Source organism: Flectobacillus sp. (genome assembly GCF_049240685.1).
In the GTDB taxonomy this organism is placed as follows: domain Bacteria; phylum Bacteroidota; class Bacteroidia; order Cytophagales; family Spirosomataceae; genus Flectobacillus.
In genome coordinates this window covers 16,970-70,032 of sequence record NZ_JBMLSD010000259.1, presented here as the reverse complement: position 1 = coordinate 70,032, position 53,063 = coordinate 16,970, and the positions used below count along the sequence as shown (strand labels likewise).

General features: G+C 37.9%; 40 protein-coding genes and 1 pseudogene. 15 read left to right on the top strand and 26 right to left on the bottom strand.

Annotated elements, in window-relative coordinates:
• The 5 genes and pseudogenes from ACOVQ4_RS12145 to gatB all read right to left on the bottom strand — a co-directional run.
• Nucleotides 1–286: pseudogene (locus ACOVQ4_RS12145) on the bottom strand (DDE transposase); the annotation flags it as partial.
• Nucleotides 287–440: 154 nt separating this feature from the next.
• On the bottom strand, nucleotides 441–2,852 hold the full coding sequence (locus tag ACOVQ4_RS12140; RefSeq protein WP_421820908.1) for a ribonuclease R family protein: 2,412 nt from the start codon (nucleotides 2,850–2,852) through the stop codon (nucleotides 441–443).
• A 588-nt stretch (nucleotides 2,853–3,440) separates the two neighbouring features.
• Complete coding sequence (gene proC / locus ACOVQ4_RS12135) at nucleotides 3,441–4,241, bottom strand: pyrroline-5-carboxylate reductase (RefSeq protein ID WP_095166149.1); 801 nt, start codon at nucleotides 4,239–4,241, stop codon at nucleotides 3,441–3,443.
• 163 nt (nucleotides 4,242–4,404) lie between these two features.
• A complete protein-coding gene (locus ACOVQ4_RS12130; RefSeq protein WP_421820907.1) occupies nucleotides 4,405–5,559 on the bottom strand; it encodes a redoxin domain-containing protein in 1,155 nt (384 codons plus the stop codon).
• A gap of 202 nt (nucleotides 5,560–5,761) precedes the next feature.
• Nucleotides 5,762–7,219 (bottom strand): Asp-tRNA(Asn)/Glu-tRNA(Gln) amidotransferase subunit GatB, encoded by a 1,458-nt coding sequence (gene gatB / locus ACOVQ4_RS12125; RefSeq protein WP_421820906.1) that lies wholly within the window; start codon nucleotides 7,217–7,219, stop codon nucleotides 5,762–5,764.
• Between the two features lie 273 nt (nucleotides 7,220–7,492).
• On the opposite strand from gatB, the gene ACOVQ4_RS12120 reads away from it, so the two are divergent.
• The 4 genes from ACOVQ4_RS12120 to ACOVQ4_RS12105 all read left to right on the top strand — a co-directional run bounded on the left by ACOVQ4_RS12120 (nucleotide 7,493) and on the right by ACOVQ4_RS12105 (nucleotide 10,004).
• On the top strand, nucleotides 7,493–8,038 hold the full coding sequence (locus ACOVQ4_RS12120) for an RNA polymerase sigma factor (protein WP_421820905.1): 546 nt from the start codon (nucleotides 7,493–7,495) through the stop codon (nucleotides 8,036–8,038).
• Between the two features lie 49 nt (nucleotides 8,039–8,087).
• Nucleotides 8,088–8,738, top strand: coding sequence for a hypothetical protein (locus ACOVQ4_RS12115; protein ID WP_421820904.1), 651 nt, complete (start codon nucleotides 8,088–8,090; stop codon nucleotides 8,736–8,738).
• Nucleotides 8,739–9,064: 326 nt separating this feature from the next.
• Nucleotides 9,065–9,574, top strand: a complete 510-nt coding sequence (locus ACOVQ4_RS12110; RefSeq protein ID WP_421820903.1) for a hypothetical protein — start codon at nucleotides 9,065–9,067, stop codon at nucleotides 9,572–9,574.
• Between the two features lie 40 nt (nucleotides 9,575–9,614).
• Complete coding sequence (locus tag ACOVQ4_RS12105) at nucleotides 9,615–10,004, top strand: hypothetical protein (protein WP_421820902.1); 390 nt, start codon at nucleotides 9,615–9,617, stop codon at nucleotides 10,002–10,004.
• Nucleotides 10,005–10,193: 189 nt separating this feature from the next.
• On the opposite strand, the gene ACOVQ4_RS12100 is transcribed toward ACOVQ4_RS12105, so the two are convergent.
• The 3 genes from ACOVQ4_RS12100 to ACOVQ4_RS12090 form a co-directional block, all read right to left on the bottom strand.
• Nucleotides 10,194–10,580: a MerC domain-containing protein gene (locus tag ACOVQ4_RS12100; protein ID WP_421820901.1), complete on the bottom strand. Its 387-nt coding sequence runs from the start codon at nucleotides 10,578–10,580 to the stop codon at nucleotides 10,194–10,196.
• 211 nt (nucleotides 10,581–10,791) lie between these two features.
• On the bottom strand, nucleotides 10,792–10,923 hold the full coding sequence (locus ACOVQ4_RS12095) for a hypothetical protein (RefSeq protein ID WP_421820900.1): 132 nt from the start codon (nucleotides 10,921–10,923) through the stop codon (nucleotides 10,792–10,794).
• 118 nt (nucleotides 10,924–11,041) lie between these two features.
• Nucleotides 11,042–12,523, bottom strand: a complete 1,482-nt coding sequence (locus ACOVQ4_RS12090; protein WP_421820899.1) for an arginine decarboxylase — start codon at nucleotides 12,521–12,523, stop codon at nucleotides 11,042–11,044.
• A 397-nt stretch (nucleotides 12,524–12,920) separates the two neighbouring features.
• Here ACOVQ4_RS12090 and ACOVQ4_RS12085 point away from each other — a divergent pair, with 397 nt between their 5' ends.
• Together ACOVQ4_RS12085 and trpA are read left to right on the top strand one after the other, a co-directional pair.
• Complete coding sequence (locus ACOVQ4_RS12085) at nucleotides 12,921–14,282, top strand: UDP-N-acetylmuramate--L-alanine ligase (protein ID WP_421820898.1); 1,362 nt, start codon at nucleotides 12,921–12,923, stop codon at nucleotides 14,280–14,282.
• Nucleotides 14,283–14,351: 69 nt separating this feature from the next.
• The gene (gene trpA, locus ACOVQ4_RS12080) at nucleotides 14,352–15,128 is read left to right on the top strand and encodes a tryptophan synthase subunit alpha (protein WP_421820897.1); all 777 of its coding nucleotides are present in this window, start codon (nucleotides 14,352–14,354) and stop codon (nucleotides 15,126–15,128) included.
• A gap of 169 nt (nucleotides 15,129–15,297) precedes the next feature.
• On the opposite strand, the gene ACOVQ4_RS12075 is transcribed toward trpA, so the two are convergent.
• A complete protein-coding gene (locus tag ACOVQ4_RS12075) occupies nucleotides 15,298–19,524 on the bottom strand; it encodes a gliding motility-associated C-terminal domain-containing protein (RefSeq protein ID WP_421820896.1) in 4,227 nt (1,408 codons plus the stop codon).
• A 556-nt stretch (nucleotides 19,525–20,080) separates the two neighbouring features.
• Between ACOVQ4_RS12075 and ACOVQ4_RS12070 the strand changes: the two genes are divergently transcribed.
• Complete coding sequence (locus ACOVQ4_RS12070) at nucleotides 20,081–21,148, top strand: type IX secretion system membrane protein PorP/SprF (protein ID WP_421820895.1); 1,068 nt, start codon at nucleotides 20,081–20,083, stop codon at nucleotides 21,146–21,148.
• Between the two features lie 304 nt (nucleotides 21,149–21,452).
• On the opposite strand, the gene ettA is transcribed toward ACOVQ4_RS12070, so the two are convergent.
• Entirely contained in the window at nucleotides 21,453–23,120 is a 1,668-nt protein-coding gene (gene ettA, locus ACOVQ4_RS12065) for an energy-dependent translational throttle protein EttA (RefSeq protein WP_421820894.1), read from the bottom strand.
• Nucleotides 23,121–23,722: 602 nt separating this feature from the next.
• Between ettA and ACOVQ4_RS12060 the strand changes: the two genes are divergently transcribed.
• The gene (locus ACOVQ4_RS12060; RefSeq protein WP_421820893.1) at nucleotides 23,723–25,003 is read left to right on the top strand and encodes a DUF349 domain-containing protein; all 1,281 of its coding nucleotides are present in this window, start codon (nucleotides 23,723–23,725) and stop codon (nucleotides 25,001–25,003) included.
• A 161-nt stretch (nucleotides 25,004–25,164) separates the two neighbouring features.
• Here the strand turns inward: ACOVQ4_RS12060 and trpB are convergent, their stop codons facing one another.
• From trpB to purB, 7 genes are all read right to left on the bottom strand, one after another.
• Nucleotides 25,165–26,352: a tryptophan synthase subunit beta gene (gene trpB / locus ACOVQ4_RS12055; protein WP_421820892.1), complete on the bottom strand. Its 1,188-nt coding sequence runs from the start codon at nucleotides 26,350–26,352 to the stop codon at nucleotides 25,165–25,167.
• Between the two features lie 47 nt (nucleotides 26,353–26,399).
• Nucleotides 26,400–27,044: a phosphoribosylanthranilate isomerase gene (locus ACOVQ4_RS12050; protein ID WP_421820891.1), complete on the bottom strand. Its 645-nt coding sequence runs from the start codon at nucleotides 27,042–27,044 to the stop codon at nucleotides 26,400–26,402.
• 102 nt (nucleotides 27,045–27,146) lie between these two features.
• On the bottom strand, nucleotides 27,147–27,938 hold the full coding sequence (gene trpC, locus ACOVQ4_RS12045) for an indole-3-glycerol phosphate synthase TrpC (RefSeq protein ID WP_421820890.1): 792 nt from the start codon (nucleotides 27,936–27,938) through the stop codon (nucleotides 27,147–27,149).
• Nucleotides 27,939–28,137: 199 nt separating this feature from the next.
• A complete protein-coding gene (trpD, locus tag ACOVQ4_RS12040) occupies nucleotides 28,138–29,124 on the bottom strand; it encodes an anthranilate phosphoribosyltransferase (RefSeq protein ID WP_421820889.1) in 987 nt (328 codons plus the stop codon).
• A gap of 66 nt (nucleotides 29,125–29,190) precedes the next feature.
• Nucleotides 29,191–29,757: an anthranilate synthase component II gene (locus ACOVQ4_RS12035; protein ID WP_421820888.1), complete on the bottom strand. Its 567-nt coding sequence runs from the start codon at nucleotides 29,755–29,757 to the stop codon at nucleotides 29,191–29,193.
• A 36-nt stretch (nucleotides 29,758–29,793) separates the two neighbouring features.
• Entirely contained in the window at nucleotides 29,794–31,200 is a 1,407-nt protein-coding gene (locus ACOVQ4_RS12030; protein WP_421820887.1) for an anthranilate synthase component I family protein, read from the bottom strand.
• A 384-nt stretch (nucleotides 31,201–31,584) separates the two neighbouring features.
• Nucleotides 31,585–32,931, bottom strand: coding sequence for an adenylosuccinate lyase (gene purB, locus ACOVQ4_RS12025; protein ID WP_095166184.1), 1,347 nt, complete (start codon nucleotides 32,929–32,931; stop codon nucleotides 31,585–31,587).
• 126 nt (nucleotides 32,932–33,057) lie between these two features.
• Here purB and ACOVQ4_RS12020 point away from each other — a divergent pair, with 126 nt between their 5' ends.
• The 5 genes from ACOVQ4_RS12020 (at nucleotide 33,058) to ACOVQ4_RS12000 (ending at nucleotide 38,380) form a co-directional block, all read left to right on the top strand.
• Nucleotides 33,058–34,086, top strand: a complete 1,029-nt coding sequence (locus ACOVQ4_RS12020) for a sensor histidine kinase (RefSeq protein WP_421820886.1) — start codon at nucleotides 33,058–33,060, stop codon at nucleotides 34,084–34,086.
• A 417-nt stretch (nucleotides 34,087–34,503) separates the two neighbouring features.
• Entirely contained in the window at nucleotides 34,504–34,986 is a 483-nt protein-coding gene (locus ACOVQ4_RS12015) for a GNAT family N-acetyltransferase (RefSeq protein ID WP_421820885.1), read from the top strand.
• 186 nt (nucleotides 34,987–35,172) lie between these two features.
• Entirely contained in the window at nucleotides 35,173–36,276 is a 1,104-nt protein-coding gene (locus ACOVQ4_RS12010) for an alkene reductase (protein WP_421820884.1), read from the top strand.
• A 129-nt stretch (nucleotides 36,277–36,405) separates the two neighbouring features.
• Nucleotides 36,406–37,149 carry a type 1 glutamine amidotransferase domain-containing protein gene (locus ACOVQ4_RS12005; RefSeq protein WP_421820883.1) on the top strand — a complete coding sequence of 248 codons (744 nt, stop codon included), beginning with the start codon at nucleotides 36,406–36,408 and terminating at the stop codon, nucleotides 37,147–37,149.
• A gap of 109 nt (nucleotides 37,150–37,258) precedes the next feature.
• Nucleotides 37,259–38,380 (top strand): alkene reductase, encoded by a 1,122-nt coding sequence (locus ACOVQ4_RS12000; RefSeq protein WP_421820882.1) that lies wholly within the window; start codon nucleotides 37,259–37,261, stop codon nucleotides 38,378–38,380.
• A 100-nt stretch (nucleotides 38,381–38,480) separates the two neighbouring features.
• Here ACOVQ4_RS12000 and ACOVQ4_RS11995 read toward each other — a convergent pair whose 3' ends face one another.
• The 7 genes from ACOVQ4_RS11995 to ACOVQ4_RS11965 form a co-directional block, all read right to left on the bottom strand.
• Nucleotides 38,481–41,537 carry an efflux RND transporter permease subunit gene (locus ACOVQ4_RS11995; RefSeq protein WP_421820881.1) on the bottom strand — a complete coding sequence of 1,019 codons (3,057 nt, stop codon included), beginning with the start codon at nucleotides 41,535–41,537 and terminating at the stop codon, nucleotides 38,481–38,483.
• Between the two features lie 234 nt (nucleotides 41,538–41,771).
• The gene (locus ACOVQ4_RS11990) at nucleotides 41,772–42,137 is read right to left on the bottom strand and encodes a four helix bundle protein (RefSeq protein ID WP_421820880.1); all 366 of its coding nucleotides are present in this window, start codon (nucleotides 42,135–42,137) and stop codon (nucleotides 41,772–41,774) included.
• 103 nt (nucleotides 42,138–42,240) lie between these two features.
• Nucleotides 42,241–43,359, bottom strand: coding sequence for an efflux RND transporter periplasmic adaptor subunit (locus ACOVQ4_RS11985; RefSeq protein WP_421820879.1), 1,119 nt, complete (start codon nucleotides 43,357–43,359; stop codon nucleotides 42,241–42,243).
• A 226-nt stretch (nucleotides 43,360–43,585) separates the two neighbouring features.
• Nucleotides 43,586–43,996 (bottom strand): hypothetical protein, encoded by a 411-nt coding sequence (locus ACOVQ4_RS11980; RefSeq protein WP_421820878.1) that lies wholly within the window; start codon nucleotides 43,994–43,996, stop codon nucleotides 43,586–43,588.
• A complete protein-coding gene (locus tag ACOVQ4_RS11975) occupies nucleotides 43,996–45,210 on the bottom strand; it encodes a hypothetical protein (protein WP_421820877.1) in 1,215 nt (404 codons plus the stop codon). The genes ACOVQ4_RS11980 and ACOVQ4_RS11975 overlap by 1 nt, the downstream gene beginning before the upstream one ends.
• A 188-nt stretch (nucleotides 45,211–45,398) precedes the next feature.
• A complete protein-coding gene (locus tag ACOVQ4_RS11970; protein ID WP_421820876.1) occupies nucleotides 45,399–45,593 on the bottom strand; it encodes a hypothetical protein in 195 nt (64 codons plus the stop codon).
• A 157-nt stretch (nucleotides 45,594–45,750) separates the two neighbouring features.
• Complete coding sequence (locus ACOVQ4_RS11965) at nucleotides 45,751–45,954, bottom strand: hypothetical protein (protein ID WP_421820875.1); 204 nt, start codon at nucleotides 45,952–45,954, stop codon at nucleotides 45,751–45,753.
• A gap of 301 nt (nucleotides 45,955–46,255) precedes the next feature.
• Between ACOVQ4_RS11965 and ACOVQ4_RS11960 the strand changes: the two genes are divergently transcribed.
• Together ACOVQ4_RS11960 and ACOVQ4_RS11955 are read left to right on the top strand one after the other, a co-directional pair.
• The gene (locus tag ACOVQ4_RS11960; protein ID WP_421820874.1) at nucleotides 46,256–49,438 is read left to right on the top strand and encodes an efflux RND transporter permease subunit; all 3,183 of its coding nucleotides are present in this window, start codon (nucleotides 46,256–46,258) and stop codon (nucleotides 49,436–49,438) included.
• 96 nt (nucleotides 49,439–49,534) lie between these two features.
• Nucleotides 49,535–50,113, top strand: coding sequence for a Crp/Fnr family transcriptional regulator (locus tag ACOVQ4_RS11955; RefSeq protein WP_421820873.1), 579 nt, complete (start codon nucleotides 49,535–49,537; stop codon nucleotides 50,111–50,113).
• A 155-nt stretch (nucleotides 50,114–50,268) separates the two neighbouring features.
• On the opposite strand, the gene ACOVQ4_RS11950 is transcribed toward ACOVQ4_RS11955, so the two are convergent.
• Both ACOVQ4_RS11950 and ACOVQ4_RS11945 read right to left on the bottom strand, forming a co-directional pair.
• Complete coding sequence (locus tag ACOVQ4_RS11950) at nucleotides 50,269–51,132, bottom strand: DUF4249 domain-containing protein (protein WP_421820872.1); 864 nt, start codon at nucleotides 51,130–51,132, stop codon at nucleotides 50,269–50,271.
• A gap of 3 nt (nucleotides 51,133–51,135) precedes the next feature.
• Nucleotides 51,136–53,063, bottom strand: a 1,928-nt coding sequence (locus ACOVQ4_RS11945) for a TonB-dependent receptor plug domain-containing protein (RefSeq protein ID WP_421820871.1), incomplete at its 5' end; no start/stop codon positions are given.

Here is a 53,063-nt window from a genome sequence, read left to right as displayed (position 1 = left end):
CAGGCAGTAATGTGCCACAAAACATCTGAATTGCCCAGTCAGTATTGAATCGTTCCAATAACTTCTCATCGCTTAGTTTTAGATAATGTTTAAGAAACATAAGTCCGAAGTAACCTTGTGGTGGAAGCCAAGAGTGAGCTCCTACCATGGTTTTTTTCTCAGGAAGAAGCTTTACCAAAGATGACCAATCTATAGTCTGATAAATAGAACCTAAATCTGTATTATTCTTGAATAAATACAATTTAGTGAAATTTGGAGAATCAAGAGGAAAAAGTGTATATTGCATAAGTATTTTAATTTGGTCGCACAACTAAAATACAAAAATCCCCGAAATATGCCAAATTTGTGCATTTTCGGGGATTAATTTTTAATAAAAATACTTGAAAACCAATCACTTACACCCTTAAAGGGAAGCCTTGTTAGAGCGTCTTGCTCAAATCTTATTTACGTTTCTTACGGTCATTGCCATGCTTGTTGTCTTTGCCACCTTTATAATCTTTTTTTCTGTTATCTCTACCTCGAGAATCAGATTTTGATCTGTGACGAGAATTAAAGCGTTCTTTGTCTTTTTTACCACCACCACGGCTTTCATTAGCACCTGCTAGCAATAAATCCATCGTTCTACGAGCTAAATTACATTCTTTTACTCGTACCTGCACTTTGTCGCCAAAGGTATATACTTTGCCGTTGCGCTGTCCTACAATACGGAAGTTATCTCTGTCAAAATCATAGAAGTCATCTTTTAGGTCAACCATACGAACGATACCTTCTGATGCAGTTTCTGTAATTTCTACAAAAATACCGAACTCGGTTACACCCGAAATGATACCATCCCAAACACGCTCTTCTTCCATCATACTCATGTATTCTACTTGCTTGTATTTGATAGAAGCACGTTCGGCTTCACTCGCAAGTTTTTCCATTTCAGACGAATGTTTACATCTTACTTCCCAAGCAGCTCTTTCGAGTGGATCACCGCCGTCAAGATAATGCTGTAGCATACGATGCGCCATCATGTCTGGATAACGACGAATTGGGGAGGTAAAATGTGAGTAGAACGGAAATGCCAAACCAAAGTGACCAATAGGATCGGTGCTATATTTGGCTTTGGACATGGTACGCACCGCCAAACTTTCCAAAATGTTCTGCTCTGGTTTTCCTTCAATACCCTCCATCAGTTGATTGAATGAACTACTGATTTGAGCGGCTTCTGTGGCTACCGAATAACCAAATTTCTTGGCAAAGGTAGAAAATGTGCGAAGCTTTTCAGGGTCTGGTGCTTCGTGAATACGATACACCATGGTATTGCGAGGCTCTTTTTTACGAAGTTTATACACATACTCAGCCACACGTTTGTTGGCCAAAAGCATGAATTCTTCGATAAGCTTGTGAGCATCTTTACGGATTTTTTGGTAGATACCTAAAGGTTTACCATTTTCGTCCAACTTGAATTTTACTTCAACTGTTTCAAAGTTTACTGCACCATTAGCAAAACGCTCGGCACGAAGAATATGCGCTAGGTTATTCAAAACCGTCAATTCATGCAAAAATGGAACGTCTGGCGTAGTTGGCTCTTCTACTTTTTTCTTACGGCCACGTTTAGGTTTTACTTCTTCTACGGGTGTCGCAGCTTCTGTAGTTTCGTTGACAGTAGCTGGTACTTCGGCAGGAGGATTATTCAAATCTAATACTTCTTGAGCCTCTTCATAGGTAAAACGCTTGTCAGAGTGAATAACTGTGCGACCAAACCATTCGTTTTTGATTTTGCCTTTCGATGTAATTTCAAAAATGGCAGAGAAGGTTAGTTTGTCCTCGTTGGGACGTAACGAACACAAGCCATTCGAAAGTTTTTCTGGAAGCATTGGTACTACTCTGTCGACCAAATACACCGATGTGGCACGCTTGAATGCCTCTTGTTCTAAAATAGTGTTTGGCTGAACATAATGCGTTACATCGGCGATATGGATACCAATTTGATAATTACCATTTTCGAGTTGTTCAAAACTCAAGGCATCGTCAAAGTCCTTGGCATCTATTGGGTCAATAGTGAAGGTGGTAATGCCGCGCATATCTTTGCGTTTGGCAATTTCTGCTTCAGGAATTTTCTCTGAGATATCTTCAGCTTCTTGTTCGACACCATCAGGAAAATGGTATGGCAAACCGAATTCGGCTAAAATAGCATGCATTTCGGTATTGTTTTCGCCAGCTTTACCTAATACTTCCTGAATGACACCTTCCATTTTGCGTTCGCCAAGAGGCCATTTCGTGATTTTCACAATCACTTTATCGCCATGTTTTACATCTTTGAGTGCTTCTCTTGGCACAAAAATGTCTTGATACAAACGCTTAGAATCTGGTGTTACAAAGGCGTAATTAGGAAGTAGTTCGATAGTTCCTACAATTTCGGAGCGACCATGTTCTAAAATTTCCACTACTTCACCTTCGGCACGATCAGAGCCTTTCTTACGTTTTGCCGAAATCAACACTTTGACAATATCGCCATCAATAGCCCCATTAAGGTCTTGGTTCGAAACCCAAACATCATCCTCACGACCATCTACTACCACAAATGCAAATCGAGCATTGACGTGGTCAACTTTTCCTGTCACAAATTCAGTGACACGGTCTATGATATAATTGCCTTCTTTTTGACGAATCAGTTTTTTGTCTTTAGTTAGTTCTTCAACTAGTGTAGCAAAAAGTTCTTTTGTACTGCGGTCACGAACGGCAAAAGCTTTATTAACTTGATTAAGCGACCAACTACGGTCGTCATTAAGTTCGAAGAACGATAAGATTTCCTTTTTTACAGATTCACGAAATCTTTCTTCTTTGCTCTTTTTTGGTTTATTCATTGATATATAATTACCTTTTTTAAGAAAAGGATTGTTTCAGTTAAAAAATGAGAAATAATGTATAGATAAATAGCTGTTTTTATGATTTTGATAAAATCTAAAATCTTGAGGCTTCTAACTTCCAGTTAGAACAGACAGTGCTTAGCCACTATATGAGTAAGAGCTAAAATGATACCAATAAGTAGATTGTGGATTTGAGAAAAGGCATTTCGGTGGTGAAAAAGCCGAAATCATTACCTATTTTGTATGAATTGCTAGTTTTCAAATAATAAATCACAAAGTCACTTTTATACTAAATCGCTCTATACTATGCACGAATAGTTCTAATTTACGATTATTCTTGTATATATGACAATATTTATATGAAATTGGTTTACTCTGGTGCCAATGAAGAATGGTTCTATATTAGTAGAATACGAAGGATTTCAAACTATTTTGGATTTAGGATGTTGAATTTCGGAAGTGTAAGCCACTTTTTTGATTCATATTTTACAAAAAACTAAGGTAGGTTTTTATATTTCCGAAATCAGCAATAATTTCAAATCCTTCGTATAGACCTAATGCCTATGGCTTATAGCCTAAAGCATATTATTTAGAAAGTTCTGTTGCTCTTTTTTGTGCTGCAAAAATACCTTCTTTTAAGTTTTGAGCTAATAAACCTTCTTCAAACCGCTTGAGTGCAGCTTCGGTGGTTCCACCTTTCGACGCGACAGCCTTAATGAGTTCGTCGAGGCTCTTTTCGGCATTGTTGATAAGGTGAAATGAGCCCAACATTGTTTGTTTTACCAATAATGCTGCCATAGAGTCCTCAAAGCCCATTTCTTTACCTGCCTCTATCATAGCTTTTACCAAATAGAAGAAATAAGCAGGACCACTACCTGACAACGCTGTTACGGCATCGAGCAGAGATTCTTCCTCTAAGAACACCGCACGACCAGTAGAGTTAATCAAGTTTTCAACTTTCTTTAATTGGCTCAATGTAATATCTCCAGAAGCAGCAAAAGCAGTCATCCCCATTCCCAACAATGCAGGAGTGTTTGGCATGGCTCTTACAATAATTCGGTGATTAAGGGATTCCTGTATTTTATCGATAGAAATACCAGCCATGATACTCAAAATAATTTGGTTGGGCTGGATTACTTTTTTAAGTTCTTCAGAAACTGTTGGATAGTCTTGGGGCTTAACCGAAAGGATGATTAAATCGTATTCTCCAACTTTAGGAGAGATAGTATCTACCACAACACCTGCTTTTTCTGATTGAAGCGCTTCGGCTCTGGCAGCATTTTTTTCGATTAGGAATAGGTTTTCTTTTTTTACTAAATCATATTGAATAAAAGATTTGGCAAAGGCCATTCCCATATTACCCGCTCCAACAATAGCTACTTTCATGATGGTTTGTTTTTGGTCAAAAATTAATTAAAAATGATTATGAATTTGGTTATCAGCTGAATTTCAGTTTTGTGGAACAAAATTACAACAAAAAACCTGACAGTATTGATAAAATATTGTCAGGTTGATGTTTGCTTGATGGGCGAAGTATTTATTACGAAAATTAATCTTTAAAGATTTCTTCTAATTTTTTTTCTAATTCGGCTGAGCTTCCTGTGTATTTAGCAATTACCTTTCCTTCTTTATCTATCAAAAACTGAGCAGGAATTGCGCTTACGCCGTAGGCTGCTGCAGCAACGCTATTCCAGAATTGAAGGTCGGATACTTGTTGCCAAACCAACCCGTCTTTTTCAATGGCACGAACCCAAGCATTTTTTTCTTGGTCGAGGCTCACACCCAAAATATCGAAACCTTTGGTATGAAAACGGTTGTAAATTCTTACAACATTTGGGTTTTCGCGACGACAAGGTCCGCACCAGCTTGCCCAAAAGTCAATCAATACATACTTACCACGCATCGAAGAAAGTTTTACTAAACTATCTTGAGGTGTTTTGAGGGCGATTTCGGGTGCTTCCGAACCAATGGCAACACCTTTCATACGCTTGATTTGCTCCAAGAACGATTTGATATGTGGGTTAGGCGAATTAGCTTTTTCTTTTTTGAAAGTTTCAGCTACTTGCTCTAATAAATCCATATCTGTTTCAGGATTTAGGAAATTGCCAGCTGTCCAGAGCGCTACCAACTCAGAGCCCATTTCTGGAATCAAGGCTTTGATTTTACCTACTGTAATTTGTTGAGCGTTTTGAAAATCATTCTGAATCTTTTGTAAAGTAGCATCGTCCTTTTTCTCTGTTGCAATGGTTACTTGTTTGTTCCAACCTTCAACCTTAGTTTGTAACTCTTGATTGATTTTGATGATTTGGTTGAAATATTGAACGTTTTTAGAATCTCCTTTAATTTGGAATTTACCTCTTGCCTGAGGAGTATCCATTCCATCGGCTAATACTTCTACTTTTTCGCCTCCTTCAAGAATCAGTAAGATTTTTTGACTTAAGGGCATATTGAAAAAGTTTACCAGATAGTATCCTCCTCCCTCGGTAATAGGAGTGTTGAATTTAAACGTGTGATTGGCGTCTACATGGGCAGAGTCGATATTAACAGCCGTGCCTCGACCATTAATCATTTGGAGATAGACTTTTTTGTCGGGAGCTACATTTTGTACTTTCCCTGTGATTTGAGCTTTTTTGGGGGCTGAGGTTTGTGCTACCATCGAGAATCCAAGCAGAATGCTGAGGATACTCAAAATTGATTTTTTCATAAATAAAGCGGTAACTGATAAAAGGATAAAAGGCATTTATTAGACGTTTTACAAAAATACAATCGTAATGAATGTCTAATAAATGCCTTTGGAATATTTGAGCTGTTGGCGAAAGGCTTTCAGCAAGTGATTCCAGAATCATTTGCTTCGAATGACATCGAATACTTTGTTTATTCGACAGCCTTTTCCCTATAAGCTCGTGTTAGAGCGAGTCTAGTGTTTTTTGTAAAAGTGCTGTGGTAACTTTTGGGTCGGCCGAGCCTTTTGATTTTTTCATGATATCACCCATGAACATTCCTAATAACCCTTTTTTACCATTTTTGTACTCTTTTACTTTGGCTGGATTGGCTGCCAAAACCTCATCAATTAACGACTGAAGTGTGTCGGTATTGCTTTGTTGAATCAAATTCTTTGCTTCAGCAATTTGCAGTGGACTAGCCGATGTATCCGTTACCATTACAGGGAAAATCTGTTGTGAGGCTGTTGATGTACTCACTTTCCCTTCGTCTACCAGATTGATAAGTTGTGCTAACTTTTCGGGCGTAACAGTCAATTGCTCAATTTCCAAGTGATTGTCATTGAGGTATGATTTTACCGTACCCATAATCCAGTTTGAGGCAGCTTTGTAGTTTTTGGTAAACTGGCAAGTTGCGTCAAAATATTCGGCTACTTCACGGCTATCTGTTAATACACCAGCGTCATAATCTGGCAAGCCATAAGTTTTGGTAAACTTCTCGAAAAGCTCCCAAGGCAAAGCAGGCATTTGAGCTTTTACTTGGGTGAGTAGCTCTTCCGAAATATGTAGAGGCACTAAGTCTGGTTCAGGGAAATAGCGATAGTCGTTCATCGATTCCTTTTCACGCATACCCGAGGTACGTCCAGTGGCAGGGTCGAAGTTGCGTGTTTCCTGAATGATTTTTTCACCAGCTTCTACGGCCTCAATCTGACGAACTACCTCATAATCAATGGCTTTTTGAATAAAGCGAATCGAGTTCATGTTTTTGATTTCAACTTTTGTACCAAAAACTTTACTACCAACTGGCATTACAGAGATATTGACATCGCAACGCAATGAGCCTTCTTCCATGTTACCATCGCAGATATGCAAGTATCTTACAAGCTTACGAACTTCGGTCATAAATTGTGCAGCTTCTTCCGACGACTTGATTTCAGGTTCTGTTACCATTTCAATCAAAGGCGTACCTGCACGGTTGTAGTCAATAAGGCTGTCGCTCGAACCCTCGGCATGAAGAGATTTGCCTGCATCTTCTTCCAAGTGGATATGGTGGAAGCGTACGACTTTTTCACCTGTAGACAATTTTACTTTTACACCACCCCCAATACAAATAGGCGTTTTGTCTTGGGTAATCTGATACCCTTTTGGAAGGTCAGGATAAAAATAGTTTTTGCGGTCAAAATATTGATATTCAGATATTTTTGAGCCAGCAGCAAAGCCCATTTTGATAGCGTATTCCACCGCCTTACGATTAAGTTTTGGCAAAGTACCTGGGTGTCCTAGCGTAATAGGCGAAATATGTGTATTAGGCGCAGCTCCAAAAGACGCAGAGTCTGCCGCAAAAATTTTACTTTCTGTTTGAAGTTGAGCGTGTACCTCTAGGCCAATAACAACTTCATATTTGTTTCTAATTTCTTGGTTCACAGAATATTAATTTCAGTTTGAGGCAAGAATCTTCTGTATTTTTGTAAAAAAGTTTCTGCCTTGTGGAACAATCGTCCACAAAGATAGTAAAAAGCATGGCTCGGTATAACCAGCAAGGCTAAGTGATTGGAAATTTGATGGTTTTCAAAAAATAAATCATTTTGTTCCAACCTTTTGGTTAGAGAAGAACTCTTTTATTAAAATGTTCAAAAAACACATTTTCGTAATGCCCAGAGGCGTTGTATGTATTGTCCGTAAGCTTATAAAAACACATTGAATACATTGGAACTTGAAAAAGACCTCATAAACGCTTGTTTGCAAAACGACCGCATTGCACAGCGAAAGCTCTATCAGGCTTACGCATCGCGTATGTTGGTGGTATGCTCACGCTATGCACAAAGCAAGGCCGAAGCGGAGGATATTCTTCAAGAAGCTTTTATAAAGATATTTCAAAACTTGGCTAGCTTTAGAGGTGAAAGTACGATTGGCGCTTGGATTAAAAGAATTGTTGTAAATACCGCCATCAAACATATTCGAGCTCAACAGCCTTGGCAGGATATGTCGGATGTAGCCGAATTTGAAAACCATTTTTCAGATAAAGGCACGAGTATCGAAGGAATTCATTTTCAGGAATTATTGGCGATGATTCACAAATTACCAAAGGGTTGCCAAACTGTATTTAACTTGTATGCAATTGAAGGATATCAGCACCATGAAATTGCTGAAATGTTGGGTATTTCGGAAGGAACTTCAAAGTCGCAATACTCCAGAGCAAAACAGTTATTACAAACACAACTTTCGTACGATAAAGTAGGATAAAGCACAAATTAAATAATATGACAAAATCTTTACTGATAAAATCACTATAATGGATAATTCATCACACAATTCTTTTGAGGACCAATGGCGAGACGCCTTCGATGATGCCTCTATGACCCCATCCGACTGGGTATGGGATGGCATAGAAGCGTCCTTGGAGCAGTCTGCTCCTTCGTCGTCCACACCAGATGCGAGTGGTGGGGCGTCTAGTAGTGCCTGGGGACTTTATTCTGCTGGATTAGCAGTAGTGGTGCTGGTAGGTGCATGGTTCTTGAAACCAGAGGAGGATAACACCCAAGATTTACCCGAACAGCCTATCGTTCAGCAACAAACTATGATAAAGCCTATAACTACTGCCAAAAAAATGCAGGAAGAGAATCATATCTTAGTTGAGAAAAGTATAGCACCCGAAACACCAAGAATTGAGGAAGATAAAGCTCTGATAGAAACACAGCCAATAGTAGCAGAAGAACTTGTGAAAAAATCGGTAGTGGACTCTATCACTTTTATATCACCTACCACCACTAAAGAAATACCCGTAGTTCATGGCAATTTGCAAGAAAATTATAGAATAAAGGAAATCACCATTCCAACTGTTCAAACGCCATATTTTGAACCACAACCACTTGTTCCAGTCAAAACACAGAAAAAAGGCTTTTTGAAAAATGTTAAAATCACTGTCGGTGCTGGGGTGTATTAAGTTAATGGACAAAATAAAGTTTAAGATTGTGCTTAGGCTTTCAGGTATCGGCTTTCGGCGGTGGGCTTTGGGAAAAAGCATAGCTGTGGTTAATAAAAACATTTTAACACGCTGTGCCTGTTGCCTTGTCCCTAAACACAAAACTTAAATGTAATTCTGCACGATTACTTAAATATGAGTGCTGTATTAGATTTAAGTTTTGTATTGAAGGCAACAGGCAAAGATGGCCAAATCGTTTTTTTGTAACAATAGATATATTTTGCCGATTACAGCCTAAAGTCTATACCAATTACTAATATTCCATTAAATTATAACTTGTTTTACTTATGAAAAATCTACTGATAGTATCAATCATACTTAGTGTTTTGGGTTGTGCTTCGAGTTCAAGTAGCATTGTAGACTCGGATGTACTCAAAAATCAAACGATTGATTTGACCAAAAATGATCTGAGTGAATACATTGTTTTCGGTAATGTTGGTTTAGGTTGGGGCTGTCGCACCACAGGGCTATATTTGTATGCAGGCGATCAGTTATATGCCGATACAAGTAATGCTTATTGTAAAAATGCTGAAAACTATCGTTTTCAAGGGTATAAATTAAGTTCTACAGAAAAAGCAAAGGCCGAACAAATTGTTCAGAAAATAAAAAGCCATTTGAGGGCTATCAACGATAATGGACAGGCTATTCAGACGGTAGGTTGCCCGGGCTGTGCCGATGGTGGAATGTTATATGTTCAAGTCAAAACAAGTCAATCCTTGAAAGCATGGCGATTGGATGACATGATTGATTCACATCAAAAATTGATGGTTGAAGTGGCCACTATTAAAAGTAAGTAAAAACCTCAAAACAGTAATAAACTACAAACAAATAAATGCTATGAAAAAGTTAATGATGTTTGCGCTAGCTGGAAGCCTTATGTGGAGCTGTTCCAAAAGCGGATTAGGGGAGGATGGTCTGACAGAAGAGGAAATGGATTATCAAAAATTAACCCAAATGGGAGCCGAAATCAAAGATTATGCTAAAAACAAAGCATGTGCTGGCGACGAATGCCGTGTAATGTCGATGGGCTCGAAGGCTTGTGGTGGCCCTACTCAGTTTATCGTATACTCGGTCGGAAAGGTAGATGAAAAGGTTTTGACTCAAAAAATCAATGATTATACCGAATACGAACGCCAGCTTAATATCAAATATAGTCGAGTATCAGACTGTGCCATTATGTCCATTCCAACAGTAGATTGCGTGAATGGCTTGTGCGTAACCAAGTAAGTAATTGATGCTTTATCCCTAATTGAGTGTAATAAAAAAGCGGTCGAAAATAATTTTCCGACCGCTTTTTTAATGCTATTTTACTAGATTTTTACTCAGCATAAGACGCAATCATTGCGTCTCTACTACGAGAATATATCTCTTAATATAATCACTCATTGGCTCAATCAAAACTCACTTACCTAACTTCTAACACGAACAACTTGCCTTTGCTTTCCAATTGAAATAATAAGCAGAAGCAATCAAAATCGCACCAACGAATCCTGTCAAAAATTCATACTGTTCGCCGGTCCATAAGAGTTCGATACCTTTTACGGCTAAACTTCCAAGCAATAAGGTCAAAGGTACAATAGAATGATGCTTGCGATAGTCCGCAATTAATAATGTGCCAGCCAAAGCAACACTTGCTCCAATAAACCAAATTTCCCAAGAATGATTATGAAAAAGACTACTTCCCAAATAAGGCAAAACTGTCATTACTACAGGAGTAGCAATGCAATGAATCGCACAGATGACCGAAAGATAGAATCCTACTTTCTCGATGGGTGTTTCGTTATGTGAATGAGAGTGATGCATAATTGTAATACTGTTGCAAAATTAATACAATGCAACAATATTGCAAACATCTATCTGATGATATTTTGTTCCCTAACGTAAGTATTTTTTACTATTAGTGTTGAAGGCGAAGCTAGTCGGCAAATGAATGTGTAGTTCAGCTGAGTCAATAATGAAAAAACCTCTATTTCTATTTTTAACAGAAACAGAGGTTTTGAAAATGCCGCAATGATTAGTTACGACCTTTGTAAGCTGGCTTGTCGATGCTTGTAGTACCGTAAGCAGGGCAGTTGTTTTTTCTACCACAAGAGGTTGCTATTGCTACTACTGCCAACAAAACCAAAATAACTGTAGCTCTTTTCATGAGATATAATTTTATAAAGTTGATACCAATGATGTATTTTATACAGATAAAACTATAAAAGTCATATAACTACAAAAATACAAATATCTCTCAAGCTTAAACTCTAATATCCACAAAATTATTGTTCGATAAGAGACAGATTTTCAGCGTGTTTTACTTCTTCTTGACTTAGTACAGTTGCTTGTGCTTCTGCTTTTTCGGTAGAACCATAACCTAAAATATTAAGCATACCATGACTTTCTTGCGCTGAGGCAAACAACTGTGTGGTAATAGTACCATCTTCAAGACGATCCACCAATACGTGTTTTGGTGCAGGAATCAAACAGTGCTGAATACCTCCATAGCCGCCTAGAGACTCTTGGTAGGCACCTGTATGGAAAAATCCAACATATTGACGCTCTTGACCTTCTTCAAAAATTGGCAAGTACAAATCTGAACTATGCGCTTCGGTGTTATAGAAGTCCATCGAGTCGCAAGTCAAACCACCTAAGTTTACTTTTTGATAAGGCGAGCCCCAGTTGTTTACAGGAAGCATGATATATTTTTGGTTCATACCCCAAGAGTCTGGCAATTGAGTAATAAACGAACCATCAATCATGTACCATAATTCCTTGTCATTTTGGAGTTTTTGGTCAATGATTTCGTATAAAACAGCACCACTTTCGCCAACGGTATATGAACCAAATTCTGTAAAGATATTTGGAACAGGCACGTTGTTTTTATTACAAATCCATGAAATAGATTCGACGATTTCGTCAATCATTGCTTGGTAATCGTAATTGAATTGCAATGAAGTTTGAATCGGCAAGCCACCACCCAAGTCGATAGAATCTAAATCTGGGCAGATTTTTTTCATTTCACAATATTTGTAAATAAAGCGGCTCAATTCTGACCAATAGTAAGCACTATCTTTGATACCAGTATTGATAAAGAAGTGCAACATTTTGAGCTTATATTTGCTGCTGTTCTGAATTTTGTTTTTATACAAATCCATCACATCAGAGTAGCGAAGCCCCAAACGCGAAGTATAGAAAGCAAAATCTGGCTCTTCATCAGTGGCAATGCGGATACCCAAATTGACCGTCTCGGCAGTTACTGATTTATCATAAAAATCAATTTCTTTGAGATTGTCCAAAATAGGAATACAATTAAAGCCCTCATTTATCAGCTCACTGATGTATTGAGTATATAAAGGCAACTTGTAGCCATTGCAAAGGATATAGGTAGATTTTGAAATCTTACCTTCATCATATAGCTTGCGAATAATAGGAATATCGTAAGAAGAGGATGTTTCGAGGTGAACATTATGACTCAGAACCTCTTCGACCACAAATCTAAAATGCGAAGACTTTGTACAGTAACAATACGTATAATTTCCCTTGTAATTGTACTTTTTGATAGCATTCTTAAACATGCGCTTGGCGTTTTCGATATGCTCACCAATTTTGGGTAAATACGTGATTTTTAGCGGAGTTCCGTATTGTTTTATGATGTCCATCAACGGTACGTTGTTGAACATTAATTCGTTGTTTTCGTCAATGTTGAACTCAAGAGTTGGAAACTCAATCGTCTGGTCAATGAGGTCAATGTAATTTTTCATCCTACTGCGAAAAGCATAAAGCGAGTTTTTATGTTCGAAATTATTTAAGTTTGTGAGTATTCGTCTTAAGAAACGAAAACCGCAAGAAATTTTACTAACGAAAATCGACTTGCGGAGTTTACTCATAAAAAACGTGCAAAAGTGCAATAAAAGTATGACCTTTGCAAGAATCTAATTTGGATTTATTTTTATTTCACAATTTGATAAAATCATTCTGTCAAATTATTTGATTATCAAAGAGTTGTATCGATAAATAATTCAAGTGAGTAATCCATGGATTTTCTTGAAAATGATTCATTATCAGTTAGTTAGTTTCTTGGAAAAGTCATAGCAAATCCAAAACCACAATCTTTTTAACGAACAATGTTTTGAACTGGAAAGTTCGAGTTAAAATTTTATGAAAAAAGTTCACTTTATTGCTATTGGGGGGGCAGCGATGCACAATTTAGCTATCGATCTGCATAATAATGGTTATTTAGTTACTGGTTCGGACGATGAAATATATGAGCCTTCACGTAGCTTATTGGCAGCTTGTGGCTTATTACCAGTCGAAATTGGTTGGTTCCCTGAGAAGATTTCAGAAGATTTGGATTGTGTAATTTTGGGGATGCATGCCAGAGTAGACAATCCTGAGTTGTTGAAAGCCCAAGAATTGGGGGTGAAAATTTACTCATATCCTGAATTTATTTATCAAAATAGCCAAAATAAGCAAAGAGTGGTGATTGCTGGTAGCCATGGTAAAACTACGATTACGTCAATGGTTTTACATGTGTTGAAATACCACAATCGCAAATTTGATTATTTGGTAGGTGCTCGTATCGAAGGCTTTGAGACTATGGCCAAACTTTCGGATGCTCCTGTGATTGTGATTGAAGGCGACGAATACCTATCGTCACCTATTGATCGCCGTCCAAAATTTTTGCACTACCACCCGCACGTAGCTTTGATTTCGGGAATTGCTTGGGATCATATCAATGTATATCCTCAATTTGAGGACTATGTGCATCAGTTTGAACTCTTGGCGCAAGATTTACCAAAATCTGGTAGCTTGATTTATGACGAAACAGATTCGTTGGTAAATACACTGGGTCAAAAAGAATATGCTGATATTCAGAAATATGCCTACAAAGCTCACCCTGCGGTGGTGAGAAATGGAAAGACTTTTTTACAATTACCTGATAAAAAAGAACTAGCAATCGAGGTTTTTGGAGAGCATAATCTCAAAAATCTTAATGGCGCACGCTTGATACTAAGCCAGATTGGTATCGAAGATGAGCAGTTTTATGAAGCAATTGCTTCGTTTAAAGGAGCTGCCAAGCGCTTAGAGCTAGTAGGACAAAACGATGAAACGGTGTTTTATCGTGATTTTGCTCATGCACCATCTAAGGTGGAGGCGACAACCAAAGCGCTCAAAGGACAGTATCCCAACCGTCATTTGGTAGCTTGCTTGGAGTTACACACTTTTAGTAGTTTGAACAAAAACTTCTTGAAAGAGTATGCTCACAAGTTGGACGGAGCTGATACCGCAGTTGTATATTTCAGTCCTAAAACCCTTGAACACAAAAAGATGCCAGCGCTTAGTGTAGAAGAAGTTAAAGCAAATTTTGCGAACAGCAATCTCGAAGTATTTACTGATAACCAGTCTCTGAAGACCTTCCTTTTGAGCAAGCGATGGCGCGGCTCAAACTTACTGATGATGTCGTCGGGGACCTTTGATGGTCTGGATTTCAAAGAATTATCTAGTCAAATACTTTCGTAAAATTATGGTACAGTTTGGGAAGATGAACAGAACGTTCGCTTGCTGTACTTATTGAACTTTTATACAATCATGAATCGTATTACTCAGCTTTTTGAACAAAAGAAAAATAACGTACTCAATATTTATTTTACAGCGGGTTATCCACAACTCAACGATACAACAATCATCTTGAAGGCTTTGGACGAGAGCGGTGCTGATTTAGTAGAAATCGGAATGCCTTACTCAGACCCAGTTGCGGATGGTGAGACAATTCAACATGCCAATCAAGTAGCTTTGGATAATGGAATGAGTGTAAAGTTGTTGTTTGAACAACTTGCTGGCATTCGTCCAGCTATCAAAGTACCAATTTTGCTGATGGGTTATATCAATCCAGTATTGCAGTTTGGGATTGAGGAGTTTTGTAAAAAATGCCAAGAAGTAGGAGTGGATGGTTTGATTTTGCCAGATCTTCCTGCCGACGTGTATGAAGAGGATTATAAAGCAATTTTTGAGAAATATGGCATTTTAAATATCTTCTTAATTACGCCACAAACTTCAGAAAGCCGTATTAGTCATATCGATGCTATTTCTGAAGGCTTTATCTATATGGTATCTTCGGCAAGTATTACAGGAGCAAAATCGGGTATTTCTGATGAGCAAGAGGCTTACTTCAGTCGTATCAATGCCATGAACTTGAAAAATCCTCGTTTGATTGGCTTTGGTATTTCGGATAACGCTACATTCACAAAAGCATCATCGCACGCAGCAGGTGCAATTATTGGTAGTGCATTTATCAAAGTTGTGACAGAAGCAAAAGATTTATCAGCTGATATTAGTGCTTTTGTAAAATCAGTAAAAGGAGAATAAGTTATGAATGAGTGAGTTGTGAATGAGTGATTGCTCCCTAATTCAGTAACTTAAAAATCAGATATCTATCAAAAAAGCGGTCGAAAATTGTTTTTCGACCGCTTTTTTGATGATAAAATGCTGGACATGTAAATAATCCCTCATTCACAATTCACTAATTCACTCATTGCTACCACGCCACTGTTACTGCACCACGTTTTACTTGTAGTGGAGTGCCTACGTTTGGCTCAGGATATTCGGGGCGATAGGTTATCTCCCAAGCATAGCTATTAGGTGGTGCCAAAACACCTCTAAATTTACCATCCCATTCATCCTCCCAATCATACGATACAAATACCAATTCGCCCCAACGGTTGTAGATTTTTAGCGAAAAACCTTCTTTTAAAATATGTCTAGGAAAAATTTTGAAAGTATTATTATATCCGTCATTATTTGGGGTAAAGATATTGGGAACAATAATATCTGGCACACATAAGTCATACACCCAAGTACTTGCTTTGATACTACAACCTTCTTGGTTTGTTATCTGAACGGTATAATTACCCACTGAAGAAACTTTGATTTTTTGGGAAGTCTCGCCAGTAGGTGTCCATTCATATCTCCATGTGTTTCCTGCATTCCCTGGATCTAGCTCTAGTTCATTTCCATCTGCTAGACATAATGGAACCTCCGATTTGAGGCTACTAAAAGGGATAGGGAGGATATTTACATTGATATCATCGTTGGCATTACAAGCACCATTTGAAACCAATAAGGTATAATTGCCAGATCTGGTTGGGGAGATTTGCGGCGTACTTTCACCAGTATTCCATCTAAAAGTCCAGTTAGGGTCTGTTGGAATACCAATGATGACGGATGAGTTTTTACAAAAAACAACATCTTCGCCCAAATCTACATAAGGCTTAGCCACGGTCGAAATATTTGTACTTCCTTTTCCTGTACAACCATTTTGGGTATAGCTATAGCTAATAGTTTCTGTTTTTATAAAAGTTGCAGGTGTATACAAACCTGTTGCGCTGATTGTGCTCGAGCCACTCCATGTACCTCCCGCAGGCGTGGCACGTAGTTGTACAGGGGTAGCTCCTATACATAAGAAAGATGGTCCTACAACACTTACTCTTGGGCTTGCCCTAAAAGTAACAGTTGTACGAGCTGAATTATTACATTTCCCATCCAACGATGTAACCGTTACACTGTATGTACCAGCATATTGAACGTTGATAGTAGGAGTGGTTGCTCCTGTGCTCCAAAGCACTGTTCCTGTTGGCGTTTGATTTAGGGTTAAAGTAACTGTTTCTCCTTCACATTTTATGACGGGAGGTTCAATGTTTAATTGGGTACTTGCTACTTTCAAAAGGGTAATAGGAGAAGTCGTATACTGACATCCCTCTACCGTTTCGAGGACAATTTGGTAGGTTCCAACTCCCAGATTCGCTATTTGATAGGTTTTATCTTTTATAAAAATACCACTCATATCACCAGTACCTATCTGACTAAATACATCATTTACCTTTTGTAAAAGGACATATTTTGCAGGAATAAATTGGTTTGTAGCTCCTAAATTAATGGTTATACTACCATCGGTCAAGCATGTTACAGGACTTGATTGTGTGGTAATTATAGCATTAGGTAATCTGGTAGGTTGTAGGTTATAATCAGCTGTTTGATAACAAGTATTAGGACTGCTAATGCTGACTTGGTAAATCCCTGCGCCTAGTGCGGATATACTACTACCTCTTAAACTAGGGATGGTGGTACCGTTTTTCTTCCAGATAAAATTGTAAGTATCTAGTGGCGAAAAGTTGACTAAGCTAATGGCTCCATCTTGCGCATTACAGGCTGTCGGATTGGTTGTTCTAGCAGTAAACGTTGCTTTTGGACGAGCCGTCACTTGTATTTCATCACTCACTACACAGGGAACGGTACCTACCAAAGTGGTAGCCGTAACCTTATACAGCCCTGTAGTCGAAACCGTTATGGATGGGGTTCTTGCTCCTGTACTCCATAAATAGGTTGTGGAGTTATTAAGACTCGGTATAGCTGCGTTTAATACTATCGAGCTATTCTGGCAGATTGTAGTATCTGTCAATGCAAATGGAGGAGATTGAGCCAAAACTACTTTTACCTCATCTTCTTTGATACAACCATTACTTTCAACAAGTACCTTGTAGGTACCAGATTGTGTAACGTTCAAGGTCGAAAGCGTATCAGAGAGAAGACCTCCATCTTTTATCCAGAAGTAGCGACTATTAGGTACTGTATTTTTTGAGTCTAAGGTTGTGCTTGCCTCACATAGCTGAATATCGTTGCCCAAATCAGGATTAGGCATTGGTTTTATGGTAAACTCTTGCGCAGGTAAAGTTGTATCAGATTTACAACGATTGGCCATCGTAACAGTAACATGATATAGCCCAGGCTCAGATAAGGTGGTACTTACCTGCAAATCTCGGTCAGATCCTGTTCCACCAAGAGTTGCAACAGGTGAGGAGGTTTCTGGTTGACCTTGTTGTGGTGCTGGACCTTTGTAAACCTTCCAGAGAGTTTTGGTATTTTTTAGTTTTTCTCCACAAAGATGATTAGCCTGAAACTGAGTAGGCGAACCCAAACAGGTATCACCTACTGAGATACCCGACTGTTGATCTTGGTCTGGATTTACAGTAGTATTATTCGGTAAGCCTAATTGACTCAGTTTGCCTGCCAAGTCAAACCCACGCCGATTGTATTCTAAAGTATCAACTTTGCTACCTGTTTGTAAAATGATATTAGGTTGTCCAATTACGGCCAAGTGAGTACTACCCTGAACAGCCATATAAATTTTGCCGTCGGGGCCAATTTTTAATGCGCCAAAATTCTGGGTGGCCGTACTGTCAATTAGTTTTCGAGATAAGCTAATTGTTGCAGAGTCTTTAGATGTCAAGTCAAACTGTAATAGCTGAGACTTGATGGATGGATCGGCAGGAGGAAGCGTTGTTACTCCTGCGGTTAGACTTGTATACAAACTATTTCCATCTGGCGAAAACTCAGCTCCGTACAATGTTGGAGGTGCTTTGCCCAAATCGATGACTTTTTTATTGGAAATCTCCCCCGTTGAATCTGCAAAATCGTATATTTCTACATAATTTCGATCTGGTCCAGGTACTACATACGCCATTTTGGTACCATCTTGCGAAAACTTTAAATATCCCTGCGCTTTGCCAACCGAGTCTATTTTGGCACCAATACTAATAGTTTTAGAAATAGAAACCCCATTTTTCGTTACACGATACATACGGTAGGTACTATCTCCGTAGTCGTGGCTTACTACCCAATATGTAGAATCTTTGGGTACATATACAGAGGCGATACTTTCGGTGGTACTGTTGGTATCTAAAGGAATATTTTTCTCAATAACTTTGCCCAAACCTCCATCTCTGCGCATATCTACAATAGAGTAGGTAAGCTGTTTATTCCCATTTACATCGGTTGTTGTAAATACATAGTAGGTGGATTGACAGCCTTTACACGAAGGTACAGGTACAATCACGACCCCTTGTGTAGCCGAAGAGCTACCAGCCAAAGGAATACTCGAAGATACAGAAGGCATTAATGTGCCATCGGTTCGGTACACGTTTTTACCATCAGAGTAAAAGATGGTGTTTCCTTTCGGATCTGTTATTCCGGCTACACCCTCCATTGAATCTGTTTTTCCATTGTCATCGGCGGTTGGTTCTCCATTTTGAAACAGAATACCAGCCCCTTGTCCAAAATACCAATATTCCTTGGGAGGTTGCGGAGGAGGAGGTACACAAAGTTTGACATTAAGTTTATTTTCGGCAGAACACCCCGTCAAGGTATCTGTTACTTGTACTGAATAACAAGTTGTAGAGTCTGCTAAAATTGTTTGTGTCGTATCGCCTTTTGGAAACCACAGGTATTTAAACTGAGGTTCGGCACCACCTGTTCGGTAGGGGTCAAGCTTGAGTTTATCTCCTTTACAAATGGTGGTATCTTGCTGAGAAGGATCATTTCCTAAATAAAATGGTCGAGGAGGCTGATTAATCGTGATAACCTTGGTGTACACAGCCGGGCCTGACGCCTCGTTTCGAGTAAGCGTGACTGTATAAGTGCCAGGTGTGTTGTATAAATGAGCAGGGTTTAGTCGAGTAGAGGTATTTTTGTTTCCACTGGTTGGGTCACCAAAGTTCCAAGAAACACTTGTTGCTTTGGAGGTGTGCAAGTCACGAAACTGAGTGGCAGCAGTTGAGTCAGAACATTCGGACAAACAAAGGTTTTTTACGGCAATATAGTCTGGATTACTTGTCGTTTGCCCCATACCATTATTGCAAACAATCCAAATGAGGAGCTGTCCGAAAAGGATATGTAAAAAATGAAGATATGTTTTACCAAAATTTAACATTTGTTCGTTATCTATGTCGTGATACTCATCTTACCAATTTACTCTAATAGACCGACAACTCAATTAAAGGGTTGTATATATACGCAGAGATGGCACCAGTTTTGTAGAAAAAAAATCATTTATTGAATAAACAAACTACATAACTTTATGTTCCAGAGATATTTTGAGGTAATTTTTATATAATTTAACGAATAAGTAGGATATTAATTTTAAAGTAAACTCTAAAACGCTTTTTTACCTTCAAAAAGGTCTTTTTTTGTTAAAACTTAATATAAAAATACGATTCTAGCAGCTTTTTGTAGTCAAATCGGGTCATGTTAGTAAAATCTATTTCTACCTTTCTCAATACAGTTAGTTATGATTTAAGTAGTCTGCTTTGAACTACACGCCGTTGGCATTTGCCAAAAGGTCTATTTTTTTTCATAAAAACCTTGTAAAACTATCTGCCTATTGCCCAACAACTTAAATCCGATTTTGTAAGAATACTTAAGAGACCTATTAAATAAAAAAATTAGAGATTTACAAAGAAATATGAGCAGTAACTTTTATTTATAATATGTTAAGAAAAACCATTTTAGGCTTAGGTATATTGCTAGGAACTGTACGAGTAGTATTGGGGCAAGACCCACAATACTCACAGTTTTATGCAGCTCCGTTATATCTTAATCCAGCATTTGCAGGGTCGGCTATGGCGCCTCGAGTAAATTTTAATCATCGAAATCAGTGGCCTTCACTTAGTGCAAATTTTGTAACCTCGTCGCTTTCGGCCGATATGTATCTCGAAAGAATTAATAGCGGGGTGGGCTTATTGATTACGAATGATAGACAATTTTCAAATCTTAAGACTACCGATATTGGTGCAATTTATACATACCATCTTAAATTAAGCGATGGTCTATCTGCCAATTTGGGTGTGCAGGGCTCTTACGTAAGTCGTAGTATCAACTTTGGGGATTATATTTTTGCTGATCAAATTCAATCATATCTCAATGGGGGAGGATATCCTTCGAGTTATAATACAAACGACCCAATCGTGGCGGGTGGATTTGCCCCTACAATTCAATATTGGGATTTTTCTTCAGGAGGGATTGTTTATTCAGAAAGATTTTGGGCTGGGCTCTCGGTGCATCATATCAATCAGCCTAATCAATCTTTTGGTAATGCTGATGCCAAATTGCCTATGAAAATAGGCGTACAGGCTGGTTATCGTATCCCATTGGCTGACTATGAAATAGGGAATAGTCTGGGAAGTCAAATAGAAAAAGAAAAAAGTCTTACGCCCGTTGTACACTACAAACACCAAGGTGCATTTGACCAGTTGGACGTAGGGATGTATTTGACTTACTCGCCCCTTGTGCTTGGAGCTTGGTACAGAGGTATTCCCTTAAAAACATACAAAAAAGATAATACAACCTACCTGAGTAACGATGCTGCTGTTATTTTGATAGGCTATCGGCAAGACAACTTTTCGATTGGCTACAGCTATGACATGACAATTTCGAGCTTAGGTTCTTCTACTGGGGGCGCGCACGAAATATCTTTATCTTATGTATTTACTGATTTATTTGATTCAAAACCAAAATATCGTCCTCGTAAAACCGAACTTCGTTGTCCGAAATTTTAAAGGCTATTCAACAAACATGAGCCATTCCTATATTTAGCCATTGAGCGAATTCGTGATTATGTTAAAATTTTCATTCTAGCAACGACCTACTGATTACGTCTAAAGCTGGGTCATATTTTAGTATCAAAAAAGGGGTCGGAAAATATTTTCCGACCCCTTTTTTAATGAAAACTTGTAGAGTAGCCCCAATCTTAAAGTTCGGGATGACTCATGTTTGATTCTATTAGGCAATGCCTGACTAGGCCTAAGCCACAAAACATTGCGTCTCTACTGCTAGAATCGGTCATACAATTTAGTATGAATCCTATTGTAACTTTTTATATCTAATACGTTTTGGTGTGGCATCAGCACCCAAGCGCTTACGACGATTTTCTTCGTAATCAGAGAAGTTACCTTCAAACCAATAGACCTGAGAGTCGCCCTCGAATGCTAAGATATGGGTAGCTACACGGTCGAGGAACCAGCGGTCGTGAGAAATAACAACAGCACAACCACCAAAGTTTTCGAGGGCTTCTTCCAAAGCACGTAGGGTATTTACGTCGAGGTCGTTGGTAGGCTCATCTAATAACACCAAGTTGGCTCCTTCTTTTAGCATCATTGCCAAGTGCACGCGGTTGCGCTCACCACCCGACAGGTTAGCGATTTTCTTTTCTTGGTCGGCACCCGCAAAGTTAAATTTACTCACATAAGCACGAGCATTTACTTGCTTATTGCCTAGCATAATGTGCTCGGTACCACCCGATATAGTTTCGAAAACAGATTTGTTGGGGTCTAAGTGATTGTGTTCCTGATCTACATAAGTCATTTTTACAGTTTCACCAATTTCGAAAGTACCCTTATCAGGTGTTTCTTGACCTGTAATTAACTTAAATAAAGTAGATTTACCAGCACCGTTGGGTCCGATAATACCGACAATACCTGCTGGAGGCAAAGAGAAGTTAAGATTTTCGAATAATAACTTATCTCCATACGCCTTTGATACATTATTTACTTCGATAACCTTATTTCCTAGGCGTGGGCCTGGTGGGATAAATAGTTCTAGCTTATCTTCTTTCTGTTTGTTTTCTTCCGAAAGGAGTTTTTCATAAGCACCCAAACGAGCCTTAGATTTAGCCTGACGAGCTTTTGGAGCCATGCGTACCCACTCCAATTCACGCTGTAAAGTTTTTTGGCGTTTAGATTCTGTTTTTTCTTCCATAGCCAAGCGATTTTGCTTTTGCTCTAACCACGAAGAATAATTGCCTTTCCATGGAATACCCTCACCACGGTCAAGCTCTAAAATCCAGCCAGCTACGTTATCTAAGAAATAACGGTCGTGGGTTACAGCAATCACGGTTCCTTTATATTGACGAAGGTGTTCTTCCAACCACAATACCGATTCGGCATCGAGGTGGTTGGTAGGTTCATCGAGCAATAACACGTCTGGTTCTTGCAACAACAATCGGCAAAGCGCCACACGGCGTTTTTCACCACCCGAAAGATTACCTACTAAGGCCTCAGACGGAGGGCAACGAAGCGCATCCATCGCTTTTTCGAGGCGAGTGTCCAATTCCCAAGCATTGAAGTGGTCAAGTTTTTCTTGAACTTCTCCTTGGCGAGCCAACAACTTATCAAAATCGGCATCTGGGTCACCAAAAGCCTCGTTGATTTCATCAAACTCTTTTAAAAGACCGACAATTTCAGCCACGCCTTCCTCGACAATTTCCTTCACCGTTTTGGTAGGGTCTAATTTGGGTTCTTGCTCAAGCATCCCAACAGTATACCCAGGCGAAAAAACTACATCGCCTGTATAGCTTTTATCGATACCAGCAATAACGCGCAACAACGAAGATTTACCTGCACCGTTTAGACCAAGTACCCCAATTTTGGCACCATAGAAAAAAGATAGGTAGATATTTTTGAGAATTGTTTTTTGTGGTGGAACGGTTTTTGAAACCCGCTCCATTGAAAAAATAATGGTTTCTTGACTCATTGTTTTTTTGTTTTATTCTAAAGGTCTATTTATATTAGTAAAATGAATAACTAAAGCTCTTTGTAGCTTTGGGGTAAAATGCTTGAAGCTCAATACTTTTAATCAAAAGAAAGAGTAAAGTCTCAAAAAAAACGACTTTTATTCAAGTAATGAAAGCTTGAACCTGTCAGCAGAACAGATTCACGAAATTTAAAAATTAAAAGTTTTCAAAGATACTAAAAGCGTAGTGGGGATTCAGTGTATACGGCTTAGTTTTTATTTCCATTGGTAATTAATAGCGATTTTAGCAGGTCTATGTTAAATTTTGTCCGAATAATGGATAAACAATATTTAAAATTATATTTTTTATTGAAATTCAGTATATTGCAAAAAAAATATCAAACTAATAACCGATAAAAATCAACTAACAATCAATAAATTTGTCTAATTAAATCAAATAGGTTATTAACTAGATTTTTTCATTCATTTTATTTAATCAATTGTTTTATTAAATATGATCAATGAGTTTATCAAAAATCAAAACAGCTAATATTTAACCTAAACCATGAATCCCGTTAGAGCTATGAGCATTGCCAAAAACTCTAACCACGCAACGTAAACCAATGGAAAATACAGTAAAAAACCCTGCCGAGTATGGCTATTGTAAAGATGGTAAGGTCTATTTAAAAGGATATTTGGAATACCCAGACCGCCTGATTGGTGTTGTTCGTAACACCGAAGAAGAAGCTCTTCAGTATTTTGTTAATCGCTTTGCTATCGCAGAAAACAAAGTGAATTTGCTTTTCTCTCAAGTAGATGAAGCTCAAAACAAAGGCTCTTACCTAACTAAATTACTCCAACTACGTAAAAACCTCGTAGAGTTTGATGGTTTGGGTAATTTCGTACCTCTACTTCACAAGTTGGATGAGTTAGAATTGCAGTTGCGTGAGCTAATTCTAAACAATCAAATCAAAAATCTTGAAATCAAGAGAGCTTTGATTGAGGAAGCTATTCAAGCTGGTGCTATCGATGATTGGGCCAAAGCTACTGATGTCATTATGGAAATCAAAACCAAATGGCTCAAAACTGGTCCTGTTGATAAAGCATTGCAAGATGGCATCGAAACTGAATTTAATGGTATCGTTGACAACTTCTTCGTTCGTCGTCGTGAATACTATGCTGAGAAAAACCGTATCATCGACGAAAAATTGGCACAACTCCAACGCATCGTTGATAATGCCCGCGCCTTACGCTATGAACAAGATGTAGATGCTGGTTTCCTAAAAATCAAAGACCTTCAACGCGAGTGGAAAACTATTTCACAAGTACCACCCAAAAAGCAGTCGATGCTCTGGAAACAGTTTAAGCGTTCTTCTGATTTCTTCTTCGAGCGTTATAACAATGTGAAGGGTATTGTTTCAAAACCAAGAATCGACCCTCGTGTTCAACAAATGATGGACATGACTACCGAATTGGAGCGCAACTTCCCAGATCAACCAAACATTCCTCAAACTGCCGAAAAAGCAAAAGCATATCTAGTAAAATGGAAAGAGCTTTCTACATTGGCAAAAAGTGTGGATAGAAACTTGGCTGAGCGATTCCGTAACATCTGTGATAAGATTTTCGAAATGAACTATCTATTGCGTGTTATCTCGTATCGTCATCCTTCATTGCATGATAAACCTCGTATCGAGCAGTTGAAGATTATGATCAACCAAATGGACTATATGACCAAAAAAGAGAAAAACGAATTGGATACCTTTATTTCTGAATCGCAATACTCTGGTCAAATGAACGACAAATTGGTTATCAATAAAATCAATACGCAAAAGCGCAAAATTTCAATGAAAGAAACGCTTTTGGTTGAGTTCAAAAAAGAACTAGAAACTTTGTTGGGTCAATAAGACTTGATAAAGAAGCAATAAAGAAAAATCCCTTTGGTGAGAGCCAAAGGGATTTTTCTTTTGTATCAATGTTGGGCTTTCGGCGGTCAGCTGTCGGAAACAATATTTTTATTTATTGCATCCTAAATAAGTTGCCTAAAGCTTCACTTACTTATTTAACATTACAAATGCTTCATGTAAGTTGCCAAATCCTTATCGCCACGACCAGAAAGATTAATCACAACTGTTTCGTTGGATTGAGCTCCTAATTCTTCTAATGCTGCAAGTGCATGAGCTGACTCCAATGCAGGTATAATACCTTCTAGTTTTGATAACTGAAAACCTGCTTTCAAGGCAGCTTCGTCTGTAATAGCAAAAAACTTAGCACGATTTGTATCAAACAAATGTGCATGCATAGGACCAATACCTGGGTAATCCAAACCTGCCGAAATAGAATGTGGTTCTACCACCTGCCCATCTTCTGTTTGCATCAAGATACTACGACTTCCATGTAATACACCTGGTTTTCCCAAAAATGTTGTGGCCGCCGAAAAACCAGAGCTAATACCATGACCACCTGCTTCTGCTGCAACCAATTGCGTTTGTTCATCAGCTAAGAAATGATAGAAAGCACCTGCGGCATTCGACCCACCACCTACACAAGCAATAACATAATCAGGATTAGTTTTGCCTGTTTTTTCTTGTAGTTGCCATTTGATTTCTTCCGAAATAACAGATTGGAAACGCGCTACCATATCAGGATACGGGTGTGGACCCACAACCGAACCAATGATATAGTGTGTATCTACAGGGTTGTTAATCCAGTGACGCATGGCATCGTTAGTCGCATCTTTCAAGGTCTTTGAACCACTTTTTGCCGCACGAACTTCGGCTCCAAGCATTTTCATACGTGCTACGTTTGGTGCTTGACGCTCAATGTCGATTTCGCCCATGTATACAATACACTCCAAGCCCATCAAAGCACAAACCGTTGCCGTAGCAACACCATGCTGACCAGCACCAGTTTCGGCTACGATACGTCTTTTTCCCAAACGTTTCGCCAACAATGCCTGTCCAATGGTATTATTTACTTTGTGTGCGCCTGTATGACACAAGTCTTCACGCTTCAAGTAAATGGTAGTATTATATTTTTCTGAAAGACGTTCTGCTAAAAACAAGGGCGTTGGACGACCAACATAGTCTTTCAATAAAGCGTCAAATTCAGCTTTGAAAGCAGGGTCGTTGATGATACTCAAATAGTTATTTTTGAGTTCTTCTACGTTAGGATACAACATTTCAGGAATAAATGCTCCTCCGAATTGCCCGTAGTACCCTTTTTCGTTTACGTTATATTGTTGAGTTGTTGTCATTTGACACAAATAAGTTTAAGAAATGATTGTCCTTGGTTGTTGTAGTTTTATTGCATTTCAACTTCCTCAGGTTTTAATATTTTGATTAACTCACTAAGTTGATCAATATCCTTTAATGCTGGTTCAAGCTCAAACTTACTATTTACGTCTATCGCATGAATACGCAATTGTTTTAAGTCTAAGGTTTGTGCTGCATTGGCCAAGCTTACTCCTCCAGCCAAGAAAAACGGTTTTTCGTTGTCATAACGATTTAGTAAAGACCAGTCAAATGCTAACCCTGTACCGCCAACTTGCTCACCAACTTTGGTATCGAATAAGAAGAAATCGCAATGAGGTTTATAATTATGTAACTTGGCAAAGTTGAACGTACTATCCACCGAAAAAGCTTTAATGATGCTTACACCTTTAAATTTAAGATTTTTACAAAAATCAGGAAGCTCTTCACCATGTAACTGAACATAATCCAAACTATATTTTTTTACCATATCCAAAATAAAAGCTTGTGATGCGTTCACAAAAACACCGACTTTTTTGGTTGATTTTGGAAAAGACTTGAGTAACTCCTCATCTAGGTCATTTCCGACAAATCGGCTTGACTTTGGATAAAAAATAAAACCCATGTAGTCTGGTTGCAAGGCTAGCACTTCTCGGATGTTCTCGGCATCACGCATTCCACATATTTTTAGTCTCATGTCTTGTCGATAGTTGTTAGGAATTTGACGTTCTTAAAAAACAAAAATACTGAAAAAACATGACATTTTTGTGGAAATAAGGTTGCTAAAAAGCCATTTAATTTACTGAATTTGAGCAATTAGGCTTTTTAAGGTTTCGGCGGGAGCTGGAGTTTTCATAAATGTTTCGCCAATCAAAAACCCTCTGTATCCTACTTCTCTTAATTGCTTGATTGTTTCGGGTTGAGAAATACAACTTTCCGAAATTTTAATACAATGACTTGGAATCTTTTCGGCTAGCTCAAGTGAGGCATTTACGTTTTGTTCCGCAAAGTTTTTAAGATTACGGTTATTCACACCCACTACGTCGATATACTCACAAAGACTGCGGTCTAGTTCTTCTTGGTCGTGAACTTCCAAAAGTGTTTCCATACCTAATTCTTTTACGACTTTTCCTAGTTCATAAATACGCGTAGGAGTAAGGTTGGCCGCAATTAATAGGATTACGTCAGCGCCTAAGGCTTTGGCTTCAAAAATTTGATATTCGTCAATAATAAAATCCTTACGCAAAATAGGAATGGTAGGATTAGCTTTACGGGCTGCCAAGATATCTTCGTCCGAACCACCAAAGAAATCCATATCTGTCAAAACTGACAAGCAAGCTGCTCCAGCCTGAACATATCCTGTTGTTACGTCCTCAACTGTTACATTGGCATTGATAATACCTTTTGAAGGTGATTTTCTTTTAAATTCAGCAATGATTCCCGACGATGCAGGATTCAATAAACTGGTTTTAAGAGAATTCGTAGTTTTGGCAAAATATCCTTTCTTAGTAAGCTCATCGATTGAGACAAGGGCTTTTCTTTCGGCTACTTCACGAACTTTGTTTTCTATGATTTTATCTAAAATTGTCATTTCTTAAAGGTTTTTGGGCATTAAGTGTGAGTGCTGAGTTGTGAAATTAAAATTTCAGTGATCAATACTTTTACCCACAATTAAATTCAACTATTTGGCCTTGGATTTTTAGCTATGAGCTCTCGGCAAAAAATATCTGTGGTTCTTTAGATGTTGTGCTTGCCTAATGCATATAGCTTACAGCCTAAAGCGTACCAACTTAAGCAATAAATTTCTTGAAAGATTCGAGTGCTTTACCACTTTCTAATGATTCTTTGGCTTTGGCTACGGCATCTTCTAAACTCAGATTGTCGCTTGCACAATACAGCGCAGTAGCGGCATTAGCCAATACTACTTCTGTTTGTGCTTTGGTGCCTTCATTGCTTAATACCGATGTCAAGATTTTGGCTGACTCTTCTACTGTATGACCACCATGCAACTCTTCTGGACTACACTTTGAGAAGCCTAATTGTTTTGGAGAAATGGTTTCAATTCCTTTTTGTGTAATCAAAACAAAGTCTCCCGTCAATGAAATTTCGTCATAACCATCTAATCCATACAAAACGCCGAAGTTTTTGCCAGTTTTCTCAAAGATGGCACCGTATAATTTTAGCACTTCTTCATTATATACTCCTGTGATTTGTTTTTGCACTTTTGCAGGATTCAAGATAGGGCCAAGCATGTTGAAGAAAGTCTTCATGCCAAGCTCTTTACGAATAGGACCTACAAATCGCATAGCAGGATGAAATAGTGGGGCATGCAAAAAACAAATACCTGCTTGCTCGATTTTACCTCGTAAATACTCCTCATCATTCGAGAATCTTACGCCTAGGTATTCTAAAACTGTTGATGACCCAACCGAAGAAGAAACTCCATGATTGCCATGTTTGGCAATAGACTGACCAGCGCCTGCTACCACAAAAGAGGCTGTTGTGGAAATATTGAAGGTATCTTTACCATCGCCACCAGTACCACACAAATCCATTGGATCGTATGCCGATAGGTCAATCGTTACTGCCAAATCGAGCATGGCATCTCTAAAACCTTCCAATTCTTCTGGCGTAATAGCCTGAATCATATAGGTAGTTAAAAATGCTGCTATTTGAGATGGGTTTGCATCTCCTCTACCAATAATCGAAAGGGCTGCATAAGCCTCTTCTTGCGTTAATTGATTACCAGCAATGCGTTTATTTAAAAAAGACTTCATAGTTGAAATATTTGCGCTAGACGCTAAGTTGAAAACACTGGAATATTTTAGGGAAATAAAAAGTCATTAGCTTTTTACCCAGTTTTCAACCATTTTGACACCAAACTGAGTAAGATAGGCTTCTGGGTGAAACTGTACCCCACGAATATCGTATTTGGTATGAGCTTCGGCCATTACAAAACCTTTATCGTCTATAGCTGTAATAATCAAATCTTCAGGCATTGTTTCTGGAACAACCGTCCATGAGTGATAACGACATACATCTACCTCTTTGGGTACGCCTTGAAAAAGTACTTCGTTGGGTTGAGTAATGATACATTTAGTAGTTACCCCATGTAGTACATCGCCCATATTGAGAAGCTTAGCTCCAAAAGCTTCACCAATAGCTTGGTGACCTAGGCAAACGCCAAAGATACTTTTGCTTGGCGCATATTCTTTGATAACGTCTAGTAAAATACCTGCTTCTTCAGGAATACCGGGTCCTGGAGATAGAAGGATTTTATCATATTTTTTTACTTCTTCTAAAGCAATTTTATCATTTCTGAAAACGTCCACGTCGTTTCCTAAATCTTTGAGAATATATACAAGATTATATACAAAAGAGTCGTAATTGTCGAGTACTAAGATTTTCATGTTTTTATGCGATTTGACCCAAAAGTCAGTTGAATACTAGATTTGTTCGGCTACTTCCAATGCTTTGCGCAAGGCAGCTAATTTGTTGTGTACTTCCTGCATTTCGCTTTCGATAACAGATTTTGCTACTACACCCATTCCTGCTTGGTAATAAAGTGTGTTGTTTTTGCTCAAGAATGTACGAATAGCAATAGCATGGTTAAAATTACCTTGGAAGTCCATGTACCCAATAGCCCCACCGTAGATATGACGGTTGGTAGTTTCGAGGCGATTGATGATGGTCATAGCATTGTGTTTTGGTGCGCCTGATAACGTTCCAGCAGGGAAAGTATCTGCAACCAATTGCAATGGGTTTGTGCCAGCTGTCATGTGACCTGTAACCTTCGATACCAAGTGGATTACATGTGAGAAAAATTGAACTTCCTTGAAAGTTTCAACTTTGACAATATCCGAGCTACGCGACAAGTCGTTGCGAGCTAAGTCAACTAGCATAACGTGTTCGGCTGATTCTTTAGGGTCAGCGTGGAGTTGGCGAGCCAATTCAGCATCTTTTTCGTCGTCACCTGTACGGCGGAATGTACCTGCAATTGGGTGAATTTCAGCGAGTCCGTTTTTGATTTGAATTTGTTTTTCAGGCGATGCCCCAAAAATACGATAGTTTTCATAATCAAAATAAAACATATATGGCGATGGGTTAATCGAACGCAACGCACGATATACTTGGAAATCGTCACCTTCAAAAGTACGGCTAAAACGGCGTGAAGGTACAATTTGGAATACATCCCCACGCAAGCAATGTTGAATACAAATTTTGATTACCTCACGCATTTCATCATCGGTAACGTTCGTGATTTCATCGCCCGTTACGGTAAATGACTTGGTCGCGTAGTGAGGCAAATCAAGTAGCATTTCTAGTGATTCCAATGATGGTTCTGTAGCTCCATTGTATTCGTGGGCATACAACGAAAGCTCATCTTTGAAGTGATTAATCGCAATTACATAGCGATATACATAATAGATAATCTGCGGAATTTCGGTATTCTCGTTCTTTTCTTGAATCTCAATATCCTCAAAATACTCTACAGCATCATAAGAAATATGTCCAAACATCCCGTTGGCCATTGGCGCATAATCAGGTTGGCGAGTCCATTCAAATCTTTCAGCAAAATTCAACAAAGCTTGTACAGCATCTTTGCGACGAGCCAAGGTAAATGTTTCGACGGTACCATCGGGGAAAGTTTGAGTTACAACATCGTTGTCGATGATAAAACTTGCCACTGGATCACACGCAATATGGCTGTAGCCATGCTCTTTGCCATGATAATCAGCACTTTCTAGAATTACGGTATTCTTAAACTTGTTTCTTAGTTTAAGAAATACCCCCACTGGAGTAATCGTGTCGGCTAACTTCTTTTTCTGAACTGTCTGAACGGTAAATTTCATGATGTTAGGGTGTGGTAGGTTTGCTACCTGTTAAAATCAATGGTTAACTTTTGGCAAAATCTATTGGACACAAAAAAAAGACCTACTGGTTGAACAGTAGGTCTTTTCGAATGATATGTTTTTTCCGAAAATACAATAAGGTACTGCTCAACCGAGTTTCGTCAGTTGCCACCACCATGCTGTATTTTTGAAATTTGTTGTCATTTTTTAGAAAATCTGCTTTTGTATTTTTTGCAAACTTAATTCGAAAATTTGTTTTTCAAAAAAAGTTTTTCAAAAAAATACAAAAATGATAGAATAAAGGCATTAATCTTACTTTTGAGCACTTTAGAAAAACAGCTTTTGTTGCTGAAAACTTATTGCCAATAGCTGAAGACCAATATCTTACTCCAAGATTCCAAGGTAATTAAACGGAGAAATACGTTTTAATTCATATTTCACTTTATCGCTAATCTCAAGAGAATCGATAAAGTTTGCAATTGTTTTTGACGTGATTTTTTCGTTTTTACGAGTCAATGCTTTCAATGCCTCATAAGGTTGTGGATAACCTTCACGACGCAAAATCGTTTGAATCGCTTCGGCTACAACTGCCCAGTTATCTTCAAGGTCGGTATTGATGGCATCTTGGTTCAATTCCAATTTGTTCAAACCTCTCAATAATGCTGTTAATGCAATAATCTGATGTGCTACTGGAACGCCCAAATTACGCAATACCGTAGAGTCAGTAAGGTCACGCTGTAAACGAGAAACTGGCAGTTTTGCTGCCAAAAATTCATACAAAGCATTGGCAATACCTACGTTACCTTCTGAGTTTTCAAAATCAATTGGGTTTACTTTGTGTGGCATTGCCGACGAACCAACTTCACCTGCCTTGATTTTTTGCTTGAAATAGCCCATTGATACGTATGTCCAAACATCACGGTCAAGGTCTAATACGATATTGTTGAGGCGTTTTAAATTATCCATCAAAGCCGCCAAGTTATCGTAATGCTCGATTTGTGTAGTGTATTTGCTACGAGACAAACCCAAAGAACCTACGAAGTTGTTACCGAAGTCAATCCAGCTAGTTTCAGGATATGCTACATTATGAGCATTGAAATTACCTGTTGCTCCGCCAAATTTGGCAGAGTAAGGAATCGTTTTTAGCAAGTCCATTTGGCGCTCAAGACGTTCGGCAAATACCCAAAACTCTTTGCCTAAGCGAGTAGGAGAGGCTGGCTGTCCGTGAGTGTGTGCCAACAAAGCTACATCTTTCCACTCTTCACCCAAGGCTTTGATTTTTTCAATAACCTCTTGAAGTTTTGGTAAAACAACTGTATCCATTGCATCTTTCAACGAAAGTGGGATAGCCGTGTTGTTGACATCTTGCGAAGTCAAACCAAAGTGGATAAACTCAAGGTATTGTTCAATACCAAAGTTGCTTAGTTTATGTTTGATAAAGTACTCAACCGCCTTTACGTCGTGGTTGGTTACTTTTTCAGTTTCTTTAATCCAAAGGGCATCTTCTTCAGTGAAATTACGATAAATATCACGCAAGGCACCAAAAAGGTCTTTGCTGACACCTTCGAGTTGTGGCAATGGAATTTCGCAGAGCGCAATAAAATACTCAATTTCGATAAGGACACGGTACTTGATTAGTCCGAATTCTGAGAAATAAGGAGCAAGACTTTCTACTTGCTTGCGGTAGCGTCCATCGACTGGAGAAATGGCAGATAATTGATTCAGTTCCATAATTATGCTTTCAAAGTGCAAAGGTACAAAGTTTTTGCTTGCATATCCTGAGATTTAACACAACAAACACCAAGAGTTTCAAAAAAAAGCCCAAACTTTGATGAATTATTTCTTAAAGTTGAAGTTATGTTATTAAATCCCAAGTTGTTGGCCACACTACTTTCGATAGTAATTGCCATTTTTACGACTTCTTTTCTCTCTTTTTTGCCCGAGGCCAACGCCAACATTCTCTTTATCTGTTTTATCGCTTCATTTATTATTGCAGGATTGCTCATCTATTTCACGCTTGATTATCTGGTATTTCAAGAAATCAACAAGATGTATGATACCATCAATCGTTTGAAGATGAAGGATTTTGGAGTTTCTCGCAAAAAACTCTACAAAAATGCCAATCCACTCAAAAAATTAAATGACGAATTGTTTGTCTATGTTTCCAAAAAGGAACAAGAAGTTAATGAGTTAAAACGACTTGAAAAATACCGTCGTGAGTTTTTGGCCAACGTTTCGCACGAACTCAAAACACCCATTTTTGCGGCGCAAGGGTTTGTACATACCTTGTTAGATGGCGCTATGGACGACGAGCGTGTACGAGTAAAGTTCTTGACGAAAGCAGCCAAAAGTTTGGATGGGCTCGATATTTTGGTGAAAGATTTATTGACACTCTCTCAAATGGAAACAGGCGATATTCGCATGAATAGAGAGCGAATAGATATCAAACAAATTACGAAAGAGGTTTTTGAGCAATTAGAAAGCAAAGCCGAAACCAAAAATGTAAGTCTGCAAATAAAATCGCCAGAAACTCAAGTTTGGGTAAAAGCCGACGCACAACGAATAGGACAAGTGATTACCAATTTGGTTGAAAACGCAATTAAATACGGTAATGAAGATGGAAGAGTATTAGTTGTTTTTGAAGATGAAAAGAAAGACTGGCGTATTTCAGTAAAAGATAATGGACCTGGGATCGCTCCAGAACATTTGAGCCGAATTTTCGAACGTTTTTACCGTGTCGATAAAGCCCGTAGCCGTTCGGATGGTTCATCTGGACTTGGTTTGGCTATTGTAAAGCATATTTTGAATGCCCATAAAACCAAAATCACCGTAGCATCCAAACCCGATAAAGGCACAACTTTTTCATTTAAGTTATCGAAAGAATAGAGAGTTTTAAGTGATGAGTTGTCCTTGCCTTAAATACAAGTTATTAAATATTGTCTTATATTCCTTTTAGAGCGCCGTAGGTGCGAAAGACTTCACGATAGTTGGTGTTCTTTCGCACCTACGGTGTTTTTTATTCGAGTTTATCAAAAAAATTAAGTAAAAATGTTGAATTATTTCTCCATTTTTTTAATTTCGTAAATAGTTACGTAAGTGATTACTTATTTTGAAGTGCTAAGTAAAATTGTATTACTATGCTGTATGTATTATGCTCTATAAAAGGTTTAATATCTTTTCTTTTCTAGGAAACCAAAGAAACATTTTACGAGTGCCCATAGCTGATAACCGAAAGCTAAATGATTCAATCTTATTTTGTACTCACAATTCGTAACTCATCATTCAGCATTTATACTTATCCCGATGATTCAAATTAGAACTTTTCAATCGCAAGACACAGAGCAAATTGTAAATTTGATTCTGACTATTCAACAGGTGGAGTTTCAGGTGCCAATCACTATCCAAGACCAACCCGATTTATTAGAAATTCCCAATTTTTATCAACAAGGCAATGGCAACTTTTGGGTGGCTGTTCAAGGTGATGAGGTAGTAGGTACCATTGCCCTCATCGACTGTGGTGGGCCTATTGGTGCTATCCGTAAAATGTTTGTGAAAAAGGAATTTAGAGGAAAAGAATTAGGGATTGCCCAAAAACTGCTTGATACGCTCACAACAAAAGCGCAAGAAGCACAAATGCAACATCTCTATCTCGGCACTATAGAGCGCTTACAAGCCGCTATTCGTTTTTATGAAAGAAATGGCTTTACCTATCTTCCCAAACAAGATTTACCAGAAAGCTTCCCAATCATGGCTGTAGATACACATTTTTATGTGAAGAAAATATAAAAAAAAGGCATTAGGGAACAGGCAAAGAGGCAAAGAGAGAAATACATGAAAACGTGTTCGTATTTGTTCTATCACTGATGCCTAGTGCCTGTTCCCTCACAACTCCCCTAAACTTGTGACCTAGGTCACAGGTTAGAATGCCTGCTTTGTATGAACTTTGTAACATCAATCAAAACAAGATGAGTTATGTTATTTAAGTCATATTCGTTAGGAAATATTTCGCTTAAGAATCGTATTGTCATGCCACCTATGACACGTTCGAGAGCAGCAAAGGGTGAAGTTACAACCGACCTTATGGCCGAATATTATAGCCAAAGAGCTTCAGCAGGCCTAATTATTTCGGAAGGAACACAAATATCTAAGCAAGGTCAAGGCTACGCTTGGACGCCTGGGATTTATACGCCAGAGCAAGTAGCAGGCTGGCAAAAAGTCACCAATGCTGTTCATCAAGAGGGTGGGGTAATGTTTGCTCAACTATGGCATGTTGGGCGTGTATCGCATACTTCTTTACAACCCGATGGTCAAGCGCCAGTATCTTCATCACCTTTAGTAGCGGAGGGAGTAAAAGTATTTATTGACCCAGAAAATAAAGGTCCAGAAGCTGGAGTTGGAGGTATGATTCAACACTCAGCACCACGTCCGTTGACTATTCCTGAAATCAAGGAAATTGTCCAAGATTTTGCAAAAGCTGCCCAAAATGCCCTAGAGGCAGGTTTTGATGGGGTAGAGCTTCATGCTGCTAATGGGTATCTCATCAATCAATTTATCGACAGTCAAGCCAATACTCGTACCGACGAATACGGAGGAAGCTTGGAAAACCGACTTCGCTTTTTGAAAGAAGTGGTGGAAACTCTGTGCCAAATAGTAGGCAAAGAGCGCGTAGGAGTGAGGTTAGCACCTTTGACTACCCTTCAAGGCTGTGTCGATGACAACCCTGAAGAAACGTATTTGGCGGCGGCAACCTTGCTACAAGATTTGGGTGTAGCATACATCCATATTGCCGAAGCAGATTGGGATAATGCGCCAGATATGCCTATTGCTTTCAAAAACGCACTTCGTCAAGCGTTTAAAGGCACGATGATTTATGCAGGAAAGTATAGTAAGGAGCGTGCAGAAAAAGCCTTGGCAGAAGGATGGGCTGATATGATTGCCTTTGGTCGTCCATTTATTGCCAATCCAGACCTACCTGCTCGACTGCAAAATAACTGGCCTCTCAACGAAGGCGACCGCACCAAATACTTTGGAGGTGGAGCCGCTGGATACACCGACTATGGTGTATTTGGTGAATGAGCTAGGCTTTAAAAATTTCGGATTAAGCAGGAAATACTTTTATTTTTTACAAAACATAACTTAAAAAGTAGATTACTCTTCCGCAATCCAACATCCGAAATCCACAATCAAATTTTTAATAATTATTTTATGAAAAACATCGTATTGACAATCGCTCTGAGCGTGTTGTCCTTCTGGGGTATTGCCCAGACAAAATCAAAAGGAAAAATCTTATTTGTGCTTTCAAGTCATGCCGAATTGGGTAATACTGGTAAACAAACAGGATATTATTTGAGTGAAGTAAGTCACCCTTGGGAGGTGTTTACCAAAGCAGGTTATGAAGTTGACTTTGTAAGTCCACAAGGCGGGCAGCCTCCTGTTGATGGATTTGATTTGACAGATAAAGTAAACAAAGAGTTTTGGGAAAACGCTGTTTACAAAAACAAATTAGACCATACACTTACGCCCAAACAAGTAAAAGCCTCGAACTACGTAGCTATTCATTATGCAGGAGGACATGGCACTATGTGGGATTTTCCTAATAATGAGGAATTAGCCAAAATAGCGAGTAAAATTTACGAAAAAGGCGGAGTGGTTAGTGCTGTTTGTCACGGTCCTTCTGGCTTATTGAATATTCGTTTGGGAGATAATCGCTATTTGTTGGAAGGAAAAAACGTAGCAGGTTTTTCAAATGTGGAAGAAATTGCGGTGAAACTAGAGAAAGTGGTACCATTTTCATTAGAAGACGAACTCAAAAAGCGTGGTGTTCATTATTCATCAGCACCAGCATGGTCTGAATATGTGGTGGTAGATGGCAAATTAGTAACAGGTCAAAACCCTCAATCTGCAAAGAAAATGGCAGAGGAAGTGGTTCTTGTCTTGGGAAAGAAATAAGTTTTTCACTCAAAACAGGGGATAGGCAAAGAGGTATTAGGCATCAGTTTTATGGTAAATACTTAAAAAACTAACTACTGGTGCCTAGTGACTCACCCCTCTTACAAAAATGAACCCAACAATCAATCTATTCGAACCAACTACGGTTGGAACATTGGCATTGAAAAATAGAATTGTGATGGCACCCATGACACGTGCTCGCAATTTCGATGGCATTCCTAACGATAATAATGCACTGTATTATCAGCAACGTTCAGGCGCTGGACTTATCATTACCGAAGGAACAGCTATTTCGAATACTGCTATGGGAGTGTTACATATTCCTGGGCTTTATACTGCCGAACAAGTTGAAGGCTGGAAAAAAGTAACTTCAGCCGTACATCAAAAAGATACTAAAATCTTTACGCAGTTGTGGCATGTTGGACGTGTGTCGCACGTATCCAATCAGCCCAATGGTCAGGCGCCAGTAGGAGCGTCGGATATTCAAGCCGAAAACTCTTTTGCTTGGGGATATGATGAAAATGGCAAAGAAACTTTTGTGAAGTGCTCAAAACCTCGTGCTTTGACGACTGAAGAGGTAAATGAGGTAGTAAAGGATTTTGCCAATGCAGCCAAAAATGCCATCGAGGCAGGTTTTGATGGGGTAGAGCTTCACGGAGCAAATGGTTATTTGATTGAGCAATTTTTAAATCCAATGATTAACAATCGTACCGATGAATATGGTGGTACGATTCAAAATCGCTCAAGATTTTTGCTTGAAGCCATAGATGCTTGTATTGCCGAAATTGGTGCTTCAAAAGTGGCGATTCGTTTGACCCCTTATGGTGGTTTGCATGAATTGCCGCATTATGATGAAATCGAGACGACCTATCAATACCTCGCTGAAGAGCTGGCAAAACGTGGTATTGCATTTATCCACATCATGGACCAACAATCGAGAGGTAGCTATGCTTTACCTGAAGGATTCTTGGCGCGTTTTCGTACTTGGTACAATGGCGTAGTGATTTTGGCAGGAGGAATGAATCGTCAAAAATCAGAAGAACTTGTTGAGAGTAATTTGATTGATTTGGCTGGTTTTGGGGAGGACTTTATCGCTAATCCCGACTTGGTGGAACGCCTCAAAAACAATTGGGCAATGACCCCACCCAACCGAGCACTACATTATGGCTTGACCTTGGAAGGCTATATAGACTGGAAGACTTATGAGGAAGGACAGTTGGTGAATGGGTAAAAGTATGACTCATGTTGAATAACATGTAGGCATTAGGCAAAATTCAGAAATATTTTAAATTTTTAGCCTAATGCCTATCGTAACTAAAAATATTTAGGGGTCATTCTTGTACTTTTCGACTGTACATAAACCAATAAATCAGCGGAATAAATGACATTGAAATAAATAAACCTAAGCACATGCCTCCAATCACCGAAAGTGCTAAGGGTTTTTGAAGCTCTGCACCAAGTCCTGATGAAAACAATACTGGCAATAACCCTAAAATAGTGGTCAGGAAGGTCATTAATTGAGATTTTAGCCTACGTTTACCAGATAGTTTTATAGCTTCAATTAGAGACATTGTATCTTTTGATCGATTCATCGTATCAATTTTTAGGATGGAATCATTATCTAAAATTCCAATCAAAACAATCATACCAATTGCAGACATAATATTGATACTATTTCCAACAAAAAACAATAAAAGCATTGCTCCCGTCAGTCCAAAAGCAATGGTTAGCATGACGATTAAGGGTTGGACTAAAGACTCAAATTGAGCTGTGAGAATAAAGTAAAGTAATGCGATTGCTACCAAGATGATAATGCCCAATTCCTTCACAAAATCTAAATTACGAAAGTACCCTCCTGTAAAACTTACGCTCAAATTAGTATCTTTCAAGATGACTTTTTGAATTGCCTCTTTAGCTTCGGGTATTTCTTGATTAGTCAAATTAAAATCAAACGGTATAAATTCTCCATTTTTTCCTGAAAAGAAAGATTTGTAATCTTTCTGATTTGAAATACTAATCAGTTCCTTGATGGGTAAAATTTGCCCTTTATTGCTAAGCACAGTGGCGTTTTGTATCAAGGCATCAATTGGTTGAGATTGACTACCCAATAAAATAGGAATATATCTTTGTTCAGCTTTTAAGCTACCCAGATTATTCTCGTTAAAAATGGTTTTCAAAACTTCCACAACCCGTTCATAACTAACATCATAGTATAATATTTTTTCGGTTAAAACCTGAATGTAAACCCTACTTTGTAGAGAAGGTTGTGAGGTTACAAAACCCTTTTGCTTTAACTGATGCCATACTTGCGATATGGTTTGATTATCAGGGACTTCCGCTTTGTTGTTGCTTACAACACGAGCTTGTAGAGGAAATTCTGATGTATTGAATAAGGCTTCAAATACGTTTTTAGACGCTCCAAAAGAAGCAATAGCATTAGGATATTTTGCCTTGATAAAACGTTCAATTTCTTCTTTTGTCTTCTCAAATTCTTCGTTAGATTTTGCCTTAATATTTAGTAATGATTCATTGAAATTTTGTTGCAATTCTCGATTTAGCAGAAATTGTTGCTGCCCAACAAAGGCGCTAACTATGAGACTTTTGTTGGTATTTGGAATAATATGACTAATCACTTGATTAATCCTACGATTATTTTCTTCTATGGTAATAGCTTCGTTCCAATCAATTTTAGCTTCTAATTCCGTTCTACTGATAATGGGCATTCCTCGTTTTTCTAGATTGATAAAAATAGGAATAGCAACCACAATTAGGAAAATAAAAAAAGCGAACATCAATACTTTTTGCCTAAAGACTAAATCAAGAAGGTTGTCATATAGCCTTTCGGATTGGCGCATAAGCCATGTGATTTTCTTTGGGACAAACCCCTTCAAACGCTCTTCTTTTAGGTAGAATAATCGATACAAAACAGGTATCAGTGTATAAGAGCATAACAAGGAGATTCCCAGCGATAGAGACACAGCAATGGCTTGGTCAAAGAATAATGCCCCTGCAATACCACTAATAAAAATGAGAGGTAAAAATACGGCTGAATTTGTTAGAATAGAGGTAAACAAAGGCATAATAACCTCCTGTGTGCCGTCGATACAGGCTTCGTCAAGAGGGTGACCTTCTTCTCGGTATTGCTCAATATTTTCAATAACAATGATGGCAGAATCTATGATTTCTCCAATGCCCAATACCAAACCCGCTAATGAAACAATATTAATAGAAATATGAAAAAGATAGAAGCAAAGAAAAGTAACAACCAATGAAACAGGAATGACAATACCAATGAGGATAGGCGTTTTTAGGTCATTCATAAAGAAAAATATCATTACGAATGTACACAAACCTCCAAACAAAATATTACCAATGAGATTGTTGATAGACAGATCCAATAACTCTGTTTGGTCTTGGCTAATACTAAATTCTAGTTGTGGATAATCTTCTTTAAAATGTTCTATTTGGGTATTTAACTCTTTTCTGAGCTTGAGTAACTGTGTATCTGATTGTTTGATGATTGATAGACATACTGCACGTTTTCCATTGAAAGTATAAAGCCCCCTTAGTTTTTGTTCTTGAATACTAACTTTTGCAAGGTCTTTTAGCTGTAAAACTCTTTCACTACCATTCTGAATATCGCCAATTTTTAGGTAAATATTTTCAATATCTGCCTGTGTTTTTAGGGTAGAAGCAAAGCGGATATTGTATTGATATTGCCCATCCTTTACTAATAAATTTCCTAATTCAATGTTGTTTTTTTGTAACGTCTGTGCTAGAATTTGCTCTGTAATACCAAGGCTTTGGAGTTTTGAACGGTCTGGAATAATGATTACTTCAGGTTTTGAAAGTCCCGTCATATCCACCAAAGCCACTTCTTTCATTTGTTCAATTCTTCTACGAAGCACATTCTCACAAAATTCAGAAAGTTGTAAATCAAAACCCCCATTTTGCCCTTTTTGTGTAACGTTCAAATTAAAAACTGGGATATCTCCTGCACCCGCTTTGATTACCTTTGGGCGTTCTATTTCACGGGGTAATTGACCCATGATTCCATCAATTTTTTCATTGGTTTCGATATAGGCAAGATTGATATTGGTTCCAAAGTCAAAACGAAGTTTGATGATTGCCAAACCATCTTGAGTTTCAGCTTCGAGGTCTGATAGGTGATTTACTTGTTGTAATTGATTTCTGAGGGGTTTTACAATCGTTTTTTGCAGTTCACGAGCAGAGGCATTGGGATAGCTTACCTGTACCGTAATTTCAGGAATAGCAATATCAGGAAGCAACGAAACTGGAATTTGATTAAATGTTACCAAGCCCAAAACCATCATTGCAAAGGTAGTAATCAGTACGGCTATGGGGCGATGTAGTAAAAAATGTACCATTTTTTAAATGAAGGAAATGAATAGTGAAAAGAATGAAGGAAATGAATAGTGAAAAGAATGAATAAATGAATAATGAAAAGAATGAAGGAAATGAATAATTAAGAAATGAAAGGAATTAAGTAGACGAAACAATTATTTTCTATTCTAGAGATTTTTCATTTCTTCATTCTTTCCATTCCTTCATTTTCTTCATTCCTTCATTTTCTTCATTCTCTTCATTTCTTTTTATTTTCTTCATTTATTTCTATTAACGTTTTCCTTTGCTGTTTTTAAAATAGATTGAATAATTCTGATAATTTCTTGAGCGTCGTTCAATAGAGAATTGGCTAAATTGGTTTCAATGTAACCTGTAGCTTCCAAAAGGCGAAGCCAGTATTTGGTTTCTTTTGCTTCTTTATAACTTATTTGACATTTGGCAATAAAGTCAGCTTTTGACTGTCCGCCGTCCGCTTCTTCGATATTTGCTCCTATACTGGTGCCACTTCGTATGATTTGTTTAGAGAGAATAAACTCCTTTTTTTCATTCATCAAATACTGCCCCAATTTTACAATCCTCACAGCAAACCTGAAGGTCTTTTCAGCAATTATATTCTCCTTCATAGAACTATTTTGTTTTAATTTCTAACCCCCAAATTTCCTTCATCCCCTTCATTCCTTCCTTCTTTTCATTTCTTCCTTCATCCCCTTCATTCCTTCCTTCTTTTCATTCCTTCATTCTCTTCATTCTCTTCATTTCTTCATTCCTTCCATCCCCTTCATTAATCAAAACCTTAGCATCATGCCCTAGGTTGAGATTTCCTTCTATTATTACTTTTTGCCCTGTTCTCAAACCCTCCGAGATAGCTACTTCTTGGCTGTTTTCGTGGGCAACCGTAACATAATTCCATTTGGCAAGACCACTTTCATAGACAAAAACCACTTTTTTGCCTGACCTTTCTACTATAGCTTCTTTGGGAATCACAATTTGATTTTGGAGATTTTTCTCAATGATTACTTGGGCGTTCATACCTTCCAAGAGATATTGGTCTGGGTTTTGGACGCGAACTTTTATCAATACCAATCCTTGTGCATTGACTACAGGATTTATTTCGGAGACTTTGCCTACATAATTTCTCTCTGAATATGCCAATGATTTTATCTTGGCTATTTGTCCTAAGGTAATGACACCTAGCTCTGACTCTAAAATGGCAACTTCTACCACCAAACTTTCACGGTTCAATATGGTACAAAAAGGCTCGGTAGCAGAGGAGGGGTTATAGGCTTTGGTTTTCAGATTGGCAACAATCCCTGCGAAGGGAGCTTTGAGATAGGTGTTTTCTAGTTTTAGACGGGCATCATAGACGTTAGTGAGGGCTTTGGTGATACCACTTTTAGCTTTGATATTTTCCAAGATGCGATGGGATACCGAAGTTGTGTCGCGGTCTTTACCACCAAATTCCAACAATAATTTATTTAGTTCTACTCTAGTATCCTGCAAATTGTCCTGAGCTTGTTGCAACGCTATTCGCTGTTGGGCATTATCCAACACTGCCAATACTTGCCCAGCCTTTACGGTTGAGCTATTTTGTACCAGTATTTTTTCAATAACCCCTGTAGTTTTAAAATTAATGTTGGCTTGAGTAAGGGTTGTCACCTTACCTGTAGCCATCACTTGTAGAGGAAAAGATTTGATTTTACTTTCTGCCAACTTAACCGTAACGACGGTTTCGGAAGTTTGAAGAGCTTTTGATTTCCCTTCTTCTTCTTTTGTTTTTTCGCTGTCGCTAGGTTGGCAGGCGGTTAGTATGAGTAGTAGAAATGCTGTTAAAATTGATTTTTGCATTAAGTTTTTTCAGAAAGATTATGATAGTTTCAGCCACACAAGATAGGTGAGAATAACCACATCATCTATATTTTATTTTTAATACTCTGTAAGCTAGCTCTAATATTCTCTATCATCTGAGCATTCAGCCCATCTACAAGTATTGATAATTCTTTTAGTGTCGTAAAAAGCCAAATATAAAATGCTTCAACATAGAAGGATAGGATCTTTTATAATTGCTTTACGCTCATAATGTTCCCCATCTAACAATTTTTTTATTTCTAAATTCAAAAAAACTTGGTTTGGGATTGTTTGCCAATAAAATTGTTAATGAATTAGCTAAAGGAATATCCGAAGACGTTTGCCATTTTACTTTGTTTCTTGTTTCATTAATCCAGTCGCTATAATTTTTATTCGACTTTTTTTGACTTGCCAGAAATATTCCTAAAAGAGGTTTAGAAAGTGTATCTAATTTAGGCGTAATATATTCTAGACAGGTAACGCAATCTATATCACTGATGATAATGACCGTTTTTGATGAATCTTCATCAATCAGATTATTTAGGTGCTTTTCTACATCTTGGAGAGGCGTTCTTTTATTTCCACAAGAACTTAAAATGAGGAGAATAAATGAGATACAAGTAAAAAATCTAAGCATTATTTTCGGGTTATATCGTATATTAAAATAGTAGTTCGATTAGGTTTTTCTTCAGACTCCAAATTAAAATGCTGGGCTAAAACCTTTTTTGTGTCATGAATATATTGAATATAACCCACGTTCGAAGGAAATATGGAATCATATTCTTTTTCAGACCCATCCTTAGAAATAACGTGCAAGCTCAATTGAAAACTAGGGTGACTGCCAATAAATGCGTTTATTTCTATAAGGGATTTCATCTCGTTGATTTTATCTACTTCTAAATTCTTTGTAGATTCTACGAACAGATTATGATTGGTGCAAAATACGTCTTGAATCTGTGTATTAGTAATTTGATTTTTAATATTATCGAGACTATTTATTCTTTTCTCATAAGGAACCCCCTTGGGTTGCGAATACCCTATTGGCTGAAAAGCTATTTTATTCAAAAATTTTAAAGTATCTAATTCCCATTTATAGTGATATATATTTGGATCAAATAAATAGATAACATAAACCTCTTTTTTAGCTGGATCTACACAATAGGAAGATAAACCACTTGGGAAATATACTTCCTTATTCAAGTAGATACTGCCTCTTTCAAAAGGAGCAGTGCGGATAAATTTCTTATCTTGAGGGTTAATCAATAGCAGGTTTTTAGCCGTTGTGTAAGTGGATTGCTTTTCTACTTCTCCTCCATTCATTGTCATCAAATCTATCGTATTTGATAGAAAATTTCTCTTACCATATTCACCCATCACCGAGAGTTTATAGGATAATCCATTGGGATACAAACCTGGGCGCCCCACTTTGAATAGTTGTTTGCCAGCAAGGTTGTATATGAACAAGCCTTTTGTTCCTATAACAGCCAAACTATCTTTCTTTAAGTAACAAATTGCGGCAATATCCAAACCACAATCATTGGGTCCCTCACCTGTGATTGAGAAATTATGAATTACTTTGCCTTTTTCCGAAAACTCAAGAATTTCTTTTTTGCGCCAGTCATACGCCAAATAGGTATGTTTGGTAGAATCATAATCAGTAATCGCAAGTTCTCCGATAGAACCAGAATCTTTACTGACAATAATAGAATCCACTAATGTAGATTTATAACTCCCCTCACTATTTGATGTATTAGCGTTTTCAGAATGACAACTTACCAATGTAACTAATAACAAGAAGGCTTGAGCCATTACAATACCACGAGCACGAGAATGCCAATTTTTTAGTCGCATTTTGTTTTAAATTTGTTTACGGGCAAAACTATTTTAGTTGATAAACAAAGTAAGTTGCTTTTGAAACAACCTACTTTGTTTATTAAATAAAACTAAACCTTTGAGTAATATTTGTTTATGACCAGTACTTTATTTCTGAGGTTTTCTAGTTAACATGTGTCGATTAAATACAGAACACTAAAACTTCATTAACATTGAGCCTCTGCAACACAACAATAATCATTTCCACTTTCAAGTGGACATTGAGAAATAGTATAGAAAGATTGGGAAATCACTCCTTTTCGTTTCATTGTTTTATTCGCTGGGCAACTAGCATCTACAATACTTAGACTCCCCATACTAAAAATTGAAAGTAATACTGAAACTCTGATGATTTTTTTCATTATCGTTAAATTTAAAAAATAGAACCATTTCGCTACCCTCCAATATCATCTGCGTCCAGCGTATTAGATTAGGCATTTTTGAAAGACGTTTTTCATATCTCAAATTTTTATCATAAAACTCAAAAAAACAAGTTTGTGGATTAGACTTTATTAGACTTTATTGGACTTTATTGAACAAGTCTTCTTCATCAAGATATTTCTTGATGATTAATTCTACTAATTTTGGTTTTAGCAATGTTCGGGGCTCAACTTTAATTCCTTCTTTTTTGATATATCGTGAAAGTGTTTTGGAGCAGATGCCAAGCTTTTCAGCTAGTTGCTGACGAGTCATTGGTTTGGATAGATGTGGAAGATTTGACATAATAATATGTTAAGGTTATAGTATATTGCAAATTAAGAAAATTATATTCAAAATATAAATAACAGCTCTCAGACCTACATCTATAAAATGCTATATCATTGGTTCGGATTTGTCTTGAGAAATATGGGTAGGGCAAGGGAAAGTGAATTTAAAATACATATATGTATCAGGAATGGATTAATATTATAAATATGGTACACATTGATTATCTCCTTCTGATTATGCGTCTATTCCAATAACTGATATACTGTTAACTAATAACTTCCTTTTACTTATGCCTGTTAAAATATATTGCTAAACCATGAAAAAATCTTCTTACAGCCTCTTAGTTACATTTATTATTCTCAGTATTATAGGTATTGCGTTTATTCCAAAGCTCTCTATTCAACTCAATCCCTCCAGCAATTCGGGTAGTCTTACCATATCGTATTATTGGGGCAATGTTTCGCCAGAAGTGCTTGAAAGTCAGGTTTCTGCTAAGTTGGAAGGCGCATTTAGTACCCTGCAAGGGATTTCAAAATTGAGTTCAGTATCGGGTTATGGTAAAGGTAATATAACGATAGAGGTTGATAAATCTGCGAATATAGACCAATTGCGTTTTGAGGTGGCAACGCTCGTAAGACAATTATTCCCACAACTACCCAAGGAGGTAAGTTATCCAATTATTAGCCTCAACTCTCCTGATCAGGAAATACAACAGAAACCGCTCATGTCTTTACAGTTGAATGGTCAGGCAAGTTTGAGCGAACTAAAAGTTTATGCTGAAGAACAATTAAAGCCTAAACTAGCTCAAATTGAAGGAGTTAATGCCGTAAATATCTATGGAGGCAATCGTCAAGAGTGGATTTTGACGTACAATAAAAGTCAATCAGAAAATCTACACATCTCTGAAAATGAAATCATTAAAGCCATTAAAAATCAATATCAGCAAAGTAGTTTGGGCTTAGTCCGTAATGAACAAGGGCAACAAATGAATGTGATATTGAGTCCCCAGTCACAGGATATCCTAAGTCAAAAATCTGTCGAAGAAATCGGAAAAGATTTAGAGAAAATAGCTTTACCGCTAAGGGATAGAGATACGAAAAGTTTGGGGAGAATCATCCATCTTTCAGATATTTTGAAGGTCAGTCGCAACGAACAACCCATTGAAGAATTTTATCGGATTAATGGTAAAAATGCCATTACCTTGGTCATACAGGCAGATATTGGAGCCAATCAGTTGAGCTTATCCAAAGCTATTCAACTCACATTAGCAGAAATTTCAAAAACTCTTCCGCCCACTTATCAGACTAATATTGAATATGATGCCACAGAATATATTCGTGAAAATCTGAATAAAATTTGGGTACAATCGGGTCTAGCAGTACTGATTTTACTGATTTTTGTGTGGCTCAGTACTCGTAGTTGGCGATACACTATGGTGATTTTGTTGAGCCTGATTGTCAATTTAGCGCTCTCTTTTATAGCATTCTATTTCCTCAAAATTGAGATTCATTTGTATTCATTGGCTGCCATTACAACATCCTTGGGTATTTTGATTGATAATACAATCGTGATGATTGACCACTATCGCAGATACAAAAATCTCAGTGTTTTTATGGCATTGCTGGGAGCTACCCTCACGACTATGGCAGGGCTAACGGTTATCTGGTTTTTACCAGAAGAGACAAAATTAGACTTGTTGGACTTTGCAATAGTGATGATAATTGTTTTGGGAATATCATTACTTGTGGCTTTATTTTTTGTACCTTCTTTAATCGAAAGGATAGGTATATTGCCTGAAAGTGAGGATGTTAAAAGTAAAGGTAAGATTAGGAGAACAGCTAAGCTGAGTAGGATTTACACCAAGGTAGTACTCTTCCATTTACGTTATCGAAAGACTTTTTTCGTTTTGTTATTGCTTGCTTTTGGTCTACCCATTTTTATGTTGCCTAATCGTTTGGAAGCAACAAATCCATTAGCAAAGTATTATAATTTAAGCATTGGAAATACCTATTATCAAGAGAACATCCAACCAGTTTTAGATAAACTATTGGGAGGGAGTTTGAGGTTGTTTGTCAACTATGTGTATGAAAAATCATACTATTCAAAAAATGAACGTACCTCTCTATATGTCAATGCAGGATTACCCAATCAGTCAACAATTGAACAAATGAATGAGCTGTATTTACGAGTGGAAAGTTATTTGAGCCAGTTCGAAGAAATTGATCGCTTTATTACTCGGATTTATAATGGGCAAAATGGAAGTATGACCATTTATTTTAAGCCTGAATATGAAAATGGTTCGTTTCCTTATATTCTGAAAAATCGAATGATTGCCCTTTCTACTGAAATGAGTGGTATTAATTGGGATATTTATGGAGTTGGGCAAGGGTTTAGTCAGAATTTAGATGCCAATAGCACTCCAACCTTTAATATACTGATGAAGGGCTACAACTATCATGAATTAGAAAGGCAATCCAATATCTTGAAAGAACGATTAGAAACCCACCCAAGAGTCCAAGAAGTAAACATTAATAAGAGTCTCAATTTTTGGAATGATAAAAGTCTATATGAATTTGTATTACAAACAGAACCGAAGCACTTAGCGCTTTATGGACGAACCAACAGTGAGGTGTATGAGTACTTGCAACGTCAAAATGTACGCTCACAACCAGATATTTACCAACTGATGAATGGTGAATATGAGCAAATTAAGGTTGTGCCAGATGACCATAAAAATTTTGATGTTTGGTCATTAATGCATCAGCCTGTGCGGGTAGATAATAACGTCATAAAACTTTCTGATTTTGCGAAGTCTGAAAAGCAGAAAATCAGTCCACAAATTCATAAAGAAAATCAGGAGTATCTCAGAATGGTAAGTTTTGAATATTTTGGGAGTCAAATTTTTGGGGAGAGATTTTTAGATAAAACCTTGGCAGAAATCAAGACAGAATTACCTCTGGGTTATACCGTTAAGAAAACAACTTATGATTGGTTCGGTAAAGAAGCCCAACAACAATATTGGCTAATTGGCTTGGTGATAGTGCTGATTTATATCATTTGTGCTATTATTTTTGAGTCGTTATGGCAACCCTTGGCTTTGATTATGCTCATACCAATCTCATTTATAGGGGTTTTTCTAACATTCTATTGGTTTGATTTTAATTTTGATCAAGGAGGATATGCTTCATTTGTATTATTGAGTGGCAATGTCGTTTGTGCTGCCATTTTCATTATTGCAGAATACAATAATTTACGAAAAAAATACCCCTCTACAAAACCTTTCAAGCTCTATATTAAAGCCTATAATCATAAAATTATTCCTATCACACTAACAGTATTTTCGACAGGGGCAGGATTAATTCCATTTTTGATTTATGGGCAGAATGAGGTATTTTGGTTTGCACTCGGAGCAGGAACAATAGGTGGTTTGATGTTATCGCTAATCGGGATTATTTTATACTTACCACTTTTTTTAAGATTAGACAAAATAGCGAAGTAAATATGAGGGCTGAATTCCCTCGCGCCATAACACATCTTTTGCATCCATAAAACAAAAATACATTGGTATTCGTCGATACCAATGTATTTTTGTTTTATGGATGCAAAGACTTTTTTACGAAACCATATTGCTGAAATTGTTGAGATTGACGAAGATACATTCGAGGAGGTTTTTACTTTCTTTCAACCCAAACAGGTAAAAAGAAAAGAACTGCTCATTCGTGGTGGTGAAGTCGTTTTACAAGAATATTTTGTGGTAAAAGGGTGTCTCAAAACCTTTTGTCACGACGAGCATGGGCGTGAGCATATCGTACAATTTGCCTTAGAAAGTTGGTGGGTTTCAGATTTCCCTGCACATGCTTCGCAGGCACGTGCCACCATGTGCGTAGAAGCCCTAGAGCCCTGTGAAGTCTTGGAACTTACCTACGAAGCACGTGAGGAAATTTGTCGCAAGTGGCATGCGATGGAGTATTTTTTTAGAAAAAAATCTAATGCTGGTTATGTAGCACTCCAAAAACGTATTTTGTCTTTATTGCAAAATTCCGCTCAAGAAAAGTACGATTTGCTTTTGACCCAATATCCACAACTCTTTCAAAGGGTTTCAAAAACCTTGATTGCTGCCTATCTGGGCGTTTCTCGCGAAACCTTGAGCCGTCTTGGCAAGCATGATAAGTAGGAATGATGAGTTGTGAGTGGTGAATTGTGAATGTATTTTTAGTTAATTACTAGTTCAAGACTTTGTCTTGGACTTATTTTTTGTACAGTTTACAAACTGCAACAAAAGCTAGTCCGAGACTAAGTCTCGAACTAGACAAGGACAACTCATCATTCCTATTCGTACCATTTGTCTGCTCTCAGCATTACGCCGTTGTAGCCAGCAAAAACGCCATATCCACCAGTCATGTTTGAATAGAGCTTCATGGGCTCACTACTAGGGAGGTCATTGATTTGTGAAAATTCTTTGTGGTAACGATAATAATGCTCGTCGGTCTGACAGATATAAAACATAAAATTTCCTATATGGCTTTTCTCCAATCTTTTGTAAGGATAGATACCACCTACAATCGGATATTCGATTATGCCATTTTGAATATTGTCGTCAGAAATAGTTTGTTGCCCTCCTACACCTGTGAGATAGGTTTTGTGCTCAAGTGTGTCGGTTTCATAGTTGAGTCCAAAAGCAGCATAGTAGTTTTTCTCGTTTCCAATATCTTTCCACCGTAAATAGTATGGCAAAGAAGCCATTGGATTTTCAGGATTAAAAGGAGCTCTGGTTACCGAAACTGTATTGGAGTCAATCGTGCTAGGAATAATACAACTGGCAGAAACACTATCTCCTTTGGGCGTAGTGACCAATAAGCGATATTGTTTTTGAGCTTCAATTTTGAAAAAGCTTTTTGACGAAAGATATTTTTTCAACTGTTCATTCCACTGAAGAATTACCTCTTGATTTTGTTCATTTCTTAAAACTACTCTAGCATTGCTAATGTATTGATTTAAAGTACCTGAACCCTCGCCGACAGTGGGTGTCGTCATTTTGACTGTCACTTGAATGACGGTATCTTGAGGCGATAAAAAGCATAATACATACGGCTGGGTGGTTGATTTTACGATAGAATCTTCCTCAAAAACACCAAAGTTTTCACAACTGCACATCGTGAGCAGTAGGATAAAAAGATAGATACACTTTTTCATAGGTCAGAATTTGATTTGATAACTAATAGATGGAATAATAGGGAATAAACCTTTGCGGTAAAGTTTACGCTGTGTTGAATTAGGAGCATCTTGACTTTCGTAGTAAAAAGGATTTACACGGTTGTAAGCATTGAATACGCCCAACTCCCAGACACGCAGAAACTTTTTCTTTTGTTTTGAAAATCGAACATTCACATCCAAACGATGATAGTCTGCCGCTTTGAAGTTTCCTCTTTCATCATAAACACGTGCCACCACGAGCGAACCATCTGAAGTTGGGTAGTCTGACTGGACAGGGAACTGATGAGTTTCGGGTATATATTGCCCAATAGGAACGGTCAACGCATTTCCCGTTGCATAAATCCAAGAACCAGACAAGGTAATATGAGGTTTGAGCTGATAAATACCAACCAATGATAAAGCATGGCGACGGTCGTAGCGAGGGAAAAACTCTTTCCCATTGTTCAAGTCTGCAAAACGATGTTTGACCTGCGACAAAGTATAACTCATCCATCCCGTTAGGCGACCCGTATTTTTGTTGAGCAAAACTTCCATTCCGTAGGCCTTTCCTGTGCCTATAGCAATATTGTCTTCCCAGTTAGAGCCTTCCAATCGTTTATTAGCTTTGATGTCTAGTAATAAAAAACTGGCTCCATCTTTGTATCCAATCACGTTTTCTAAAGATTTATGATAGGCTTCTATAGAAAGAGAAAAAGGAGAACTTTTGAAGTTTTTCGTAAAACCCAAAGTGACTTGGTCTGAGCGTTGCGGAGGAATTTTGGCACTTGACGAAACCCATAAATCTGTAGGCAAGTCTAACGAAGAATTGGATAATAAGTGCAAATACTGGTTCATTCTTGCATAAGAAGCCGTAATATTCAAACTCTCAGTAGCTTGAAAAGAAGCATTCAAGCGAGGTTCGAGATTGTGATAGGCTTTGTTATCCACAAAATAGTTAGACGCTCTCAAGCCAGCACGTACCTGCATTTTTTCTGAAATACGCCAAGTGTCTTCAAGATAAATAGCGCTTTCTATACCATTGGTTTGCCTAATTCTATCGGTGCTGATATTTTGTGAATATTGATTGTAAATATAAGCGCTTGGGGTAAATTGGTGATGCGTTGCCAATATCCCTGCTTTGAGTGTATGAGCAGGATTGAGATAAATGTCAAAATCAGATTTTAACCCAACATCTTGTATTTGAGAGTAATATTCTTCATAAAACCTTTGTCCAAAATCCTCTTCTTGAAAAATCTTAAATCGAAAGTGACTAAAAATTAGGGAAGTATTAGCAAAGACTTTATCCGAAAAAAGGTGATTCCATCGAAGTGTTGCGGTGGCATTGCCCCAGCCAAAACCAGAAGTGTAATACTTGGTAACATCTTTTGAGACATCTCTTCCAAAATAACCACTCAAATACAAGCGATTATGCGCATTGAATTCGGTATTAATCTTGGCGTTTAAATCATAAAAACTGGTATTTTTTATATCAAGGCTTCTGGGTAATATCAAATCGACATACGTTCTGCGTGCCGAAACGATATAGGAAGTAGGGTATTTGAATTTGATGGGTCCTTCCAAGGTAATTTTACTGCTGAGTAGCCCAATACTGCCTTCTCCATGGAATTTCTCGTGACTTCCTTCTTTCATTTGCATATCTAATACAGAGGAAGTGCGTCCGCCATATTTGGCAGAAAACCCTCCTTTGTAAAGGTCTGCTTGTTTGATAGCATCGTTGTTGAATACTGAAAAGAACCCAAATAAGTGATAAGCATTATATACAACGGCGTCGTCGAGTAGTAATAAATTTTGATCTGAGCCCCCACCTCGTACCGACAACCCTTGTGAGCCTTCATTGCCTTTTTGAACCCCAGGTAATAATTGAAAGGTTTTTAGGACGTCTTTTTCTCCCAAAAAAGAAGGTAACTGTT

Bases quoted from the DNA above. Each gene is read 5' to 3' on its own strand.
- ACOVQ4_RS11960 (WP_421820874.1), top strand. From the start codon at position 46,256: ATGAAAAAATCTTCTTACAGCCTCTTAGTTACATTTATTATTCTCAGT.
- ACOVQ4_RS12085 (WP_421820898.1), top strand. From the start codon at position 12,921: ATGAAAAAAGTTCACTTTATTGCTATTGGGGGGGCAGCGATGCACAAT.
- ACOVQ4_RS12020 (WP_421820886.1), top strand. From the start codon at position 33,058: ATGTTATTAAATCCCAAGTTGTTGGCCACACTACTTTCGATAGTAATT.
- ACOVQ4_RS12110 (WP_421820903.1), top strand. From the start codon at position 9,065: ATGAAAAATCTACTGATAGTATCAATCATACTTAGTGTTTTGGGTTGT.
- proC (WP_095166149.1), bottom strand. From the start codon at position 4,241: ATGAAAGTAGCTATTGTTGGAGCGGGTAATATGGGAATGGCCTTTGCC.
- ACOVQ4_RS12075 (WP_421820896.1), bottom strand. From the start codon at position 19,524: ATGTTAAATTTTGGTAAAACATATCTTCATTTTTTACATATCCTTTTC.
- ACOVQ4_RS11995 (WP_421820881.1), bottom strand. From the start codon at position 41,537: ATGGTACATTTTTTACTACATCGCCCCATAGCCGTACTGATTACTACC.
- ACOVQ4_RS11980 (WP_421820878.1), bottom strand. From the start codon at position 43,996: ATGCTTAGATTTTTTACTTGTATCTCATTTATTCTCCTCATTTTAAGT.
- ACOVQ4_RS12010 (WP_421820884.1), top strand. From the start codon at position 35,173: ATGTTATTTAAGTCATATTCGTTAGGAAATATTTCGCTTAAGAATCGT.
- ACOVQ4_RS12030 (WP_421820887.1), bottom strand. From the start codon at position 31,200: ATGAAATTTACCGTTCAGACAGTTCAGAAAAAGAAGTTAGCCGACACG.
- ACOVQ4_RS12105 (WP_421820902.1), top strand. From the start codon at position 9,615: ATGAAAAAGTTAATGATGTTTGCGCTAGCTGGAAGCCTTATGTGGAGC.
- ACOVQ4_RS11990 (WP_421820880.1), bottom strand. From the start codon at position 42,137: ATGAAGGAGAATATAATTGCTGAAAAGACCTTCAGGTTTGCTGTGAGG.
- trpC (WP_421820890.1), bottom strand. From the start codon at position 27,938: ATGACAATTTTAGATAAAATCATAGAAAACAAAGTTCGTGAAGTAGCC.
- ACOVQ4_RS11950 (WP_421820872.1), bottom strand. From the start codon at position 51,132: ATGAAAAAGTGTATCTATCTTTTTATCCTACTGCTCACGATGTGCAGT.
- ACOVQ4_RS11965 (WP_421820875.1), bottom strand. From the start codon at position 45,954: ATGTCAAATCTTCCACATCTATCCAAACCAATGACTCGTCAGCAACTA.
- ACOVQ4_RS12115 (WP_421820904.1), top strand. From the start codon at position 8,088: ATGGATAATTCATCACACAATTCTTTTGAGGACCAATGGCGAGACGCC.
- trpA (WP_421820897.1), top strand. From the start codon at position 14,352: ATGAATCGTATTACTCAGCTTTTTGAACAAAAGAAAAATAACGTACTC.
- ACOVQ4_RS12130 (WP_421820907.1), bottom strand. From the start codon at position 5,559: ATGAAAAAATCAATTTTGAGTATCCTCAGCATTCTGCTTGGATTCTCG.
- ACOVQ4_RS12015 (WP_421820885.1), top strand. From the start codon at position 34,504: ATGATTCAAATTAGAACTTTTCAATCGCAAGACACAGAGCAAATTGTA.
- trpD (WP_421820889.1), bottom strand. From the start codon at position 29,124: ATGAAGTCTTTTTTAAATAAACGCATTGCTGGTAATCAATTAACGCAA.
- ACOVQ4_RS11975 (WP_421820877.1), bottom strand. From the start codon at position 45,210: ATGCGACTAAAAAATTGGCATTCTCGTGCTCGTGGTATTGTAATGGCT.
- ettA (WP_421820894.1), bottom strand. From the start codon at position 23,120: ATGAGTCAAGAAACCATTATTTTTTCAATGGAGCGGGTTTCAAAAACC.
- purB (WP_095166184.1), bottom strand. From the start codon at position 32,931: ATGGAACTGAATCAATTATCTGCCATTTCTCCAGTCGATGGACGCTAC.
- ACOVQ4_RS12095 (WP_421820900.1), bottom strand. From the start codon at position 10,923: ATGAAAAGAGCTACAGTTATTTTGGTTTTGTTGGCAGTAGTAGCAATA.
- ACOVQ4_RS12005 (WP_421820883.1), top strand. From the start codon at position 36,406: ATGAAAAACATCGTATTGACAATCGCTCTGAGCGTGTTGTCCTTCTGG.
- ACOVQ4_RS12000 (WP_421820882.1), top strand. From the start codon at position 37,259: ATGAACCCAACAATCAATCTATTCGAACCAACTACGGTTGGAACATTG.
- ACOVQ4_RS12140 (WP_421820908.1), bottom strand. From the start codon at position 2,852: ATGAATAAACCAAAAAAGAGCAAAGAAGAAAGATTTCGTGAATCTGTA.
- ACOVQ4_RS11985 (WP_421820879.1), bottom strand. From the start codon at position 43,359: ATGCAAAAATCAATTTTAACAGCATTTCTACTACTCATACTAACCGCC.
- ACOVQ4_RS12090 (WP_421820899.1), bottom strand. From the start codon at position 12,523: ATGAAAAATTACATTGACCTCATTGACCAGACGATTGAGTTTCCAACT.
- ACOVQ4_RS12050 (WP_421820891.1), bottom strand. From the start codon at position 27,044: ATGAGACTAAAAATATGTGGAATGCGTGATGCCGAGAACATCCGAGAA.
- ACOVQ4_RS11955 (WP_421820873.1), top strand. From the start codon at position 49,535: ATGGATGCAAAGACTTTTTTACGAAACCATATTGCTGAAATTGTTGAG.
- ACOVQ4_RS11970 (WP_421820876.1), bottom strand. From the start codon at position 45,593: ATGAAAAAAATCATCAGAGTTTCAGTATTACTTTCAATTTTTAGTATG.
- ACOVQ4_RS12100 (WP_421820901.1), bottom strand. From the start codon at position 10,580: ATGCATCACTCTCATTCACATAACGAAACACCCATCGAGAAAGTAGGA.
- ACOVQ4_RS12070 (WP_421820895.1), top strand. From the start codon at position 20,081: ATGTTAAGAAAAACCATTTTAGGCTTAGGTATATTGCTAGGAACTGTA.
- ACOVQ4_RS12060 (WP_421820893.1), top strand. From the start codon at position 23,723: ATGGAAAATACAGTAAAAAACCCTGCCGAGTATGGCTATTGTAAAGAT.
- trpB (WP_421820892.1), bottom strand. From the start codon at position 26,352: ATGACAACAACTCAACAATATAACGTAAACGAAAAAGGGTACTACGGG.
- ACOVQ4_RS12035 (WP_421820888.1), bottom strand. From the start codon at position 29,757: ATGAAAATCTTAGTACTCGACAATTACGACTCTTTTGTATATAATCTT.